General features: G+C 64.4%; 57 protein-coding genes (1 of these 57 cut by a window edge). 40 read left to right on the top strand and 17 right to left on the bottom strand.

Annotation, left to right across the window (positions count from 1 at the left end):
• Positions 1-4: 4 nt before the first annotated feature.
• From AAG821_RS00850 to AAG821_RS00825, 6 genes are read left to right on the top strand one after another with little or no spacing between them, the layout of a single operon-like run.
• Positions 5-799, top strand: a complete 795-nt coding sequence (locus AAG821_RS00850) for an ABC transporter permease (protein WP_341908941.1) — start codon at positions 5-7, stop codon at positions 797-799.
• Entirely contained in the window at positions 799-1,080 is a 282-nt protein-coding gene (locus tag AAG821_RS00845) for a (2Fe-2S)-binding protein (RefSeq protein WP_341908943.1), read from the top strand. Before AAG821_RS00850 ends, AAG821_RS00845 begins: the two co-directional genes overlap by 1 nt.
• Entirely contained in the window at positions 1,077-2,456 is a 1,380-nt protein-coding gene (locus AAG821_RS00840) for an FAD/NAD(P)-binding oxidoreductase (protein WP_341908945.1), read from the top strand. Before AAG821_RS00845 ends, AAG821_RS00840 begins: the two co-directional genes overlap by 4 nt.
• Complete coding sequence (locus AAG821_RS00835) at positions 2,453-3,583, top strand: FAD-dependent oxidoreductase (RefSeq protein WP_341908947.1); 1,131 nt, start codon at positions 2,453-2,455, stop codon at positions 3,581-3,583. The genes AAG821_RS00840 and AAG821_RS00835 overlap by 4 nt, the downstream gene beginning before the upstream one ends.
• A gap of 37 nt (positions 3,584-3,620) precedes the next feature.
• Positions 3,621-4,679: an ABC transporter substrate-binding protein gene (locus AAG821_RS00830; RefSeq protein ID WP_341908949.1), complete on the top strand. Its 1,059-nt coding sequence runs from the start codon at positions 3,621-3,623 to the stop codon at positions 4,677-4,679.
• 59 nt (positions 4,680-4,738) lie between these two features.
• Positions 4,739-5,683, top strand: a complete 945-nt coding sequence (locus tag AAG821_RS00825; protein WP_341908951.1) for a glyoxylate/hydroxypyruvate reductase A — start codon at positions 4,739-4,741, stop codon at positions 5,681-5,683.
• Between the two features lie 266 nt (positions 5,684-5,949).
• On the opposite strand, the gene AAG821_RS00820 is transcribed toward AAG821_RS00825, so the two are convergent.
• Both AAG821_RS00820 and AAG821_RS00815 read right to left on the bottom strand, forming a co-directional pair.
• Positions 5,950-6,591, bottom strand: coding sequence for a hypothetical protein (locus tag AAG821_RS00820; protein WP_341908953.1), 642 nt, complete (start codon positions 6,589-6,591; stop codon positions 5,950-5,952).
• A 9-nt stretch (positions 6,592-6,600) separates the two neighbouring features.
• Positions 6,601-7,821, bottom strand: coding sequence for a hypothetical protein (locus AAG821_RS00815; protein ID WP_341908954.1), 1,221 nt, complete (start codon positions 7,819-7,821; stop codon positions 6,601-6,603).
• Positions 7,822-7,937: 116 nt separating this feature from the next.
• On the opposite strand from AAG821_RS00815, the gene AAG821_RS00810 reads away from it, so the two are divergent.
• The 4 genes from AAG821_RS00810 (at position 7,938) to AAG821_RS00795 (ending at position 10,897) form a co-directional block, all read left to right on the top strand.
• Positions 7,938-8,750, top strand: a complete 813-nt coding sequence (locus AAG821_RS00810; protein ID WP_341908957.1) for a thioredoxin family protein — start codon at positions 7,938-7,940, stop codon at positions 8,748-8,750.
• The gene (locus AAG821_RS00805; protein ID WP_341908959.1) at positions 8,738-9,544 is read left to right on the top strand and encodes a DUF2182 domain-containing protein; all 807 of its coding nucleotides are present in this window, start codon (positions 8,738-8,740) and stop codon (positions 9,542-9,544) included. The genes AAG821_RS00810 and AAG821_RS00805 overlap by 13 nt, the downstream gene beginning before the upstream one ends.
• A gap of 120 nt (positions 9,545-9,664) precedes the next feature.
• A complete protein-coding gene (locus AAG821_RS00800) occupies positions 9,665-10,375 on the top strand; it encodes an SDR family oxidoreductase (RefSeq protein ID WP_341908961.1) in 711 nt (236 codons plus the stop codon).
• Between the two features lie 9 nt (positions 10,376-10,384).
• Positions 10,385-10,897 (top strand): 2,4'-dihydroxyacetophenone dioxygenase family protein, encoded by a 513-nt coding sequence (locus tag AAG821_RS00795; protein ID WP_341908962.1) that lies wholly within the window; start codon positions 10,385-10,387, stop codon positions 10,895-10,897.
• Here AAG821_RS00795 and AAG821_RS00790 read toward each other — a convergent pair.
• The 5 genes from AAG821_RS00790 to AAG821_RS00770 are packed head-to-tail and all read right to left on the bottom strand — an operon-like array spanning position 10,894 to position 16,042.
• Positions 10,894-11,397, bottom strand: coding sequence for a flavin reductase (locus AAG821_RS00790; protein WP_341908964.1), 504 nt, complete (start codon positions 11,395-11,397; stop codon positions 10,894-10,896). The two genes, AAG821_RS00795 and AAG821_RS00790, sit on opposite strands and share 4 nt — an antisense overlap.
• A complete protein-coding gene (locus AAG821_RS00785) occupies positions 11,394-12,926 on the bottom strand; it encodes an AMP-binding protein (protein WP_341908966.1) in 1,533 nt (510 codons plus the stop codon). Before AAG821_RS00785 ends, AAG821_RS00790 begins: the two co-directional genes overlap by 4 nt.
• Positions 12,923-14,194, bottom strand: coding sequence for an acyl-CoA dehydrogenase family protein (locus AAG821_RS00780; RefSeq protein WP_341908968.1), 1,272 nt, complete (start codon positions 14,192-14,194; stop codon positions 12,923-12,925). The genes AAG821_RS00785 and AAG821_RS00780 overlap by 4 nt, the downstream gene beginning before the upstream one ends.
• A gap of 13 nt (positions 14,195-14,207) precedes the next feature.
• Positions 14,208-14,999: an alpha/beta fold hydrolase gene (locus AAG821_RS00775; protein WP_341908970.1), complete on the bottom strand. Its 792-nt coding sequence runs from the start codon at positions 14,997-14,999 to the stop codon at positions 14,208-14,210.
• The gene (locus AAG821_RS00770) at positions 14,996-16,042 is read right to left on the bottom strand and encodes a 2,5-dihydroxypyridine 5,6-dioxygenase (protein WP_341908971.1); all 1,047 of its coding nucleotides are present in this window, start codon (positions 16,040-16,042) and stop codon (positions 14,996-14,998) included. Before AAG821_RS00770 ends, AAG821_RS00775 begins: the two co-directional genes overlap by 4 nt.
• A gap of 168 nt (positions 16,043-16,210) precedes the next feature.
• Between AAG821_RS00770 and AAG821_RS00765 the strand changes: the two genes are divergently transcribed.
• Genes AAG821_RS00765 through AAG821_RS00755 form a run of 3 tightly spaced genes read left to right on the top strand, consistent with a single transcriptional unit; the run spans position 16,211 to position 18,817 of the window.
• Positions 16,211-17,302 carry an NAD/NADP octopine/nopaline dehydrogenase family protein gene (locus tag AAG821_RS00765; RefSeq protein ID WP_341908973.1) on the top strand — a complete coding sequence of 364 codons (1,092 nt, stop codon included), beginning with the start codon at positions 16,211-16,213 and terminating at the stop codon, positions 17,300-17,302.
• A complete protein-coding gene (locus AAG821_RS00760; RefSeq protein WP_341908975.1) occupies positions 17,299-18,282 on the top strand; it encodes a 3-hydroxybutyryl-CoA dehydrogenase in 984 nt (327 codons plus the stop codon). The genes AAG821_RS00765 and AAG821_RS00760 overlap by 4 nt, the downstream gene beginning before the upstream one ends.
• Before the next feature lie 7 nt (positions 18,283-18,289).
• Positions 18,290-18,817 (top strand): MarR family winged helix-turn-helix transcriptional regulator, encoded by a 528-nt coding sequence (locus AAG821_RS00755; RefSeq protein WP_341908976.1) that lies wholly within the window; start codon positions 18,290-18,292, stop codon positions 18,815-18,817.
• On the opposite strand, the gene AAG821_RS00750 is transcribed toward AAG821_RS00755, so the two are convergent.
• From AAG821_RS00750 to AAG821_RS00735, 4 genes are read right to left on the bottom strand one after another with little or no spacing between them, the layout of a single operon-like run.
• Positions 18,814-19,527 carry an ABC transporter permease subunit gene (locus AAG821_RS00750; RefSeq protein ID WP_341908979.1) on the bottom strand — a complete coding sequence of 238 codons (714 nt, stop codon included), beginning with the start codon at positions 19,525-19,527 and terminating at the stop codon, positions 18,814-18,816. The genes AAG821_RS00755 and AAG821_RS00750 overlap by 4 nt on opposite strands.
• Positions 19,527-20,309, bottom strand: a complete 783-nt coding sequence (locus AAG821_RS00745) for an ABC transporter permease (RefSeq protein WP_341908981.1) — start codon at positions 20,307-20,309, stop codon at positions 19,527-19,529. The genes AAG821_RS00750 and AAG821_RS00745 overlap by 1 nt, the downstream gene beginning before the upstream one ends.
• 2 nt (positions 20,310-20,311) lie before the next feature.
• The gene (locus AAG821_RS00740; protein ID WP_341908983.1) at positions 20,312-21,091 is read right to left on the bottom strand and encodes an ABC transporter ATP-binding protein; all 780 of its coding nucleotides are present in this window, start codon (positions 21,089-21,091) and stop codon (positions 20,312-20,314) included.
• Positions 21,092-21,132: 41 nt separating this feature from the next.
• Positions 21,133-22,113, bottom strand: coding sequence for an ABC transporter substrate-binding protein (locus AAG821_RS00735; RefSeq protein ID WP_341908985.1), 981 nt, complete (start codon positions 22,111-22,113; stop codon positions 21,133-21,135).
• A gap of 446 nt (positions 22,114-22,559) precedes the next feature.
• On the opposite strand from AAG821_RS00735, the gene AAG821_RS00730 reads away from it, so the two are divergent.
• Entirely contained in the window at positions 22,560-23,318 is a 759-nt protein-coding gene (locus tag AAG821_RS00730) for a sulfite exporter TauE/SafE family protein (protein WP_341908987.1), read from the top strand.
• On the opposite strand, the gene AAG821_RS00725 is transcribed toward AAG821_RS00730, so the two are convergent.
• A complete protein-coding gene (locus tag AAG821_RS00725; RefSeq protein ID WP_341908989.1) occupies positions 23,315-24,076 on the bottom strand; it encodes a DUF2189 domain-containing protein in 762 nt (253 codons plus the stop codon). The genes AAG821_RS00730 and AAG821_RS00725 overlap by 4 nt on opposite strands.
• Before the next feature lie 151 nt (positions 24,077-24,227).
• Here AAG821_RS00725 and ccoN point away from each other — a divergent pair, with 151 nt between their 5' ends.
• The 9 genes from ccoN to AAG821_RS00680 are packed head-to-tail and all read left to right on the top strand — an operon-like array spanning position 24,228 to position 32,175.
• Entirely contained in the window at positions 24,228-25,703 is a 1,476-nt protein-coding gene (gene ccoN / locus AAG821_RS00720) for a cytochrome-c oxidase, cbb3-type subunit I (protein ID WP_341908990.1), read from the top strand.
• An 11-nt stretch (positions 25,704-25,714) separates the two neighbouring features.
• The gene (gene ccoO / locus AAG821_RS00715; RefSeq protein WP_341908992.1) at positions 25,715-26,440 is read left to right on the top strand and encodes a cytochrome-c oxidase, cbb3-type subunit II; all 726 of its coding nucleotides are present in this window, start codon (positions 25,715-25,717) and stop codon (positions 26,438-26,440) included.
• Positions 26,441-26,447: 7 nt separating this feature from the next.
• Positions 26,448-26,621 (top strand): cbb3-type cytochrome c oxidase subunit 3, encoded by a 174-nt coding sequence (locus AAG821_RS00710; protein ID WP_341908994.1) that lies wholly within the window; start codon positions 26,448-26,450, stop codon positions 26,619-26,621.
• A 2-nt stretch (positions 26,622-26,623) separates the two neighbouring features.
• Positions 26,624-27,481 (top strand): cytochrome-c oxidase, cbb3-type subunit III, encoded by an 858-nt coding sequence (gene ccoP / locus AAG821_RS00705; protein ID WP_341908996.1) that lies wholly within the window; start codon positions 26,624-26,626, stop codon positions 27,479-27,481.
• Positions 27,482-27,504: 23 nt separating this feature from the next.
• Complete coding sequence (gene ccoG / locus AAG821_RS00700; protein WP_341908998.1) at positions 27,505-28,974, top strand: cytochrome c oxidase accessory protein CcoG; 1,470 nt, start codon at positions 27,505-27,507, stop codon at positions 28,972-28,974.
• Between the two features lie 7 nt (positions 28,975-28,981).
• Positions 28,982-29,464 carry a FixH family protein gene (locus AAG821_RS00695; protein WP_341908999.1) on the top strand — a complete coding sequence of 161 codons (483 nt, stop codon included), beginning with the start codon at positions 28,982-28,984 and terminating at the stop codon, positions 29,462-29,464.
• Positions 29,464-31,836, top strand: coding sequence for a heavy metal translocating P-type ATPase metal-binding domain-containing protein (locus tag AAG821_RS00690; RefSeq protein WP_341909001.1), 2,373 nt, complete (start codon positions 29,464-29,466; stop codon positions 31,834-31,836). The genes AAG821_RS00695 and AAG821_RS00690 overlap by 1 nt, the downstream gene beginning before the upstream one ends.
• Positions 31,833-32,012 carry a cbb3-type cytochrome oxidase assembly protein CcoS gene (gene ccoS, locus AAG821_RS00685; protein ID WP_341909003.1) on the top strand — a complete coding sequence of 60 codons (180 nt, stop codon included), beginning with the start codon at positions 31,833-31,835 and terminating at the stop codon, positions 32,010-32,012. Before AAG821_RS00690 ends, ccoS begins: the two co-directional genes overlap by 4 nt.
• Positions 31,999-32,175 (top strand): hypothetical protein, encoded by a 177-nt coding sequence (locus tag AAG821_RS00680; RefSeq protein ID WP_341909004.1) that lies wholly within the window; start codon positions 31,999-32,001, stop codon positions 32,173-32,175. Before ccoS ends, AAG821_RS00680 begins: the two co-directional genes overlap by 14 nt.
• 19 nt (positions 32,176-32,194) lie before the next feature.
• On the opposite strand, the gene AAG821_RS00675 is transcribed toward AAG821_RS00680, so the two are convergent.
• Positions 32,195-33,817, bottom strand: coding sequence for an MBL fold metallo-hydrolase (locus AAG821_RS00675; RefSeq protein WP_341909006.1), 1,623 nt, complete (start codon positions 33,815-33,817; stop codon positions 32,195-32,197).
• A complete protein-coding gene (locus AAG821_RS00670; protein WP_341909007.1) occupies positions 33,814-35,310 on the bottom strand; it encodes a thymidine phosphorylase family protein in 1,497 nt (498 codons plus the stop codon). The genes AAG821_RS00675 and AAG821_RS00670 overlap by 4 nt, the downstream gene beginning before the upstream one ends.
• Positions 35,311-35,535: 225 nt before the next feature.
• On the opposite strand from AAG821_RS00670, the gene AAG821_RS00665 reads away from it, so the two are divergent.
• The 3 genes from AAG821_RS00665 to AAG821_RS00655 are packed head-to-tail and all read left to right on the top strand — an operon-like array spanning position 35,536 to position 37,839.
• Positions 35,536-36,780, top strand: coding sequence for a PAS domain S-box protein (locus AAG821_RS00665; protein ID WP_341909009.1), 1,245 nt, complete (start codon positions 35,536-35,538; stop codon positions 36,778-36,780).
• Complete coding sequence (fixJ, locus tag AAG821_RS00660; RefSeq protein WP_341909011.1) at positions 36,777-37,412, top strand: response regulator FixJ; 636 nt, start codon at positions 36,777-36,779, stop codon at positions 37,410-37,412. The genes AAG821_RS00665 and fixJ overlap by 4 nt, the downstream gene beginning before the upstream one ends.
• Before the next feature lie 49 nt (positions 37,413-37,461).
• A complete protein-coding gene (locus AAG821_RS00655) occupies positions 37,462-37,839 on the top strand; it encodes a response regulator (RefSeq protein ID WP_341909012.1) in 378 nt (125 codons plus the stop codon).
• A 116-nt stretch (positions 37,840-37,955) separates the two neighbouring features.
• On the opposite strand, the gene AAG821_RS00650 is transcribed toward AAG821_RS00655, so the two are convergent.
• Positions 37,956-38,705: a cyclic nucleotide-binding domain-containing protein gene (locus tag AAG821_RS00650; protein WP_341909013.1), complete on the bottom strand. Its 750-nt coding sequence runs from the start codon at positions 38,703-38,705 to the stop codon at positions 37,956-37,958.
• Between the two features lie 228 nt (positions 38,706-38,933).
• Here AAG821_RS00650 and AAG821_RS00645 point away from each other — a divergent pair, with 228 nt between their 5' ends.
• Together AAG821_RS00645 and AAG821_RS00640 are read left to right on the top strand one after the other, a co-directional pair.
• Positions 38,934-40,766, top strand: a complete 1,833-nt coding sequence (locus AAG821_RS00645) for an ABC transporter ATP-binding protein/permease (protein WP_341909015.1) — start codon at positions 38,934-38,936, stop codon at positions 40,764-40,766.
• Positions 40,767-40,836: 70 nt separating this feature from the next.
• Positions 40,837-41,400, top strand: coding sequence for a periplasmic heavy metal sensor (locus AAG821_RS00640; RefSeq protein WP_341909016.1), 564 nt, complete (start codon positions 40,837-40,839; stop codon positions 41,398-41,400).
• 6 nt (positions 41,401-41,406) lie between these two features.
• On the opposite strand, the gene AAG821_RS00635 is transcribed toward AAG821_RS00640, so the two are convergent.
• A complete protein-coding gene (locus AAG821_RS00635) occupies positions 41,407-42,627 on the bottom strand; it encodes a TIGR03862 family flavoprotein (protein ID WP_341909018.1) in 1,221 nt (406 codons plus the stop codon).
• A gap of 131 nt (positions 42,628-42,758) precedes the next feature.
• Here AAG821_RS00635 and AAG821_RS00630 point away from each other — a divergent pair, with 131 nt between their 5' ends.
• From AAG821_RS00630 to AAG821_RS00615, 4 genes are all read left to right on the top strand, one after another.
• Positions 42,759-43,454, top strand: a complete 696-nt coding sequence (locus tag AAG821_RS00630) for a hemerythrin domain-containing protein (RefSeq protein ID WP_341909020.1) — start codon at positions 42,759-42,761, stop codon at positions 43,452-43,454.
• 291 nt (positions 43,455-43,745) lie between these two features.
• Positions 43,746-44,801 (top strand): DNA polymerase IV, encoded by a 1,056-nt coding sequence (dinB, locus tag AAG821_RS00625; RefSeq protein WP_341909239.1) that lies wholly within the window; start codon positions 43,746-43,748, stop codon positions 44,799-44,801.
• Positions 44,801-45,289, top strand: a complete 489-nt coding sequence (locus tag AAG821_RS00620; RefSeq protein ID WP_341909023.1) for a nucleoside 2-deoxyribosyltransferase — start codon at positions 44,801-44,803, stop codon at positions 45,287-45,289. Before dinB ends, AAG821_RS00620 begins: the two co-directional genes overlap by 1 nt.
• A gap of 30 nt (positions 45,290-45,319) precedes the next feature.
• Positions 45,320-45,922: a TetR/AcrR family transcriptional regulator gene (locus AAG821_RS00615; protein ID WP_341909025.1), complete on the top strand. Its 603-nt coding sequence runs from the start codon at positions 45,320-45,322 to the stop codon at positions 45,920-45,922.
• On the opposite strand, the gene AAG821_RS00610 is transcribed toward AAG821_RS00615, so the two are convergent.
• On the bottom strand, positions 45,880-46,860 hold the full coding sequence (locus tag AAG821_RS00610; RefSeq protein ID WP_341909027.1) for a fatty acid desaturase: 981 nt from the start codon (positions 46,858-46,860) through the stop codon (positions 45,880-45,882). The two genes, AAG821_RS00615 and AAG821_RS00610, sit on opposite strands and share 43 nt — an antisense overlap.
• A gap of 223 nt (positions 46,861-47,083) precedes the next feature.
• Between AAG821_RS00610 and AAG821_RS00605 the strand changes: the two genes are divergently transcribed.
• The 8 genes from AAG821_RS00605 to AAG821_RS00570 form a co-directional block, all read left to right on the top strand.
• Entirely contained in the window at positions 47,084-47,704 is a 621-nt protein-coding gene (locus tag AAG821_RS00605; protein WP_341909029.1) for a response regulator transcription factor, read from the top strand.
• A gap of 119 nt (positions 47,705-47,823) precedes the next feature.
• Complete coding sequence (locus AAG821_RS00600) at positions 47,824-48,189, top strand: response regulator (protein ID WP_341909031.1); 366 nt, start codon at positions 47,824-47,826, stop codon at positions 48,187-48,189.
• A gap of 52 nt (positions 48,190-48,241) precedes the next feature.
• The gene (locus AAG821_RS00595; protein WP_341909033.1) at positions 48,242-49,822 is read left to right on the top strand and encodes an ATP-binding protein; all 1,581 of its coding nucleotides are present in this window, start codon (positions 48,242-48,244) and stop codon (positions 49,820-49,822) included.
• A gap of 299 nt (positions 49,823-50,121) precedes the next feature.
• Positions 50,122-50,949: an alpha/beta hydrolase gene (locus AAG821_RS00590; RefSeq protein ID WP_341909241.1), complete on the top strand. Its 828-nt coding sequence runs from the start codon at positions 50,122-50,124 to the stop codon at positions 50,947-50,949.
• 148 nt (positions 50,950-51,097) lie between these two features.
• Positions 51,098-52,030 carry a dihydrodipicolinate synthase family protein gene (locus AAG821_RS00585; RefSeq protein WP_341909035.1) on the top strand — a complete coding sequence of 311 codons (933 nt, stop codon included), beginning with the start codon at positions 51,098-51,100 and terminating at the stop codon, positions 52,028-52,030.
• 122 nt (positions 52,031-52,152) lie between these two features.
• Entirely contained in the window at positions 52,153-52,833 is a 681-nt protein-coding gene (locus AAG821_RS00580) for a hypothetical protein (protein WP_341909037.1), read from the top strand.
• Positions 52,834-52,988: 155 nt separating this feature from the next.
• The gene (locus AAG821_RS00575; RefSeq protein ID WP_341909039.1) at positions 52,989-54,626 is read left to right on the top strand and encodes an ABC transporter substrate-binding protein; all 1,638 of its coding nucleotides are present in this window, start codon (positions 52,989-52,991) and stop codon (positions 54,624-54,626) included.
• Positions 54,627-54,698: 72 nt separating this feature from the next.
• Positions 54,699-54,835, top strand: partial view of an ABC transporter ATP-binding protein gene (locus AAG821_RS00570; RefSeq protein ID WP_341909041.1) — the 5' end (the start) only. It continues 919 nt past the right edge of the window; only the first 137 of its 1,056 coding nucleotides appear in the window; the start codon lies at positions 54,699-54,701; its stop codon lies beyond the right edge, outside the window.

Genomic DNA, 54,835 nt, shown 5'->3' with positions numbered 1-54,835 from the left:
AGCCATGACCCGCAACGGTATTCCCGCGCTGATCTTCCACGTCCTGGTCATGGTTTTCATGCTGGCGCCGCTGATGATCGTCTGCCTCGTCGCCTTCACGCCGGAAAACACGCTCAGCATTCCGCTCACCTCCTTCTCGCTGCGCTGGTTCGCGGAAGTCTTCCGCCATGCCGATTTCATGCAGTCCTTCTGGAACAGCCTGGTGCTGGCCTTTATGGCCGCAACCATTTCAGTCGGCCTCGCCGTCCCTGTCGGCCTGGCGCTGACGCGGTTCGAATTCCGTGGCCGGGCGTTCCTCAACGGACTGTTCCTGTCGCCGCTGATCGTGCCGCATCTGGTGCTCGGCGTGGCAATGCTGCAGCTTTTCTCGCTGATTGGCGCCACCGGCAGCTTCTGGTGGCTGGTCGGTTCGCATGTCGTGGTGGTCACGCCATATTCGCTGCGCCTGATCCTGGCCGCCCTGGTCGGCAGCGATGCCAGTATCGAACATGCCGCGCAGTCGCTGGGCGCCTCCGATTTCACGGTGTTCCGCCGCATCACCCTGCCGTTGATGATCCCCGGCCTGTCGGGTGGCTGGCTGCTGTCCTTCATCAACAGTTTCGACGAACTGACCATGTCGGTCTTCGTCACCGCGCCCTCCACCGTCACCCTGCCGGTGCGGATGTATATGTACGCGACTGAATCGATCGATCCGATGATGGCCTCGGTCTCGGCGCTGGTGATCGCGGTGACGGCGGCAGCCATGCTGTTGCTCGACCGTATCTATGGCCTTGACCGCGTGCTGGTGGGGCAGCGCTGATGGCCCTGCTCAAGCGCATTGCCGAAACTCAGCGCGAGACCGTCGAATTCGTCCTCGACGGCCGGCACTGCCAGGCGCTGGCCGGCGATACCGTGCTGACTGCCGTGCTGAGCCTGCAGGACCGGTTGCGAGTCGAGGAATTCAATGGCGCTCCACGGGCAGGCTTTTGCCTGATGGGCGCCTGCCAGGATTGTTGGATGCTGACGGAAGACGGAACGCGGCTGCGCGCCTGCTCCACCTTCGTCGCGCCAGGCATGCGGCTGCGCTCGGTGCCGGCATGACTACGCGGCCGGTCATCGTCGGCGCCGGACCGGCTGGCATCCGTGCTGCCGCCACGTTGGTCGCAGCCGGCTTGCGGCCGGTGGTCGTGGATGAATCGATCAAGGCCGGAGGCCAGATCTATCGCCAGCCGCCGGATGGCTTCACGCGGACCAAACGTGATCTCTACGGTTTCGAGAGTGGCAAGGCGGGTCGCCTGCATGATCTCTTCGCGCAGATCGCGGCTCGCATCGACTATCGCCCGGGCACTCTGGTCTGGAACGCGACGGCCGCCGGCCTTGACCTGATGGCCCCGGACGGCCGCGCCGATCATCTGCTCTATAGTCATGTCCTGCTGGCCACCGGTGCCACCGATCGCATCCAGCCGCTGCCCGGCTGGCTGACGCCCGGCGTCTATACGCTGGGAGCGGCGCAGATCGCGCTCAAATTCCAGGGCACTGTGCTGGGGCCGCGCATCGCTTTCTTCGGCACCGGACCGCTGCTCTATCTCGTCGCCTATCAGTATGCCAAAGCCGGTGCCGATGTGGCCGGCGTGTTCGATACGGCGCGCTTCAGCGACCAGTTGGTGGCTCTGCCCGGCCTGCTCAACAGCCCGGAGCATCTGCTCAAGGGCCTGTATTACGTCGCGTGGCTGCGCCTGCATGGCATTCCGCTGCACAGCGGTGTTGTACCGGCGCGGATCGAAGGCGGCGACCGTGTCCGTGGCTTTGTTTGGCAGGGGAAGGACAAAGAGCAGCGCATCGACTGCGATGCCGTCGCCCTCGGTCTCGGTCTGCGCTCGGAAACCCAGTTGGCCGACCTGCTCGGCTGCCGCTTTGCCTATAGCGATCTCAACCGTGCCTGGTTGCCGGAGCACGGCATTGATGGCCGCGCGTCGCAGGCCAATGTCTACCTGGCCGGTGATGGCGCTGGCATTGCCGGTGCCGATGCTGCCGAACTGGCCGGTGAACGTGCCGCGCTGGCCATGCTGGAGGACTTGGGGCAGGCGGTGGATCGCGAACGCATTGCAGCGCTGGAAAGCAGGCTGCGCCGCATCGGCAAATTCCGCCACGGCCTGGAACGCGCATTCCCGCTGCCGCCAGCCGACTGGGGCATGACAAAGCTGCCCGACGATCTGGTGCTCTGCCGTTGCGAGGCGATCACGGTGGGAGCCTTGCGCGAAGCCGCCCGCGATCTCGGCGTCGTCGAACTGAACCGCCTGAAAGCACTGACCCGCATCGGCATGGGCCGTTGCCAGGGCCGCATCTGTGGTGCGGCGGCGGCCGCAATCCTTTCGGCCGAACTGGACCGCCCGGCCGATGCGGTCGGCCGTATCCGCGGCCAGGCGCCGGTCAAGCCGTTGCCGGTGGTGACGATCAGCCACGAGGATGCGGCATGACGGCCCGGCGCTATGACGCAGCGATCATGGGCGGCGGCATTGTTGGCGCTTCGGCGGCGCTGCATCTGGCCCGCAGCGGCCTCAGCGTCGTTTTGTTCGAACGCGGCTTTTGCGGCGCAGGAGCCAGTGGCGTGAACTACGGTGGCGTGCGCCGGCAGGGGCGGCCACCGGAACAGATTCCGCTGAGCCAGCGCGCGCATGTCATCTGGGCACAGCTGAAAAGCTATATCGGCATTGACGGCGAATATATCCGCTCTGGTCATCTCAAGCTGGCGCGCAGCGAAGCCGAAATGGCTTCATTGCAGGCCTATCGCGATCGCATGGCCGGTTTCGGCCTCGATCTCGAACTGCTCAGCGGCAACATGTTGCATGATCGTTTCCCGATGCTGGGCAAACTGGCGGTCGGTGCCAGCTACTGCCCGGATGATGGCCACGCCAATCCGCGCATCGTTTCGCCGGCCTTCGCCCGTGCCGCGGCCAGAGCCGGTGCCGAGATCCACGAACAGACCGAAGTGACAGGCATTGCCCGCGATCTGGGAGGCTTCATCCTGCAGGCCGGCGGGCAGGACATCCGCAGCGACATCCTGCTCAACTGCGCCGGCCCGGGGGCTGCGCTGGCCACGGAAGCCTTCGGGGAGACGGTGCCACTGAGTTCCGGTCATCCCTGTATGGGGGTGACCGAGCCGCTGCCGCCATTGTTCGGCTTCAACCTGGGCGTCGAGGGTGGCGGGTTCTACGCACGACAGGTGACGCGCGGCAACATCGTCTTCGGCGGCGGCAAGGGCTATGCGCTGGATGAAAGCACCTGCCGGCCCGACATGGCCTCCGCGATGGGAGCGCTGCAGGCCGGTTCTGCGCTGCTGCCAGCCTTGCATAAGGTGAATGTAATCCGCTTCTGGAGCGGCGTGGAAGCCTATATGCCCGACCGCAATCCGGTGCTGGGGCCAAGCGCCACCACGCCGGGCCTTCTGCATGGTTTCGGTTTCTCCGGTGCCGGTTTCCAGATCGGCCCGGCCGCCGGTGCCGTGCTGGCCGACCTGGCGCGCGATGGCCATACCGACACACCCATCAATGCCTTTTCGATTACGCGTTTTGCTGGCGCCACAGTTCCGGTGCCGGCGCACTGATGAGTAGTCCAACAGATACCAACAGGAGGGTAGAGGAATGACATACGTAAAGAACCTGACTTCGCTTGCGGCCGGTGCGGGCCTGCTTCTCGCATTCGGCGGCGCCGATGTTCACGCGCAGAGCAAGACGCTCTATATCGGCATGAATGGCGGGCCGATGGAAAAGACCTTCACCGAGTTTGTCTTTCCGGATTTCGAGAAGGAAACCGGCACCAAGGTTGTCGTCGTGCCCGGCACCTCGTCGGACATTCTGGCCAAGGCCGTGGCGCAGAAAGACAAGCCGCAGATGCACATCATCGTGCTGGATGACGGCGTGATGTATCGCGCCATCGGCATGGGCCTTTGCCAACCGCTGCAGAAGTCGGCGGCCTATAACGAACTCTATCCGGTGGCGCGTATGAAGGATGGCATGGCCGCCGGTCTCACCATGGGCATGACCGGCCTGGCCTATAACAAGAAGATGTTCGACGAGAAAGGCTGGAAGGCACCGACCTCCTGGGCCGATCTCGCCGATCCCAAATACAAAGGCAAGGTCGTGTTCCAGTCGGTGCCGAGCAGCACCTTCGGCCTGCACGCCTTCCTGATGTTCAACCGCCTGCAGGGCGGCACCGACACCAATGTCGAGCCGGGCTTTGCCGCCTGGCCGAAGACCGTTGGTCCGAACGTGCTGGAATATATCGCCAGCTCGGCCAAGATCAGCGAGATGATCCAGACCAACGAGGCTGCCATCGCGCCGCTGACTCCAACCCAAGTGGCACTGCTGAAGGGCAAGGGCATCGCCATCGAATACGCCCAGCCGAAGGAGGGATCGGTGGTACTGATGACGGCGCTGTGCGCGACGGCCAACAACAGCGAGCCGGAACTGACGCAGAAGCTGGCCACTTACCTGCTGACTTCGGCGGCACAGGAGAAATTCCTGCGCGGCGGCTCGTATATTCCCTCGACGCCGAACGCCAAGGCGGACAATGCTGCCAACGAGGCGGAAGTGGCGCAGATCAAGAACTACATGAATACCGCCGTGGTGGTGAACTGGGACGCCATCAACGAGAAACGTCCGGAGTGGAATACGCGCTGGAACAAGCAGATCGAGCGCTAATCTGAACGAAGATCAATGCCGGGGGTAGCGATGCCCTCGGCATTTTCATGATGTGATCCATGCAGAATGTGTTTCTCATCAAATCGGGTGGCCTGGCGGCCATGCCGGAGTGGCAGGCGTTATTCGGGTCGTTGCTGCCGCATCTCGATATCCGCTGGTGGGACGATCCATCGGTCGACCCGAATGCGGTGGTATATGCGCTGGTCTGGCAACCTGAACCAGGCCGTCTTGCCAGCTATCCGAATCTGCGCGCCATATTCAGTTCAGCGGCTGGTGTTGACCACATCGTCAACGATCCCGCCTGTCCGAAGCAGGTGCCAGTCTTCCGCATGATCGTCGACCAGACGGCGCAGACCGTTGCGGAGTATGTCTGCCTGCATGCCCTGGCCTGGATTCGCGACTTTGACCGTATGCGCCGTGCCCAGGCTGACCGGCGTTGGGATCTGTTCGAGGCACCTCGACTGGCGCCGGAGACCCGCATCGGAATCATGGGGCTTGGCACGATCGGCCAGCTTTGCGCCGCCATGCTCAAGGCGCTCGGCTTTCAGGTGCATGGCTGGGCGCGCAGTCCGAAATCGTTGCCCGGGATTCCCTGTGCCGCCGGTCCGGATGAACTGGGAAAGTTCCTGGCGCAAAGTGACCTGCTGGTGGGCTTGGTGCCGGACACACCGGAAACCCGCGGGCTGGTTTGCCGGGGAACCATTATGCAGCTGCCCAAAGGGGCCGCGATTATCAATGTGGCGCGTGGACCGCTTGTCGTGCTGGATGATTTACTGGCCGCTCTGGACGAAGGTCATTTGTCCGCCGCTATACTCGATGTCTTCGAGACTGAGCCGTTGCCAGCGACGCATGCGGCTTGGGCTCATCCCAAAGTCACGGTTACAGCGCATATCGCCGGGTTTGCCAGCCGTGAGATGCGCGCGCGCAAGGCGTCACAGAATATAAAGGACCTGGAAGAGGGGAGAATGCCGGCCGGTAGGTATGACGCGGTGAGATGTTATTAAACGACGCGACGTGCGACATATCGCACAGATAGCGAGCCGATCCGCTAAGGCCCGATTCGCCCATAATAAGAGCGATGCTCTCGGCGGGTAAAAAGCACTGCATCCCTGAAAATTTTGGGCAAATGCAGCTGCACAGACCCAAACTTCCAGAAAACAGAAATGGATATCCAAGCCACGATGGTGGCCGGATTGCGGCTGAGGAGAATTCAGGTCAGGCAAGCCCAGCTGTGGTGACGGCCGGTGTCATCGCCGGGAGGAGGCTTTCGCTACCCGGCCCGCTTGGGGCGGCGCACGACGCGCACCTTACCGCTGTTGCCGCCGCCGCAGAAGAAGCGGTCGCCGCCATCGGACTCAAGCCCCGACACGATGGTATCGGGTGGCATGTCGAGACGCTCCAGCACCTCGCCTGTCTGCGGGTCGATGCGTCGCAGGTCGCTCTGCTCGCCTTCCCAGGTGCCGTGCCAGAGTTCGCCATCGACCCAGGTGACTCCGGTGACGAAGCGGTTGGACTCGATGGTGCGCAGCGTCGCGCCCGTCTCCGGGTCGATCTGATAGATCTTGCGCTCGCGATACTGCCCGACCCACAGCGTACCCTCGGCCCAGGTGAGGCCTGAATCGCCGCCGCCGCCGGGTGCGGGGATGGTGGCGATCACCTGTCCGGTCTTGGGGTCGATCTTCTGGATGCGGCTTTCGGCGATCTGGAACAGGTGCCGGCCATCGAATGCGGTGCCGGCATGGGCGGCCACATCGATCCTGCGCACCGGCTTGCCGGTTTCAGGATCGAAGGCCTCCATGGTGTCGCCGGCGCCGAACCAGACATGCTGGCCGTCAAAAGTCACGCCATGCACATTGGCGGCGCCCGGGAAGGGACCATATTCGCGGATGATGTCGGCAGGGGCTCGTTTCATGCAGTCATCCTAGTCATGCGGCAGCGGGGCCGGGAGTAACAAGGTTGTCGTGAATCCGGGCACCGGCGGGGTCACCCAGCGCCGCGCCCGGCCATGCCCGAAGGATTGCACCTTGCCACCGGCGGCCAGCGCATCCAGCGCGCGCTGCACGGTGCGCTGGCTGGCATCCAGGGCGAGCGCCAGCGCCGAGCTTGACCATGACTCGCCGTCGGCAAGGAAGGCGAGCACATCGGCATGGCGTTCCTCCACCGGCCGCGCCAGTACCACGACGCTACGGGCATGGCGTGGCGTCAGCATGAAGCCCTGCTGCGTCGCATTCAGACTGGCCAGTGGCCGCAGCATCCGGCGCAGGCGCCCGATCTCGACCCGCAGGCGTGCACGATGCGAGTCATCGGCCTGTTTGGCGCCAAAGGCCCGTGCCACCAGCCGGTCGCGTGTCACATCGCCAGGCCAGGCCTCGGCCAGCGCCCGGGCGAGCGCAAACAGCACCGGCCGCCGGGCCAGCGAGACCACGGTTTTCGCATCGCGCACGACATGGCGACAGGCATCGACAACGAAGTGTTTGGATGCCAGCAGCGCTTCGACATCTGCCAGCAGCAGCGGACGTTCCTTGCCGCGCGCAATCAGCCGGGCCGCCGGGGTCTCCAGCACGCGGACTGCACTGGCAACCTCTGCTGCCAGGCCTGGTATGCCGGCCAGATGCGCGGCACGTGTGGCGCGGGTGAGTGCGGCACGCGCCGGCTTGGTGCGCAGGCGACGCATCGCGATACCGGCCGCCACCAGTTCATGGGCGGCCCGCAAGGCAGGCGGAAAGGCTGCGGCATCGAGGCCGGCCAGCAGGCGCTCGGCCTCGTCCAGGCGTCCGATCAGCAGCAGGCGGCGAACCTCGAGATAGCGTGCATGGGCGGCATTCAACCGGTCGCCATGCTGTTCCAGCGTCATGCGCGCGGCATCCAGCATCTTCGCCGGCCAGTCCAGCTCGCGCGAGACCAATGCGATCTCGGCCTCGGCCACCACGCAGCGCGCCCGCGCCACGGCTTCCCGGGCGCCGAAGCCGCGCGAGGCCCGGCGCAGCAGGGCTTTCGCTCGCACAAAATCACCCAGCTGCGCCATGGCGATGCCGCGCAGCGCCAGTGCCGGCGCGTCGTCGCGCAGGGCGACGCGGTTCAGCGCGCCGAGCGGATCGCCTGCCGCCAGCGCCCGCGCTGCTGCCGTGATCAGTGAGTCCATCGGAATCCCGTCACACTTGTCACTCCCGCCCTTCGCTGGCCGCTGCCTAATTTATCGCACGACCACCCGGCAGCAAGCCGTATCGGCCCTGCAGCATTATCCATGGAGAGACGAGCATGACGAAGCATATGACAGTGACACGCCAGGACTGGCTGGCCGCGCGGCTGGCGCTGCTGCAGGCGGAAAAGGAGCATACCCGGCGCAGTGATGCCCTGGCGCAGCAGCGTCAGGCGATGCCCTGGCTGCGGGTCGACAAGACCTACAGCTTCGACACCGCTGCCGGCAGCGCATCGCTGGCCGACCTGTTCCAGGGCCGCTCGCAGCTGATTGTCTACCATTTCATGTTCGGGCCGGACTACACCGTCGGCTGCCCGTCCTGCTCGGCGATAACCGATGGCCTCAACGGCATCGCGGTGCACCTGCAGAATCACGATGTGGCGCTGTCGTTGGTGTCGCGGGCGCCGCTGGCGAAGCTGCTGGCCTACAGGCAGCGCATGGGCTGGACCCTGCCCTGGGCGTCCTCGCATGGCAGCGACTTCAACTTCGATTTCAATGTGTCGTTCACCGAAGCCCAGCAGCGCGATGGCAGCATCGACTACAATTATACACGTGGCGGCCATGCGATGGATTCGGCCCTGCGCCCGCCGGTCGAGGTGCCCGAGGCTGTGGTGCAGACCGCAGCCGGCTGCGGCACCGATGTCGCCACATTCGCGCGCGACCGGCCCGGCATGAGCAGCTTCGTGCTGGAGGATGGCGTGGTCTATCACACTTACTCGGCCTATGCCCGCGGGGTGGATGCCATCTGGGGCATGTATCCGTGGCTCGACCGAGCGCCCAAGGGCCGCAACGAGAGCGGCATCTGGTGGCGTCGTCATGACGAGTATGGTCAGCCGGCAACGAAACCGGCCACCATGTCATGCTGCGGCTGAGCCGGCCGATTGCCATGATCCCGCGCGGCATAGTGACCGCGCGGGATATCTTTTATGGTTTCATGGCCCTGCTGTTTGCTGCCAGCACGGCGGTGACGGTCCTCTGGGGCCTGTCGATGGCGACGATGGGCGAGATCCCGATGCCCGGCGGCTGGATGCTGTCGATGGCCTGGATGCCGATGTGCGCGCAGGGCTGGGCCGGCGCTGCCACGTCATTTATCGGCATGTGGATGGTGATGATGGTGGCGATGATGCTGCCGTCCCTGGCGCCTGTACTGTGGCGCTATCACCAGACCGCCGGTGCGGCGCGGCTGACGGCCCTTGTGGGTGCCGGCTATCTTTGTGTCTGGGCCATGGCGGGCCTGATCGTGTTCACGCTGGGCGCCGCGCTGGCGGAAGCCGCGCAGCAATCGCCGGATCTGGCGCGCGCGGTTCCGTTCGCCGGTGGGGCGGTCGTGCTGCTGGCCGGTATGCTGCAATTCACCGCGTGGAAGGCGCATCATCTGGCCTGCTGCCGCGCGGACGCGGTGCCCGTCCATTGCCTGCCGGCCGGTACCGGCATGGCCTGGCGCCATGGCTTGCGGCTTGGCCTGCATTGCAGCCTGAGTTGCGCCGGCCTGACGGCGATCCTGCTGGTCATCGGCGTCATGGACTTGTGCGCCATGGCAGCCATCAGTCTGGCAATCACGCTGGAACGTCTGGCGCCGGGCGGCCTGCGGATCGCCCGCGCCATCGGCATTATCATTGTCGGGGCGGCAGTGCTGCTGATCATCCGCGCCGGCGGCATTGGATAGCGTATCGCCTCCTTGGGCTTGCGCATGCCGTGGAACGAGGGTTCAATCACCGCAACGAATCGCCGGCTGCGCCGCCGGCCATAAAATCCGGGTATGGAAACGACTGTGGAGAGGGCCGCCTTGCGCAACATCCTTGTATCGGGCGGCACCAGCGGCATTGGCGCCGGCATCGCCCAGGCCTTCCGTGATCGTGGCGACAGCGTGACGGCGGTTGGCCTCGCTGGCCCCGAGCTTGACGCGGCGAAGCAGGACCCGGCTTTCAAAGATATCGCGCTCAAGGCGCTGGATGTCGCCGACCAGCAGGCGGTGGATGCTTTTGCCGCGTCGCTGACCCAGCTGGATGTGCTGGTCAACTGCGCCGGCATGATCCGGCGCGGCGCCGAATATGAGATGCCCACCTTCCTGAAGGTGCTGGATGTCAATCTGGCCGGCACCATGCGGCTCTGCCTGGCCTGCAAGCCGCTGCTGGAGCGGCGCCGCGGCAGCATCGTCAACACCGCCTCCATGCTGAGCTTCTTCGGCGGGCCGGCGGTGCCGGCCTATTCCGCCAGCAAGGGCGGTGTCATGCAGCTGACCAAGTCGCTCGCCGTGGCCTGGGCCAAGGATGGCGTTCGCGTCAATGCCGTGGCGCCGGGCTGGATCGCCACACCGCTGACGCAAGCGCTGCAAGATGATGCGACGCGCAGCCAGGTGATCCTGGATCGCACGCCGATGGCCCGCTGGGGCACACCGGCCGATGTGGCGAAAGCGGTGCTGTTCCTGGCCTCCGATCAGGCCGATTTCATCACCGGCGTGATCCTGCCGGTCGATGGCGGCTATGCTGCGATGTGAGGGATTGAGATGACCGATACCAGCCGCATGCCCTACCAGCTGCCGTTTCCACCCGAAGCGGCAACCGAGATTGTTATTGCCTCGCCGATTCCTGACGACGAACGGGTCTGGGTGCCGCAGGCGGACGGTGTGTGGTTCCGGCCGCTCTGCCTCAACACGCGTCAGGGTTACTGGGTCAACCTGCTGCGCGTGCGCCGCGCCGGCGTGCTGAGCCGCCACCGTCATCCCGGCCCGGTGCATGGTCATGTACTGCGGGGCAAATGGCATTACCTGGAGCATGACTGGGTGGCGACCACGGGCTCCTATGTGTTCGAGCCGCCGGGCGAGACCCATACGCTGGTGGTGCCGGAAGACTGCCAGGAGATGATCACGCTGTTCCATATCACTGGCGCGATGATCTATGTCGATCCCTGGGGCAAGGTCACCGGCTTTGAGGATGTGTTCAGCAAGATCGAAATGTGCCGCAAGCATTATGAGGCCTGCGGCCTCGGCGGTGCCTATCTTGACCAGTTCATCCGCTAGGGCGTCTCGGCGGCGGGCACCATGCGGTAGCCGCGGTCGAAATACACCAGGCCCTCGCGGCTTTGCCACACGGCAACGCCGAGCACTGTGCAGAACATCACGCTGTGGCTGCCGATTTCCTTGATGTCGGCGATCTGGCAGTCAAACGAGACCAGGGCATTCTCCAGCACCGGCGATCCGGTCTGCAGCACGGTCCAGGCCTCATCATGAAAGCGCTCGGCCATGGCCACATCGGTCTGGCCGGCAAACAGTGCGGAATAGTGCTGCTGCTCGGCCGACAGCGTATTGATGCACAGCACGCCATTCTGCTTGAACACCGGATTCATGGCGCTGGCGCGGTTCATGCAAACCAGCAGTGTCGGCGGCTCGTCGCTGACCGAGCAGACCGCCGAGGCCGTGAAGCCGCAGCGGCCGGCCGCTCCGGCGGTGGTGACGACATTCACCGCGGCGCTGAGTCGCGCCATGCCGTCGCGGAACTGCTGCTTGCTGACCAGGGTCATGCGGCACTCTGCCGGTCTGCCGCCACCAGCTCGCGCAGGATGTGATGCTGCACCTTGCCCATGGCATTGCGCGGCAGAGAGGAAACGAAGACGACATCGCGCGGCAGTTTGTAGCGCGCCACCACACCATCGAAGAGGGCCAGGACATCCTCGCGCTGCAGCACGGCGCCCTCGGCCAGCACCACCACGGCGACCGGAATTTCGTCCCAGCGCGGATCGCGGCGCGCCACCACGGCGGCCTCGCGGATGCGGTTATCTTCTTCCAGAACGCGCTCAAGCTCGGCGGGATAGATATTCTCGCCACCAGAAATGATCACATTCTTCTTGCGGTCGTGCACCACCACATTCCAGTCGGCATCGCGCATGGCAATGTCGCCGGTGCGGAACCAGCCATCCACCAGGGCCGCCGCCGTGGCATCGGGTGCATTCCAGTATTGCGACAATACCTGCGGTCCCTTCACCCAGATTTCACCGGCGATGCCGGGTGCCACATCGACGCCGGTGTTGTCGACAATGCGGATATCGCACAGCAGGCCGGGGCGTCCGGTGGTGCCGGGGCAGGCGCCGCGCATGGCCATCGTTTCATAGACCGCCAGCGGGCAGGTTTCGGTGGCGCCATAGATCTGCAGCACCGGAATGCCGCGGGCTTCCAGGGCGGCGATCAGCTGCGGCGGCACCACGCTGGAGCCGACGCCGACCGCGCGCAGCGCCGTAAGATCGGCGCCCATATAGGCCGGATCGTCGAGCAGGGCGCGGATGGTGGCGGGCACCAGCACGCTCAGGTCTGGCCGCAGCCGTTCCACCGCCTCGATGAAGCGGCCGGGATGGAAACGGCTCTGCAGCGTCACGCGCGCCCCGCTGAGCAGCGCTGGCGTGGTCTGGATGTTGAGGCCGCCGACATGGAACATCGGCAGGCAGGTCAGCACATGGTCTGTGCTGCGCAGGTCGAAAGCATGCCGGCTCATCTGCGCATTGGCCAGCAGCGCCGCCTGGGTCAGCACCGCGCCCTTGGGTCGCCCGGTGGTGCCCGAGGTGTAGACGATCAGCAGCGGCTGCTCGAGGCCGTCTTCGGTATTGCCGCTGGCCGGCAGGGCGGGCGCCCCGGCCAGCATGGTTTCCAGGGCCATGGCGGTGCCAGCTGCGCCATCCAGCACCAGGCGATGCTGCAGGCCGGCCTCCGTGCAGATCGCCGCGGCGGTGTCGCCGAAGGCCGCATCATGGATCAGCAGATCGGCGCCGCAATCCTGCAAGGCATAGACCAGCTCCGGTGTTGCCAGCCGCCAGTTCAGCGGCACCAGGATGGCGCCGAGCCGCGCGCAGGCAAACAGCAGCACGACGATATCGGCAGCGTTGTAGCCCAGATGCGCGACGCGCTTGCCCGCCGTCACGCCAAGGCCGGACAGGCCGCCGGCCATGCGGTCGATGCGGCCGGCCAGCTCGCCATAGGTCAGCGACAGCCGTTCATCGGCCAGGGCCGGCTGTGCCGGCTGGAAGGCGGCGTGGCGGTCGATGATGCGGTCGAGCGTCATTCGTCAGTTTCACCGGGCTGGTAGAGCGCCTCGCGGCCCAGACGGTCGACGCAGATTTCCGCCGTCCAGGGCAGCATCAGCGAGCCGCAGCGGCTGTCGCGATAGATGCGCTCCAGCGGCAGGCTCTTCAGCATCGCCTGGCCGCCGCAGGTGCGGATTGCCTTCACGGCCAGCGCGTTGGCATTCTCCATCACGGTATACTGCGCGGCATAGGCGCGCAGAACCTGGTCTCGGCTGGGATTGGGGCCGGCCTCGCTGATCGCCTGGAACCACAGCGCCTTGGTCTGCTCCAGCATGATATGCATCTCGGCCACAGCAATCTGCTTGGTCGGATACATGCGCCGCTTCACCGGCGGCATGCCGGGCAGTTCGCCGCGCAGATAGGCCACGGTGAAATCATAGGCCGCCTGCGCCAGGCCCATATAGGTGGGCGTCAGCGTCATGAACATATGCGGCCAGCGCGAGGCGGCCTGGAAATACATGCCGCGCGGCATCAGCAGCGCATCCTGTGGCACGAACACATCCTCGAAGATCAGGGTGCGCGAGACCGTGCCGCGCATGCCCAGCGGATCCCAGTCGCCCACCACCTTGACGCCCGGTGCCTTGGCGGGAATGGCGAGATACAGCGTGTTGCGGCGGCTGGCCTTCTGGCCGGGCTCGACCTCGGTGCACAGCACGCCGTAGTAATCGGCAAAGCCCGACAGCGAGGCGAAGATCTTCTTGCCGGTGACCTTGAAGCCGCCGTCCACCGGATGCGCCTCGGTGCCAAAGGCCGCGCCACCGGCTGCCGCTGCGCCACCTTCGGAAAACGGCTGCGAATACACCGCACCGTCTTTCAGGATGCGCTGGTAATGGCCGCTGCGGCGCTCGGCATGCAGCTTGCGCACTGCCGCATCCATGTCGAGATCATCCGACAGCGAGCCTGACCATAGGGTCGAGCAGACATGCATGTTCCACGACAGCGCCGTGGCGCCGCAATAGCGGCCCAGTTCGGCGGCCGTCAGGCAATAGGTCTTGAAGTCGGCGCCGATGCCGCCGTTATCCTTCGGGATACAGATGCCGAGCAGGTTTTCCGTGTGCATATCGCGGAAATTCTCGATCGGGAAGGTGGCTTCGCGATCATAGCCGGCGGCGCGCGGCGCCAGCACGCGGCGGCCGAAGCTGCGGGCCTGTGCCGTCAGCTCGGTCTGCAGGCTGTCGAGACGAAAGGCAGCCGGATCGAAGAGCGGGGCATCCTGGTTCTTCACATCAGGGCTCAACATGTTCATGGCGACTCCTGGATCAGGTCGTGGTCGAAGGGGGGCAGACGGTATTCAGGAAACCGAGCACCGCGGCATCGAAGGCCTGCGGCGCTTCGAGATTAGGCAGATGGCCGACACCGGCCAGGCAGACATAGCGGGCACCGGGAATCTTGCCGGCCATACGCCCCATCATCGCCGCCGGCGCGTTGCGGTCATGCTCGCCGGCCAGACACAGCACGGGCACGCGGATGGCCGGCAGGTTGGCGCGCTCGTCGAATTTCACGATGCAGTGCATCGCGGCGCGATAGGTGGCTTCCGAGGTCGATCCCATGGCAGAGATCGCCTGCGCACGGCCGGCCGGATCGGGCTGCGGCCCCATGATGGAGGCAACGATGCTGGGCGCCAGCTCCTGCATGCTGCGGCCGGCATCCAGCGGGCCGAGGCGGTCGGCCAGAAACTGCTTCTGGAAATCGCCGCCCGCATTGCCAAAGGCCGGACTGGTGCCGGACAGCGCCACGGCGCGGTAACCGTCTGGCCGGCGGCGCAGTGCGGTCTGTGCGATCATGCCGCCGAGCGAATGGCCGACCAGCACCGGGCGGTCGAGGCCCAGCCTGGCGACCAGGGCTTCCAGATCCTCGGCATAGGCATCGAAGCTGATATCGCCCACCGGCGGGCGGTTGCCATACCCGGGCAGATCGAGCGCCACGGCAGAAAAACCGGCAGCGGAGAAGCTTTCCAGCTGCGCCTGCCACAGCCGCGCGGCACCGCCGATGCCATGCAGGAAGATGACCGGGATGCCGTTGCCGGCGCGCAGGTAGATCTCGGTTGTCATGCCGCCGGCCTGACCGGAGTGCCCTTGTCGACGACGATGCGGCCATCCAGCGCAATCGTGCAGTTGCGCACCGGCATGTCGAAATGGCCTTCGGTGTAGCGGTTGGCGAATTCGTTGGCGCCGGTCGAGAACAGGAAATTGCCGGCAAAGGCCCGCAGTTCCGTGCCGTTGAAATCGCGCTGGTCATACATCGCCATGGCTTCGTAACGCGCCTTGGGATTGAGGCCCCAGCCGACATGACTGACCGCATAGGCCTCGCGGTCGCCCCAGGCGGCCATGTAGCGGCGCATCAGCTCGGCATCGGTGCCTTCGCCGGCAATGTCGACGACATAGTCGTTTTCCAGCGTCAGGGCGACCGGACGTTCGAGATAGCGCTTGAAGGTAAGGTTGATGTCACCGGCATCGAGCACCAGCTTGCCATTCACCGAACCGGCCTTGGGGAAGGCGACCACGACGCCGCCGGGCCAATGCGCCAGTGTGCCGGGCCGATCGCACCAGCCCCAGACGCCGGCAGTGCGCGCGCCGGCCATGGTCACAGTCAGGTTGGTGCCGGCGGCACTCACCACCGTCATGGTGGTCGCGGCCTTGCAAGCCTTCACCGCGGCTTTGACTTCGGCTTCCAGTGCCGGATCGGGCGCCAGGCGTTCCAGCGCATCGGGATGTTCGTTCGAGATCATCAGCACGCGGGCGCCCTTGCCCAGGATCGCCGGCAGCTCCTTGGCATGCAGCAGGCCTTCGACGGTCAGGTCGAGCACGATGCCGCTGGCCGACAGCGCCGCCACGGCCGGCTCCAGGCCCTGAATGGCCGTGCTGGCGCCGGTGGAGCGCACCGGCACCGGTGCGGTCTGTGCCGGCGTCGGCAGGATGACATGGAAGGGGCGCGCGCCCAGCTGCAGCAGCGCCAGCTCTGTCAGATGCACATTCAGGCTGCGCGACTGGGTCTCCGAGAGGATCGCCGCGGTCTCGCCCGGCGTCACCTTGCAGAGCTTGAGGACTTCCACGAAAGCCGCAATCCACTTGGCTTCGATGCGATCCGCGATCATGGTGCTCGTCTCCCCGAACCTGTACTTTCGGGCTCACGATAGCATGGAAAATTTATATGAAAAAGAATTCTTTTATGATTAAAATAATCAGATATAAGGGCTTATAGCCGGCCGCACGGAAAAGCCGGCCACAGTATAAAAGAGCGGCGACATCCAGAGGAGAGCGGTATGCGGATTGCGGTACTGGGCGGTGGCAACGGATCTTTTGCAGCGGCCGGCGATTTCGCGCTGGCAGGCCATGAGGTCCGCCTCTGGCGCCGCGACAAGCCTGCGGTCGAGGCCCATCGCGCCGCGGGAAACCGCATTACCGTCAAGGATTTCAGCGGCGAGCGCACAGCTGTTCTGGCGGCTGTCACCACCGACATCGCCGCTGCCATCGACGGGGCCGAGCTGATCCTGTGTCCGGCACCGGCCTTCGCCCAGGCTGATATCGCCGCCACGCTAGCGCCGCATCTGACCGATGGTCAGGTGGTGTTCCTGCCACCCGGCACCTTCGGCGCGATGATCTTCGCCAAGGCGGCCTGGGACAGCGGCAACCGCGCCGCCGTTGCCTTCGCCGAGACCGGCACGCTGCCCTGGCTCACACGCAAGCATGGTCCGCATACGGTCGCCATCACCACGCGCGCCAAATACCTGCCGACCGGGATTTTCCCGCGCCACCGTGCGACCCATGCGCTCGCCGTGATGAACAAGGCCTTTCCCGGCGTGGTGTCGGATTGCGGCGATGCGCTGTCGGGTGCGCTGATGAATGCCGGCCCGATCATCCATCCACCACTGATCATGATGAATGCCGGCCCGATCGAGCATTTCGAGCGCTGGGACATTCACAAGGAAGGCACGCAGCCTGCCATCCGCCGTGTCACCGATGCGCTGGATGCCGAGCGCATCGCCATCCGCGTCGCGCTGGGTTACGACGGCCCACATTTTCCGCTGGCCGATCATTATGCCAAGCAGGGTGCGGAATGGATGTATGGTCGCGGCTCGCATGACAAGCTTACCGACTCCGGCGACTGGCGCGAGCATCTGGTGCTGACCGAACATCGCTACATGCTGGAAGACACCCGCATCGGCCTGTCCTTCCTGGCCTCGGCCGGTGCGCTGGCTGGCGTGCAGACGCCGCTGGTGCGCGGCTTCCTCGCCATCGCCTCGGCGATCTGCGGCCAGAATTTCCTTGAAACCGGCCGCACGCTGGCCAGCCTCGGCTTTGGTGCCTATGACAAGGCAAAGCTGCAGGCCCTGCTGCAGGAAGGCTTCCGATGACCGCGCGCATTGCCAGTCTGGGTGCTGGCCGCATGGGCCGCGGCATCGCTGTGGTCTTCGCCTATGCCGGCCACCAGGTCGATCTGATCGATATCAAGACGCGTGCGCCAGAGGATTTCGTCCGCCTCGCTGACGAGGCGGAAGCCGAAATCCGCAACACGCTGGGCGATCTGGCCAAGATCGGCCTGCTGGGTGCAGAAGCCATCGACATCATTGCCGGCCGCATCCATGTGGTGGCGCATGACCAGGCCGATGCGGCGCTGGGCGCGGCCGATATCCTGTTCGAGGGCGTGCCGGAAATCCTGGAGCTGAAGCGCGAGATCCTGGCGCAGGCTTCGGCCCGCACCCGGCCCGATGCGATCATCGCTTCCACCACCTCGACGATCCTGGTTGATGATCTGTCAGGCGCCATCGTGCATCCGCAACGCTTTCTCAATGCGCACTGGCTCAATCCGGCCTATCTGGTGCCGCTGGTCGAGCTCTCGCCCGGCGCCAAGACCGATCCGGCCGTCACCGCCGCGCTGAAGGCCCTGCTGGAATCGATCGGCAAGATCCCGGTGATCTGTGCGGCGCGGCCGGGTTTCATCGTGCCGCGCATCCAGGCGTTGGCGATGAACGAGGCCGCCCGCATGGTCGAGGAAGGCGTGGCCTCGGCCGCCGAGATCGACAAGGCGATCAAATACGGATTCGGCTTCCGCTTTGCCGTGCTCGGCCTGCTGGAATTCATCGACTGGGGCGGCGGCGATATCCTGTATTACGCCAGCCGCTACCTGACCCAGGCCCTGGGCGACCAGCGCTATGCCGCACCGCCGATCATCGAGCGCAACATGCAGGAAGGCCGTATCGGCCTGAAGACCGGCAAGGGCTTCCTCGATTACGACACCCTGGATGTGAAGGCCTACCGCTTGGAACGGCTGGAAGCCTTTGCCATATTGCTGAAGACCTTTGGCCTGGCCCGGCCTCCTGTACTTCCGGATTGATCCCGCAATGGCGAAGCCGCTCAGAGAATCACGTGATCCTGCCACGCGCGGCGGCTTTGCCAGCACCTATCTCGCCTATCTGCTGGCGCGGGCCAGCCATATCGTATCGGAAGAATTCCATCTGGCGCTGAAGAACTGGAAGCTGTCGGTGCCGTTCTGGCGCGTGCTGGCCTCGCTGAGCGATGCCAACGGCATGTCGGTTTCCGATCTCGCCGCCATGACCATCATGAAGCAGCCGCGCATCACCAAGATCCTCGACCGCATGGAGGCCGATGGTCTGGTGGCGCGTCGTGCCGACCGCCATGATCGCCGCCGTGTCTTCATCGACCTGACCGACAAGGGCCGGCGCCGTGTCGCGCCGGCGCTGGCCGCCGCCAAGGCGCATGAAGCCAGTATTCTTGGGCCGCTGTCGGAAAGCGAACGCGCCACCATCAAGCGCGCGCTCGACCTGCTGATCCATTATCGCGAAGATGTCGCGCCAAAAGCCGCCAAGGCGCCGCGCCGCGGCAAGGCGGCGCCAAAAGTCAAGGCTTAGTTTTCGGCCGGGAAGCCGGCCAGCAGCCGCTGCCGCAGCAGGTTGAGTCCGGCATTGAGCAGCAGGCCGAGCACGGAAATGCTGATCAGCGGCACGAACATGTCGACGGTCTGGAAGCTGCGCGAGGCGCGCACCAGCAGATGGCCCAGCCCGTCGGTCGAGGTAATCATCTCGGCCAGGAACACCACGATGCAGGAAATCACCAGGCCGATGCGGCAGCCGGTGAGGATCGAGGGTAGCGCGGCCGGCAGGATCACGGTGAACACGCATTTCAGCGGCGAGGCGCCGGCGGCGCGTGCCGACCAGACCAGTTTGGGTTCCACCGCGAGCGCGCCGAAATAGGTCGCCAGCAGGATCGGGAACAGCGCATCGACCAGCACCAGGGCCACCTTGGGCACCGGCGCCAGCACGCGCACGATCGGCCGCATCATGGCGCCCAGCTGGCGGTTCACCGCCGCGAACACGCCGATCGACACGCCGATCACCAGGGCCAGCAAGAAGCCGCTGAACAGGCGCGCCAGCGTGATGCCGGCATGGCCGAGGAAGGTGGGCGACTGCACCTGCTGCACCAGGCGCCAGAATACCGTGGCCGGTAACGGCAACAGCGATGGTGGGGCCATGCCGCTGACGGCGATGCCATGCCACAGGCCGATCAGCACTACGATCGGGCATAGTCCCAGCAGGATGTCGCGGCTACGCTGCGCCCACATCAGCCGCCTCCCACCGCGAAATCCTGGCGTGGTTCGGACCAGGCGATCAGCAAGAGGCGCAACCGCTCGAAACCGGCATCCAGCACGATGCCGAGCAGGCCGATCACGATGATCATGGCATAGACGGTTTCGTACTGCGCCATGTCGAGCGCGTTGAACAGGATGTTACCGGCGCCGCTCTGGCGCGCAATCATCTCGCTGGTAATCATGGTGATCAGCGCCAGGACCAGGCCGGTGCGGCAGCCGACGAATATTTCCGGCGCCGCCGCCGGCAACACGATGCGGAACAGCCGTGCCACCGGGCCCAGGCCCATGGCGGCCGCCGACCACAGCAGCTTTTCATCGACGGCGCGCGCACCCTGGTAGCTGTGATAGATCACCGGCAGGCTGACGCCGAGAAAGATCACCAGGATCTTCGAGGCATCACCGATGCCGAGCCAGAGCATGATGATCGGCATCAGCGCCGCTTTCGGCACCGGATAGATCACCATCAGCAGCGGATTGGCGGTGGCGGCGACGCTGCGGAAGCGCCCCATCAGCAGGCCGAGCGGAATGGTCACCATAAGCGCGAGGCCAAAGCCCAGCACCATGCGGCGCAGGGAATCGAGGATATGCAGCAGCGATTCACGGTCACCCAGGATGGCGGGCACTTCGCGCAGGGCGGCAGAGGCCGGCGGCAGGCCATTGACCTGCAGCAGCCAGGCGCCAGCCTCCCAGAGTGCCAGCAGGCCGATGCAGGCCAGCAGCGGCGGCACGCCCGGCAGGTAGAGCAACTGCCGCATGTTCAGGCTTGCTCCGGCGGGCTTTCGATCATCCGCTCGATCTCGACGATATATTCCTGGTAGCGGCGGTTGAGCAGAAGATCCGCGCGCTGGCGCGGCCGCGGCAGGTCGATATCGACAATGGCCTTGATGCGGCCGGGCGAGCGCGTCATCACGATCACGCGGTCCGACAGATACACCGCTTCATCTACGCCATGGGTGACGAACAGCACCGTCTTGCGGTCGCGTTCCCACAGGTTCAGCAGGTCATTCTGCAGGGTCGTGCGGGTATGCGCGTCCAGCGCGCCGAAGGGCTCGTCCATCAGCAGGATTTTCGGGTCATAGGCGAGCGTGCGGGCAATCGCCACGCGCTGCTTCATGCCGCCCGACAGTTCCTTGGGATAGAAATTCTCGTATTCGGCCAGATGCACGCGGCGCAGCAGGGCTGCCGCCTTTTCGCGGGCTTCGGCGCGGCCCACGCCCTGCTGGCGCAGACCATACATCACGTTGCCGATTACGGTCTTCCACGGAAACAGCGCGAATTCCTGGAATACCGGGCCGCGATCCGGGCCGGGGCCGGTGACCGGCCGGCCGCCGACTGTGACGGTGCCGCCGGTCGGGGCGACAAAGCCGCCAACGATATAAAGCAGAGTCGACTTGCCGCAGCCCGAAGGTCCGAGGATCGAGACGAACTGACCCTCGGGGATGTCTGCGGAAATGTCCGACAGGGCCAGATGGCGCGCATGCCGGGTGGTGCCGAATTCCTTCGACACCCCGGCAATCTGGATCGCGCTCTCTGACACTGCGGAAACTGGCTCCTTCCTCACAAGACCCGGAGACAGCATCATTGAATGGGCGCCACCATGGTCGGGTGACGCATCGTCGACACATCCAGCTTGCGCGACAGCATGCCGGTCTGGGCATAGATGTCGAGCATGGCCTGCACGCCCTCGAAATTCGGGCGAGCATTCTCGTCGCGGGCAAAGTCGTTCGGCTTCAGCAGATAGGTGTCCAGCACCTCGACCGGGGCCTTGGTCACTTCCGACACCACCTTCAGGGTCTCGGCGCGATTGGCCAGGGCCTTCTTCATGCCGCTGGTGATGTCGCGGATGTAGAGCTTGGCCAGGTCCGGCTTCTTGTCGACGAAGTCCTTGCGGCAGACTTCCATGATATGGACGATATTCTGCTGCTGGTCCGACAATGAGAACAGCTTGCGCAGGCCGCCCTTGGCTTCAGCACGGGCGGCGAACGGCTGGTTCAGCACGCCGACATCGACGCGGCCGCTGCGGATCGCATCTTCCGAGCCGGGGAACCCGGTTTCCACCAGCTTGATATCCTTCTCCATGTCGAGGCCGTTGCGCTTGAGCAGCATGGCCATCGGGCCGAGGATGCCGGAACCGAACACATTGGTACCGACGCTCTTGCCCTTGATGTCGGCGACGGTCTTGATCGGCGAATCATCCTTCACCGCCCAGTAGACCGAGAAGCTGCCCGGCTTTTCCGAGACATGCTGAGCGACGATATAGGTCTGCAGGTTGGCTTCGATGGCGCCCTGGGCGGCCGAGAGCACCGACTGCGTCGAGCAGTCCAGCGCGCCGGCGGCCATGGCCTGCACCATCGGTGCGGTGCCCTGGAACTGCACCCATTCGATCTTGTAGGTCTTGCCCAGATCGGCGAATTCCGTCGGTCGCCGCATCATCCAGTATTTGGATTCTTCCGCCGGGATGGTCCAGCCGACCCGGATGGTTTCCTGTGCCTGGGCGGGCACCGGGAAGACAGCCCATGCCGTAACCGAGGCGAAAACTGCGCAAGCGACCTTTTTCATGCCATTCCCCCTGTTGGAAAATCGTCCAGTAAGATCCCGTTCCCCGCTGCACCGGCTGGCCTTGCACCCGGCCGTCGAACCGACGCCTGAAACACTCAGCTCTTGCGCAGCAGGACAGTGTCTGGCGACACGCTACCACATCGAATAAATATGAAAATACATATTTTCATATCTAAAACATGTTGGCGCTTTTCTGAGCCACTTGCCGAGGTTTTGGCCGCTCCACGCTGTCTTGCGCAGCACGCTGCGCCGTCTGTGCTGCACTGCGCTGCACCATGCCCTGCAGCAGAGGGAGCCGGCAACACAGTGAAAGGGCCGGCCGGGGTTGGCAATCCCAAAAGACCGGGCACGGATATTTCTTTGATCCGGATCAAGGTCGCCTGGTCTCTGCCGGCTATGGTGCACCGATGGTGGACTCCTGGGCGGATTTCCTTTCGGCTTGTACAATGGCGCTGCATGGCAGCGGGCTTGCCGCCTGGCTGCCGGTATCGCATCCGCTCGGCATGCTGCTGCTCGGCCTCGTCGGTGGCGCCGTGCATTGCGCCGGCATGTGCGGGCCCTTCGTGCTCGGCCAGGTCGGCAGCCGTCTGGCGACGCTGCCGCTGGCGCAGGCCACGGTCTTCACCCGCCTGCGTGGCATGGCGCTGCTGCCTTATCATGCGGGCCGCGCCACCACTTACACCTTGCTCGGCGCTGCGGCGGCCGGCCTGGCCGGCGGCGCCGGCCGGCTGACGGTGCAGGGCTATCTGCCGGCGTTGGCGTTGTTGTTTGCGGCCGCGCTGCTGCTGGTGTTCGCCTCGACGCAGCTGATCGCGCAGGGCAGTGGCAGTGGCAGTGGCAGTGGCAGTGGCAGTGGTGCCGCCGCCCTGCGCCACTGGTGGCTTGCGCGGCTGGGTCCGCTGTTCCGCCAGCCGGTCGGCCTGCAGGGTTACGGCCTTGGCCTTGCGCTCGGCTTCCTGCCCTGTGGCCTGCTGTATTCGGCCCTGCTGCTGGCCGGGGCGAGCGGCAGCTGGCAGGCCGGCGCACTCGGCATGGCCGCCTTCACGCTGGGCACCATGCCGGGGTTGCTGATTGTCGGGTTTCTGGGTGCGGCGGCCGGCCAGCGCTGGCGGCGCGGACTGCAGCGCCTGCTGGTGCCGGTCCTGCTGCTGAACGCCGTGCTGCTGATCCTGCTGGCGCTGCGCTGGCTGACGGCGTCTGCCTAACCGACCAGGTCGCGATAGGCATGCCAGCTGGCATGCGCCACCAACGGAAACAGCAGCCCCAGCCCGAAGAAGAAGGTGACGAGGCCGACAAAGGTGAACAGCGCGATCAGGCCGGCCCAGAGCAGCATCGCCTTCGGGTTGGCCAGCACCGCGCGCACGCTCAGCAGGATCGCAGAAATCACATCAATATCGCGGTCCAGCAGCAGTGGCAGCGACACGGCTGAAATGGCAAAGGTCAGCAGTGCGAAGCCGCCACCCATGGCGGTGCCGACAATCAGGAAGGGCAGGTTGACCGGATCGAGCAGGTAGAGCGGAATCTGCCCCAGCGGCGGCGTGCCGCCATGGAAATACAGCACAAACCACAGCATAGCAGCGCGCATCCAGGCGAAGTGCAGCAACAGCAAGACGATGCCGAAATAGGCAATGCGCGGATTGCCCAGGAAGACGTTGACGGTGTCGCGCAGGGTGACGGGCTGGCCCGCTTGCAGCCGCCGGCTGCATTCATACAGCCCGACCGCAATGAAAGGCGCGACCAGCAGGAAGCCGCCGGCCATCGGCAGCACTGCCCAGGTCCAGTCGGCGACCGACAGCACGCCGGCCAGCACCCAGCTCAGCAGCACGATGGTGGCGCCATAGGCCAGGCTGACGGCAGGGGCCGCCACCATGTCGCGCCAGCCCTGTTGCAGCCACAGCCAGGGTTGGTCGCTCGGGATAATGCGGATCTGGGCGGCAGCCCGGGTTTCGGTGTCAGTGCTCATGCGAGCCTCTCTGCGGCATTCGGTCACAGCAACTGCGACATACTGCCCCGATACGGCCCGGCGCCCATTGACCTGCATCAATGTCGTAGTCCGTCGAAATTGCATGATGGCCCCGCGTCGCCAGACCGGCGCATCAGTTTCGGGAGCCCCCATGACGGCCATTGCTGCCAACCAGCCCTATGCGAACCGCACGTTCGAGCCCTATGTCGAAGAGGTGGTTCGCGCCTTCATGATCGCGACGATCTTCTGGGGCGTCATCGCCTTCACGGCCGGTGTCTATATCGCACTGCAACTGGCTTTCCCGGCCCTCAACCTTGGCCTGGAATGGACCACGTTCGGCCGCCTGCGACCGGTGCATACCTCGGCTGCCATCTTCGCCTTCGGCGGCAATGCCCTGCTCGGCTCCTCGATCTATGTCGTCCAGCGCACCTGCCGCGCCCGCCTGTTCGGTGGCGCGCCGATCGGCTGGTTCCTGTTCTTCGGCTACCAGCTGTTCATCCTGCTGGCCGCCTCGGGCTATGTGCTGGGTGTCACCCAGGGCAAGGAATATGCCGAGCCGGAATGGTACACCGACCTCTGGCTCACGCTGGTCTGGGTCGTCTATCTGATCGCCTTCGGCGGCACCCTGATACGCCGCGAAGAGCCGCATATCTATGTCGCCAACTGGTTCTACCTGGCCTTCATCATCACCGTGGCGATGCTGCATATCGTCAACAACCTGTCGATGCCGGTCTCCATCGTCGGCACCAAGAGCTATTCCGCCTTTGCCGGCGTACAGGATGCGCTGACCCAGTGGTGGTATGGGCATAACGCGGTGGGCTTCTTCCTCACCGCCGGCTTCCTGGCGATGATGTATTACTTCATCCCCAAGCAGGCTGACCGCCCGATCTATTCCTACCGCCTGTCGATCGTGCATTTCTGGTCGCTGATCTTCCTCTATATCTGGGCCGGCCCGCATCATCTGCATTACACCGCGCTGCCCGACTGGGCTGCCACGCTGGGCATGGTCTTCTCGATCATGCTGTGGATGCCGTCCTGGGGCGGCATGATCAACGGCCTGATGACGCTGTCGGGCGCCTGGGACAAGCTGCGCACCGATCCAGCCTTGCGCTTCTCGGTCGCTGCCGTCGCCTTCTATGGCATGGCCACCTTCGAGGGCCCGGTGATGTCGATCCGCCAGGTCAATGCGCTCAGCCATTACACCGACTGGACCATCGGCCATGTGCATTCCGGTGCGCTGGGCTGGAACGCCTTCATCACCTTCGGCATGCTGTATTACATCGTGCCGGTGCTGTGGAAGCGCGAGCGGCTCTATTCGATCCGCCTGGTGTCACTGCACTTCTGGATCGCCACCATCGGCATCCTGCTCTACATCACCTCCATGTGGGTGTCGGGTATCATGCAGGGCCTGATGTGGCGCGCCTATGATCATCTCGGCTTCCTGCAGTATTCCTTCATCGAAACCGTGCAGGCGATGCAGCCCTTCTACGTTATCCGTGCCCTGGGCGGCATCTTCTTCCTGAGCGGCTCTCTCATCATGGTCTACAACCTGTGGCGCACGATGCGCGGTGACCTCCGCAACGAGGATGTTCTGCCGCGTTACACACAGCCCGCAGTAGCGGCTTAAGCGAGGCTGTCATGTTCATCAAGCACACCACCATCGAACGCAACACCATCCTGCTCGGTGTACTCACCCTGATCACCGTCGCCATCGGCGGCCTGGTCGAGATCGTGCCGCTGTTCACCATCGAGACCACCATCGAGCGCGTGGAAGGCATGCGGCCCTACTCGCCGCTCGAACTCACCGGCCGCAACATCTACATCCGCGAAGGCTGCTATCTCTGCCACAGCCAGCAGATCCGGCCGTTGCGCGATGAAGTCGAGCGCTATGGCCATTACAGCCTGGCGGCCGAAAGCATGTACGACCATCCCTTCCAGTGGGGCTCGAAGCGTACCGGCCCCGATCTGGCGCGCATCGGCGGCAAGTATTCGAATGAATGGCATGTCGCGCATATGATCGATCCGCGTGCCGTGGTGCCGCAGTCGATCATGCCGTCCTATGCCTTCCTGGCGCAGAAGCCGGTCGATCCGGCCGATATCGCGCAGCACCTCAAGGCTCTGCGCACGGTCGGCGTGCCCTACAGCGACGAAATGATCGCCGCGGCCAAGGCCGACATCGCCGCGCAGGCGGATCCCGATGCCGATACCGATGGCCTGCTGGCCCGCTATCCCAAGGCGGCGGTCGGCGATTTCGACGGCAACCCCGCGCGGCTGACCGAGATGGACGCGCTGGTGGCCTATCTGCAGATGCTGGGGCGGCTGGTCGATTTCGACCGCACGCAGCCCGGCGGCCTGCGTCAGTGAGGGCAGCATGACCACACTTCTCGAACATTACCCCTGGCTGAAGTCGCTGTGGACCGTTTGGTTCTTCGTCGTCTTCGTCGGCCTCATCATCTGGACGATGTGGCCTTCACGCCGCGCCACCTGGGCGGCACGCGGTGAGATTCCGCTGCGCGATGCGCAGCATCTGGCAAAGGATCAGTGAGCATGGCCAAGACTCCGCAGAACCCGAATCAGGGCACGGAAACCACCGGCCATGAATGGGACGGTATCCAGGAGCTGAACAACCCGCTGCCGAAATGGTGGCTGTATACCTTCTATGTCACCGTCGTCTTCGCCATCATCTGGTCGGTGCTCTATCCCAGCGTGCCGGGCTTCCGGTCGTATTTCAGCGGCGTTCTGGGCTACAGCCAGCGCCAGGAAGTGGCCGATAACCTGCAGAAGGCGGCCGACAGCCAGGCGGCCTATCGCACCCGTATCCGCGATGTCTCCATCGAAGAGGTGAAGGCCGACGCGGATCTCTATCGCTTTTCCATCGCCGGCGGCCGCGTGCTGTTCGCCGAGAATTGCGCCGGCTGCCACCAGTCCGGCGGCATGGGCACCAAGGGTTATCCGAATCTGGCCGATGACGACTGGCTCTGGGGCGGCCAGCTGGCCGAGATCGAGAAGACCATCCGCTTCGGCATTCGTGGCATGCATGAGGATACCCGCGTCTCGCAGATGCCGCGTTTCCTCGCCGATGGCATCCTGAAGCCGAAGGATATCGAGGCGGTGGCCGATCATGTGGAGGCCATCGCGGCCGGCCGCACCGCCAGCCCGCATGGCGCCACGGTGTTTGCCGAGAACTGCGCCGTCTGCCATGGCCCGGCCGGCAAGGGCAACCGCGAACTGGGTGCGCCCAACCTGACCGACAAGATCTCGCTCTATGGCAATGACCGGGCGGCGCTGATCCAGACCATCGCGCAGTCGCGCAACGGCGTCATGCCGGCCTGGACCGGCCGCCTGGACGACGCCACCATCAAGATGCTGGCGGTCTACGTACATTCACTGGGTGGCGGTGAGTAGTAAAAGAGGCCAGGGTGAATGCCATGCCGCCAGATGCCCCGATCCAAGCCAGCCCCGTCGCTCGTGACGAGGCTGTGCTCGGCGTCTTCGCGCCATCGCTGTATGCCGACCATGTAAAGGTCTATCCGCGTGCGGTGCGTGGCCCGTTCCGCATGGTCAAATGGGCGGTGCTGGTGCTGTGCCTGGCCGTCTATTACCTGTTGCCCTGGCTGCGCTGGAATCGCGGACCCGATTCGCCGAACCAGGCGCTGCTGCTCGATATGTCGGCACCGCGCGCCTATCTCTTCAACCTCGAGATCTGGCCGCAGGAAATCTACTATATCACCGGCCTGCTGATTCTCGGCGCCGTCGCCCTGTTCCTGGCCACAGCGCTCTATGGCCGCGTCTGGTGCGGCTATACCTGCCCGCAGACGGTGTGGACCGATCTGTTCATGGCGGTCGAACGCTGGATCGAGGGCGACCGCAACGCGCGCATCCGGCTGGACGCCCAGCCGCTGTCGGTCAACAAGCTGCTGCGCAAGACCGCAAAGCATAGCCTGTGGTTGCTGGTGTCGGCGGCCACCGGTGGCGCCTGGATCATGTATTTCCAGGATGCCCCCACCGTCACCCGTGAAATTTTCACCGGCGCTGCGTCGCTGGCCACCTATTTCTTTTTCGGCCTGTTCACGCTCACCACCTATGTGCTGGCCGGCTGGGCGCGCGAACAGGTCTGCACCTATATGTGTCCGTGGCCGCGGTTTCAGGCGGCGATGCAGGACGAACATTCCCTGATCGTCAGCTACCAGGGCTGGCGCGGCGAAACCCGCGGCAAGCACAAGGCCGGCGACAGCTGGGACGGCCGGGGCGATTGTATCGATTGCCAAGCCTGTGTGCATGTCTGCCCCACCGGTATCGATATCCGCAACGGCCCGCAGCTCGAATGCATCGGCTGCGCCCTGTGCATCGATGCCTGCGACGACATGATGCGAAAGGTCGAGCGGCCAGAGCGGCTGATCGACTTCGTGTCGCTGGAGAACATGCAGCGCCGCGCCGAAGGCAAGCCCACGATTCTCAAACTGGTGCGCCTGCGCACGGCGCTCTATGCCGCCCTGCTGGTGCTGGTCGGCGCCGTGATGGTCGTGACGCTGGCCATCCGCAAGGATTTTGTCATGGCGGTGCAGCAGGATCGCGCGCCCCTGCATGTCACCCTGTCCGATGGCAGCATCCGCAATGGCTATTCCGTGCGGGTCACCAACCGCACGCATGACCCGGCCGAGTTGCAACTGGTCGTCGAAGGCCTGGCCGGGGCGCAGATGTTCCAGGCCGGGGCACCGGGCCGTCACGGGGTTCTCAGGCTTTCCGTGCATTCCGATGCCAGCGCCGATCATCATGTCTTCGTCGCCAAGCCCCGGCGGCGCAGCGGCACCGATCTGCAGCAGTTCGATTTCGTGCTGCGTGACGGCGCCGGCCGCGAAGTCGCCCGCATACGCACGCAGTTCGCCGAGCCCCAGTGAGGTCGCCATGCTGAAAACAATGATCAGGCAACGCTGGATCCCCTCGCTGTTCATCATCGGCTTCCTGGTGGTGGTTGCGGTCAACGCGGTGCTGATCATCGCCGCGACCCGAACCTTCAGTGGCCTGGTGGTGGCGCATCCCTACACCAAGGGCGCGGAATACAATGCGAATCTGAAAACCCTGGCAGCTCAGCGCCAGCTGAACTGGCGCCATGTCGTGACGGTCGGCGCCAATGCCGACGGTTCGGTGCTGCTGCAGGTGCAGTGGACCGATCAGGCCGGCCTTGCGCTTGGCGGCCTGTCGGTGACGGCGACGCTCGACCGCCCGGTGGAAAAGCTGCCGGTTCAGAGCGTGACGCTGCAGGATCGTGGCGGCGGTGTCTATGCCGCATCGGTCACGCTGCCGCGTCAGGGCCTGTGGGACCTTCGCCTGGTTGCCAGCCGTGGTGAGCAGAGCTTTATCGCCGCCGATCGTATCCAGGTGCCGTGATGGCGACCGAGGTGCTGCAGGCGCTGTCATCGCCGCGGGTGCAGGCCGCCACCTGCCTGCATTGCGGCGAACCTGCGCGCGGTAACGACCGTTTCTGCTGCACCGGCTGCGCCAGTGCCAATGCCCTGATCACCGGCCTGGGCCTGGAGCAGTATTACCGGCTGCGCAATGCGGCAGCTCCGGTTGCTGTTGCGGCGGATGACAGCACCGACTGGCGGGAATTCAGCACGGCGCTGCCCGATGGGCGCTGGCGCCTGTCGGTACTGGTCGGCGACATGCATTGCGCCGCCTGCCTGTGGCTGATCGAACATGCGCTGCAGGCGGATGCCGCTGTCACCAGTGCGCGCCTGTCATCGTCCACGCAGCGGCTGACCATCGAATGGCGCGGCACGGATGCCGATGCCGGCCGGCTGGTGCACAGGGTCATGCAGCTTGGCTATCGCTGCCGCCCGGTCGATGTTTCGGCCCTGGAAAGCGAGACGGCCGCCGAGGAGCGCGGCCTGCTGCGCGCCATGGCGGTGGCCGGTTTTGCGGCTGCCAACATCATGCTGCTGTCGGTCTCGGTGTGGTCGGGTCATGTCGATGGCATGGGCAGCCACACCCGCGACCTGTTCCACCTGATCTCGGGCCTGCTGGCGGTGCCGGCGATTGCCTATGCCGGCCAGCCCTTTTTCCGTTCTGCGCTGAATGCCCTGCGGCATCGCCGCACCAATATGGATGTGCCGATCTCGATCGGTGTCACCCTCGCTGTGGTCGTCAGCATGGCAGAAGTGGTGCGCTCCGGGCCGCATGCCTATTTCGATGCCGCCGTCACCCTGCTGTTCTTCCTGCTGGTTGGCCGCTATCTCGACCTGCGCGCGCGCGGCTTTGCCCGGCGGACGGCCCAGCAGCTGCTGGCGCTGACCACGCGTCCCGTCACCGTGCTGACGGCAACCGGCAGCGTACAGCGTCCAGCCAGCCGCGTGGCGCTGAATGATCTTGTGCTGGTTGCCGCCGGCGAGCGGATCGGCGTCGACGGCATTGTTCAGAATGGCAGCTCGTCGATCGATGCCAGCCTGCTGAGCGGTGAAAGCCTGCCCCAGGCCGTGCAACCGGGGGCCATGGTCTATGCCGGTGCCCTGAATATCGATGCACCACTGACCCTGCGGGTCACGGCTGTGGGTCCGGCAACCCTGGTGGGCGAGATGACGCGCCTGCTGGAAAGCGCCGAGCAGAACCGCAGCCGCTTCGTGCGCCTGGCCGAACAGGTGGCGCGCTGGTATGCGCCGGTGGTGCATGTCACGGCCCTGCTCAGCTTTGCCGGCTGGATGCTGCTGGGTGACGCCGACTGGCGCGCCGCTGTGCTGATTTCCGCCGCCGTATTGATCATCACCTGCCCCTGCGCGCTGGCCCTTGCCGTGCCGGTGGTGCAGGTGGTCGCCAGCAGCCGGCTGATGCGCGGCGGCATCCTGCTCAAATCCGCCACTGCGCTGGAACGCGCCTCTGCCATCGACACCGTGATCTTCGACAAGACCGGCACGCTCACGCTCGGTCACCCGCGCCTGCTGGCGGCAGATGCCCGGGGACAGGCTTTGTTGCCGCTGGCGGCGGCGATGGCCATGCGCAGCCGGCATCCGCTCTGCGTCGCGCTGGTCGATGCCCATGGCGGCACGGTGCAGCCGGCCGAGGTGCAGGAATGTCCCGGCCAGGGCCTGATCCTGCGCAGTGCCGAAGGCGAAATCCGCCTTGGCAATGCGCGCTTTGTCGGCGCCACACCGCAGGACCGCGATGGCTGCAGCGAGCTGTGGCTGGCGCAGCCCAGCCAGACGCCCTATCGCTTCCGCTTCCGCGACGAACTGCGCGCCGATGCCGCAGCGGTGGTCGACATGCTGCGCCGCGACGGCCGCCGCGTGATCATGCTGTCCGGTGACCATACCGATGCTGCCGCCACCGTGGCCCAGACGCTGGGTATCAGCGACTGGCGGGCCGAGGTGACGCCGACGCAGAAGGCCGAGCATATCCTGGCCCTGAAACAGCAGGGCCATCGCGTGCTGATGGTGGGCGACGGGCTGAATGATGCGCCGGCGCTGGGCCATGCCGATGCTTCGCTGTCGCCGGCCACTGGCATGGATATCGCGCAGAATGCGGCCGATGCGGTATTCCAGGGCGACAAACTGGCGGCCGTGATTGAATTCCTCGATGTCGCCGGGCACAGCCAGCGCCTGTGCCGGCAGAATATCGGCTTCTCGCTGGTCTATAACCTGTTTGCCGTGCCGCTGGCGATTGCCGGTCTGGTGACGCCGCTGATTGCTGCCATCGCGATGTCGTCATCGTCGCTGGTGGTGGTGCTCAACGCGCTGCGGCTGACGGTTTTCATGCGGAGGGCACCATGACCATCCTGCTGCTGCTGATCCCGGTGGCGCTGCTGCTGGGCCTTGCCGGCATCTGGGGCTTCCTGTGGGCGATTTCGGCCGGCCAGTTCGACGACCTGAACGCGGCCGGAAACCGGATTCTTTTCGATGATGCGGATGCGCTGCTGCGCGAAGGACGGAAACATGAAACACGATGACACATTCGGCTATGCCCTGATGGCCGGCTTCCTGATCGTTCTGGGGCTGCTGGGGATTGTCATGGCCTCGCAGGCCGTGGATTTCACGATGCAGATTTTCGGCCTGGCGCTGGCGGTCTTTGCGGTGTTCTACACCTTCTTCGCCATCGACAAGACCAATTGACGCTCGCGCTGTTGCCGGCCTAGTCGGTGCCGGCGCCGCGCCCCAGGATGCGCTGCATCTTCTTCAGCAGGCGACGGCGGTCGAGATCGGATTTTGCGGTGCGCAGCTGATGCTGCACCTGCAGCATCAGGCGGGCGTAATCATTATGCCAGTCATGGCCTGAGATCGCCTCGGTTTCCGCATAGCGATCCAGGCGACGCGACTGCGGCTTCGCTTTCATCAGCCGGGGCTGTGCCTTGGCCAGGCTGTAGGTCTCATCCAGCTTCGGCACGATCACCTGCGGGGCACGTTCGCGCCACAGGGCAATCGAGGCATGCAGTGCGCCGATGGCATCGGGTTCGCCATGGGTCAGCATCAGGCTGCCATGGATCGGCAGCCGGTTGGTCAGCCAGTCCAGCAGCTCTTCATGATCGGCATGGCCGGAATAGATCTCCAGCTTGCGGATATGGGCGCGCACGGCCACTTCATCGCCCTGGATGCGCACGACCCGTTCGCCTTTCTCCAGCAGCGCGCCCAGCGTACCCGGCGCCTGATAGCCGATCAGCAGGATGGTGGCATTGGAGCGCCACAGGTTGTTCTTCAGGTGATGGCGGATGCGGCCGGCCTCGCACATGCCCGAGGCGGCGATGATGATGGCGCCGCCGGTCACCTGCTCGATCTGCATGCTTTCCTGCACGGTGCGGGTGAAGCGCAGGTTGCCGCCATCGAAGGGCCGCGCGGCACCGGCCTTGATGCCATTCTCCTGATGCAGGTATTTGGAAAATACGCTGGTGATGCGGGTGGCCAGCGGGGAATCGACAAAGATCGGCACGCGTTTGATGGTGCCATCGGCGATCAGCCTGGTCAGGTCGGCCAGCAGCTCCTGGGTGCGTTCCACCGCAAAGGCTGGAATCACCAGATTGCCGCCGGCGGTCAGCGCTGCCGTCACTTCCTCGGCCAGCACGGCGCGGCGCTGGCGGTCATCCAGCTTGGGCCGCGGTCGCCCGCCATAGGTCGATTCCATCACCACGATGTCAAGATCGCTCGGCGCCATCGCTTCCTGCTGCAGGGCCTTGTGCTCCGGGCCGATATCGCCGGAGAACAGCAGGCGCAGCGGCCTGGTGCCGCCGGCTTCCACCTCCAGTTCGATGGAGGCCGCGCCCAGGATATGGCCGGCATTCCAGAAACGGGCGCGCAGGCCCTGTGCGACATCGAACCAGCTGCCGAAGTCGCGTGCCGCCAGCAGGCGCAGGCAATCCTGCGCATCCTGCTCGGTGTAGATCGGCTGCACGATGCCGCCACCGCGCCGCTGGTTGCGGCGGTTCAGGCGTTCCACTTCCATTTCCTGGATGCTGCCGGAATCAGGCAGCATGAACTGCAGTAGGTCGGCTGTGCCGGGCGTGGCATAGATCGGCCCGGCATAGCCGGCCTTGACCAGCTTGGGCAGCAGGCCGCTATGGTCGATATGGGCATGGGTCACCAGCACGGCGGCGATGCGGCGCGGATCAAACGGCCAGGGCTGGTAGTTCAGCTGCTTGATCGTCTTGTCGCCCTGGAACATGCCGCAATCGACCAGCACATGGCGGTCGCCGATATCCAGCCGGTAGCAGGAGCCGGTCACCGTGCCGGCGGCACCATGGAAGGTCAGCTGGATCGGGATCATGACTTGCCTCGGGTGATCACATAGCCGCTGTCCTGGCCGGCCAGATCGGCGGCGAAGCCCAGGTCGGTCGGCAATGTGGCATGGATGCGATAGAGCGGCTCACGCTGGCGCACCGGATCGCCCACCTTGCGCAGCAGGTCGACACCGGCGCTCTTGAAGGCGGGCGCGCCGGCCATGCGGGCGACGCGGGCGATGCGCAGGCAGTCGATGCTCTGCACGACACCGTCGCAGCTTGCCGTCACCTCATGTCCGGATGGACTTGGGGTCAGTGGCGTATTGTGCGCACCCTGGGCCAGGATGATTTCTTCCATCGCCCGCATGGCGGCGCCGCTTTCCAGCAGTTCGCGGGCCCGGTGGATGCCCTGGCCGCCTTTCACCGAAATATCGGCTTCGATCAGGGCGCCGGCCAGCAGCAGGGCGCGTTCGCGCAGGTCGTCTGGCGCCGCGGCATCGTTGCGCAGCACCGCCATCACATCGCGGGCTTCCAGCACCGGGCCCACGCCATAGCCGATCGGCTGGCTGCCATCGGTCAGGCGGATGTCCAGGCTGAGGCCCAGCTTGCCGCCGACATACTCAAACATCTTGCGCAGATGGGCGGCCTCAGTGGCATTGCGCACCTTTGCCGTCGGTCCCACCGGGATGTCGAGCACCAGGTGGCTGGCGCCGGCAGTGAGTTTTTTCGACAGGATCGAGGCCACCATCTGCTCGCGCGTGTCGATGCGCAGCGGCCGTTCCACCGTGATGAGTACGTCATCGGCCGGCGAGAGATTGACCCGGCCACCCCAGACCAGGCAGCCGCCCACCTTGTCGACGATGGCGCGCATCTCGTCGGTGCCGATATCGACCCGGGCCAAAACCTCCATCGTATCGGCGGTGCCGGCCGGCGAGGTGATGGCGCGCGACGAGGTTTTCGGAATCGTCAGGCCATGGGCGACGACGATGGGCACCACGATCATCGAGGTGCGGTTTCCTGGAATGCCGCCGATGCAATGCTTGTCGACCACCAGGCGGCGGCCCCAGTCCAGATGCTTGCCGACCCCGGCCATGGCCTGGGTCAGGCTCAGCACTTCTGCAATCGTCATGAACCCGGCGCAGCCGACCAGGAAGGCGGCAACCTCCATCTTGCTGTAGCGCAGGGCGGCGATGTCGCCGATGATCGCGGCATACTGCTCGCGGTTCAGCTCGCGCCCGAGGATCTTGGCGCGCACCGCCTCCAGGCTTTCCGCCGGCTTGGGATGTTCGATCGAGGCCGGCGTGCCTGCCGGATGGCCGAAGGCATCGAAGGCAGCTTCCGACAGGCCGATCTCATCGGGCGCCAGCAGATCGGGGTCATCGACGATGTTGAGTGTCGCCGGCAGGCGGGCGCCACCGGCCTTGACCTCGATCTTGCCCAGCGCCTGGAATTCCTCGGCCCGATAATCCGGGCAACGCCGGCTCAGATAGGCGATACTTTCACGATGCGTGTCGATGGCGATCCGCTTGAGCTTGAGCATGGCCGATAAGGGTTGAAGGCAGGGTGGAATGGCTGCTGCGAGGCAGCCATCATTCTGCTAAGTTTCTAGCGCGTAAAGACGATTCAGGATTTGATCCGCATCAAGGGCGGGACGGGCGGTCCGGCCTGCAGCCAGAGTATATAGAAGAGTGGATGTTTTCCGGGTGAGCAGGCGACGATGACGCGGCAATGGCTTAAACCATTGATAATACTAATAATTGCCGCGGTGGGCTTGCTGCTGTCCATCGTGGTGTATGAATCCACGGCATCCTGGCTGTGGCTTGCCATCGGGCTTGGAGTCACGGCGGCTCTGGTGCTGGCTTTCGGTCTTGCCTATCGCGAAACGATCCGCGCCGAACGGCAGGCGGCCGAACGGTTCCGTGCGGTGATCGACAATGCCCATGACGCCATCATCGCCATCGATGCGCAGGGCAGGGTCGAGATGTTCAACCGGGCAGCCGAGCGCATCTTCGGCTATCACGCCCATGAGGTGATCGGCCGCAATGTCCATATGCTGATGCCCGAGCCGTATCACGGCGAGCATGACGGCTATCTGCGCAGCTATATCCAGACCGGCAAGGCGAAGATCATTGGCACAGGCCGCGAGGTTCAGGCCCTGCACAAGAGCGGCACGGTCTTTCCGATCGATCTTTCCATCGGCGAAATGCGCAGTGGCAACAGCCGCGGCTTCATCGGCGTGATCCGCGATATCACCGAGCGGCACCAGTCAGAACGGCAGGTGCGCGAACTGACCGCCGAGCTGGTGCATATCTCGCGCCTGAGTGCGATGGGGCAGCTGTCGTCGTCGCTGGCCCATGAACTGAACCAGCCACTGACGGCGATCATGAATTATGCTGAAGCGGCGCGGCAAATGGTCGAACTCTCCGGTGAACGCAGCCTGCCGAAGGTGAAGGAATTCCTCGGCAAGACAGTCGAACAGGCCGAACGTGCCGGCCAGATTATCCGCCGCCTGCGCAGCTTCGTCGAGAAGGGCCCGGTGGAGCGCAGCCTGGAGGAACTGAACAAGGTGGTGCTCGATGCCAGCAATCTCGCTGCCATCGGCGTGCGGGTCGAGGGCATCCGGATGAATTTCGATCTGGACGATACCTTGCCGCCCATCAGCATCGACAAGATCCAGATCCAGCAGGTGGTGGTGAATCTGGTGCGCAATGCCGTCGAGGTGCTGCGCGAGGTGGAGCGGCGCGAGCTCACCATCCGCACGCGCAGCGATGCCGACAGCCAGGAGGTTTCGGTTTGCGACACCGGACCCGGTCTCGCCCCCGCCATCGCCGAGAAACTGTTCACGCCTTTCCTGACCACCAAGAAGGATGGCATGGGCATCGGCCTGTCGATCAGCCGGTCTATCGTCGAGGCCCATGACGGCCAGCTCTGGGCCGAAGCCAATCCCGGTGGCGGCACCATCTTCCGCTTTCGCCTGCCAGTCACCGCCAAGGCCGGGGCGGCATCATGAGCGGCGATACAGTGTTCATCGTCGACGACGATGAGGCCGTGCGCGAATCGCTCTCGGCCGTGCTGGAAACCCAGGGGCTGACGGTGATCGGCTTCGCCTCGGCGGAAGCCTTCCTGCTCAGCTACAAGCCGGTGCCGGTGGGCTGCGCCATCATCGATCTGCGCATGCCCGGCATGGATGGCCTCACCCTGCTGGAACACCTGCGCAGCAAGGGGTTGATGCTGCCTGCCGTGGTTGTCACCGGTCATGGCGATGTCCCGCTTGCGGTACGCGCCATGAAGGCGGGTGCCATCGACTTCATCGAAAAACCCTACACCAATGCCACGCTGCTGGATGCCGTGCGTCGTGGGCTCGACAGTGCGCGGGCCGGCGCGCTGGGCCAGCTGGACCAGAGTGATATAAAGGCGCGACTCGATACTCTTACGGGGCGCGAGCGTGATGTGCTGCGGCAGCTGATCATCGGCAACCCCAACAAGATTATCGCCTTCCATCTGAGCATCAGTCCGCGAACCGTGGAAATTCATCGCGCCAACGTGATGAAAAAGATGGGTGCCGAAAGTCTGTCGCATCTGGTGCGCATGGCTCTGGGGGCCGGCCTGGCCGGTGATGAAAAAGAGGGCACGAACCCTTAGGTGAATCCCCTTACTTGTGCCGGCCTGAATCAGGCAGCAAAAATATGCCATGAGCGGTGAAACCGGACAGATCATCTATGTCATCGATGATGATGACGTGGTGCGCGACTCCCTGAAGGTGCTTCTGGAAGTGCGGCAGTACCGGGTGCGCGATTTCGAGTCGGGCGATCAGTTTCTGGCCGAGAATCCGGACTTGGGCGACTGCTGCATGATTGTCGATGTGCATATGCCGGGTATGACCGGGCTTGATCTGCTGGGTGTTCTACGCCAGCGCGGCGAAACAATGCCGGCCATCCTGATCACCGGTCGTCGCGACAGCCATATCGAAGCCCAGGCCGCCGCACTGGGTCAGGTGATCCTGCTCGACAAGCCGCTGCCGCACAGCCGCCTGTTCAGCGCCATCGAGCAGATGCTCGCGCGCGCCTGACGCGCAACGCCTTATCGTTGGTTTTATCATCGAAAAAAAGGCCGGCAGTAACATTGCCGGCCTAGGTTGCTGCCACAGGGAAAGGCAGCGCGGGGGAACTGTGACCGCCGTGGTGCTCAGTCGGCGGCGAGATCTTCCAGGGTTTGCGGCGCCGTGACCAGGATCGTGTGACTGTCGACCAGGCTGATCCAGCGCTGCTGGCGGAATTTTGAGATCGTGCGGCTGACCGTCTCGATGGTGAGGCCGAGATGATCGGCAATATCGCCACGGCTCATCGGCAGAAACACCTGTATGCCGCGCGCCTGCTGCCCCGTCGCGAATGACAGGAGGAAGCTCGCCATGCGTTCGACGGCGGTCTTGCGGCCGAGCAGCAGCAGCATGCGGTTGCTGGCCTCAAGCTGACGGCACATCAGGCGGAACAGCTGCCGGCCGGCGGCGGGATCTGATTCGATTACGGCGTCGAAGTCCTTACGGGGATAGCGGGTCAGCACGCAGTCGGTGATCGCCTCCACGCTGCAATCATGTTCGGCGGCTTCCGAGAAGCCGAAGAAATCGCCCGGCTTGAGGAAATGCGCGATATGACGGCGGCCATCCGGCAGGATGCGCACCACGCGCAGGATGCCCTCGGTCACCTTGTAGACATGGGTATTCGCATCGCCGGTCTCCAGAACCGCGGTCCCGCGCTGGGCCTGGATCGGCCGACCGATGCGCTGCAGCAGGTCGGCGGCGCCGGGCAGAGGAACGACAGCGCCCGGCGTGAGGTCGGGAACAGATGCTGGCCGGCGCGCGGGCTGGGCAGCGGGGCGGGCCAGGAGCGCAGGATGGGCCCGCTGACCGGACTGCATAACCGCGTGAACATTTGCCATGGTTTTCTCCCACTTGCCGACTGTGTTGGGCCAATGAGTACTGGCAAAAAGCCTTGCGGGACATTTGGGTCTTATACCTAAGGGGAATTACGTAGAGGTCATTGGCGGGCCGGATTGTATGCAGGCAGGGGCCGGTCTTTGATCTGGATTAAGGGTAATGACGTTGCCGCTGCTAGGATTGTGGCCCATGGTTGCAATCCTTCCACCTGATCTCCCCCAGCCCCCGTCATGAGCAGCCTGCGTACTGCGATGCCCAAACCCGTGCTCGGCCGCTTTTTGCTGCTGTCGCGCGGATATTTTTCTGGTGACTTGAAATGGCGGGCGCGGATTCAGCTGGCCGTCATGCTGCTGCTCGGCGTCGCCCAGGTCGCGCTGGTCATCCGGCTCAATCTGTGGAATGCGGACCTGTTCGATGCACTCGAGCGCCATGCCTCCGATCGCTTCCTGTACCAGGTCGGCATCTTCGCCGCCCTGATCCTCGGCATCATGGTGGTCAACATGGTGCATCTGCAGGTGAAGCGGAATCTGCAGCTGGGCTGGCGCGAATGGCTAACCAGCCATGTCGTGCAGGACTGGATGGCGGAGGCGCATCACTATCAGATCTCGCTGCTGCCCGGCAGCCATGACAATCCGGATGCGCGCATCGCCGATGATATCCGGATTGCCACTGAAGCCGCCATCGATCTTGTGCATTCGGCTTTTTACTGCCTGCTGTTACTGTTCAGTTTCTTCGGCATTCTGTGGTCGCTGTCCGGCGTGCTGCATGTCACGCTGCAGGACGTCACCATTCCGGTATACGGCCACATGGTCTGGCTGGCCTTCCTGTATGCCGGGGCCGGGTCGGTGCTGGCCTTCCTGGTCGGCGGACAGCTGATGGCCGTGGCCAATAACCGGCAGACGACGGAAGCCGATTTCCGCTTTGCGCTGGCCGAGGCGCGCGAAAATGCCGAAGCGATTGCACTGGTGCAGCGCGAGCCCAACGAGCGCCAGCGTCTGCAACGCCTGTTCAAGGCGATCCGCACCATCTGGGATGAACAGACCATCGGCCTGCGCAGCCTGATGCTGTTCTCCTCGGCCTACAGTGTTTTGGCAACGATGTTTCCGATCTTGGTCGCCAGTCCGCGCTATTTGGCGGGTACCATCACCCTGGGCGCACTGATGCAGACCGGACAGGCCTTTCAGCAGATGACCGCGGCGCTGTCCTGGCCCGTGGATAACTTTGCCCGCCTGGCGGAATGGCATGCTTCGGTGGAGCGTGTGCTCGCCCTGCAGGATGCCGTCGATAATCTGAAACGCCAGATCGCACTGCGCGGCGAGGACGGCATCCAGATCAGTGCAACCGCCGGGCCTTCGCTGAGCATCCGCGACCTGGCCATTGCCAGCCCGATGAATGGCGTGCTCGCTTCCGGGATCAGTGCCGAAATCCAGCCCGGCGAGCGTGTGCTGATCACCGGCGACAGCGAGGTCGGGTTGATGCTGTTCAAGGCGGTGACCGGCATCTGGCTCTGGGGTTCAGGCACAATCGAACTGCCTGACAATGCCACGATCGTGTTCATGCCTGCCCGTCCTTACCTGCCGCATGAAACCCTGCGCACGATCCTGGCCTATCCGGCAGAGGCGGCGACTCTGGCGGATGACGCCTGCAATACCGCGCTGCGCAAGGTGGGGCTGACCCAGCTGGAAGGCCGCCTCGATGCGGTCGAAGCCTGGGATCATCTGCTGTCGCCGGCCGAGCAGCAGCGCCTCGCCTGCGCCAACCTGCTGCTCCGGCGCCCGCAATGGATCTTCCTGGCCCATGCTACCGAATTTCTCGAAGCTGAGGACGAACTGGCCCTGCTGCAGACCCTCTTCACCGAGCTGCCTGATGCAACCATTTTGACCCTCAGCCATCATGCCGGCTTCGATGCCCTGCATTCCCGCAAGCTCTATCTGGAACGCGAGGGCGGCAAGCTTGTCACGGTGCATGACGAAGGCCTGCCGCAGCCTGCCGGCTCTGCCGAGGCGGGCCACTTCGGCCGTATCCGCCGGCTGCTCGCCTCAATCCGCGAAGGCCTGTCCTGAGGCATCTTCGGCTTGAGCCTCCCGCGTGGGAAGGTTTTATGCTGAGGCCACAGCAATCCTGGAGGCCCCGATGTCTGATTCTGTGAAACTCGTCGCGATTGCCGCAGTGCTGGCCGTCTTCAGCACCACCGCCCATGCCCAGCATCAGCATATGAGTGGCTATGCCGGCATGACGGCGCGACCGATTAAGGCGCTGTCGGATGACCAGATCACCCAGCTGCGCGAGGGCCGTGGCATGGGACTTTCTCTGTCGGCAGAGCTGAACAGCTATCCGGGGCCGCTGCATGTGCTGGAGATGGAGCAACTGCTGGATTTGACGCCTGAGCAGCGTGTGCGGCTATCTGCCCTGCAGGGCGAAATGAGCAGCCAGGCCAAAGCCCTGGGCGCGCAGATCATTGCAGCCGAAGGCCGGCTCGATGCTGCCTTTGCCGCCGGCACGGCCCAGCAGCTTGACATTGTTGCCACGCTGAACGAGATCGGCCGGCTGAATGGGGAGCTGCGTGCCGTGCATATCCTGGCCCATATGGAAACGCGGGCGGTGCTGCGGCCGGAGCAGATCACCCGCTATGATGTCGAGCGCGGCTACACACAGCGGCAGCCGGCGCGCCATTCCGCACCGGGCCACCGGCACTAGGTTTTTCTAGCCGGCCTGCCGGGACTGCAGCCAGTCGACCACGCCCTGGCCGGCCACCACGCCGGTGGCCATGCAGCCCTGCAGCAGGTAGCCGCCGGTGGGGGCTTCCCAGTCCAGCATCTCGCCGGCGACGAAGACACCGGGCCGGCGTTTCAGCATCAGGCGGTCATCCAGTTCGTCCAGGGCGATGCCGCCGGCGGTGGAGATCGCACGCTCAAGACCGGACGGCGCCAGCAACTGCACGGGCATAGCCTTGATCAGCATGACAAGCGGTGTCGCGCTGTCGCCCGCATGCAGCGCTTCCTGCACCAGGCCGATGGCCACCGGCGGCAGGTTGATGCGCTTGCGCAGGAAATTCGACAGCGAGGCCCCGCGGCGCGATTCAGCCAGCAGCGCGGCCAGCGCTTCTGTCGTCAGGTCCGGCCGCAGGTCGATCTGCAGCCGGGCGCTGCCATCGCGGTTGATTGCCTCGCGCAACAGCGCGGATAGCGCGTAGACGGCGCCACCCTCGATGCCCTGAGCGGTGATCACCGCTTCGCCGCGCACCGTCTGACCGGCAAAGGACAGCGCAATGCGTTTCAGCGGTGCGCCGGCGTGACGCTCCCGGAACGGCGCCGACCATGCGACCGTGAAACCGCAATTGGCCGGCTGCAGCGGCGTGATGGCAAGTTCGGGCATCAGGGCGGTCCAGCTGCCATCGGCACCCAGCCTTGGCCAGGAAGCGCCGCCGAGGGCCAGTACTGTGGCATCTGTCCTCACGGTCGTGCCGTCGAGGAATGTCAGCGCGCCATCGGCGGTCCAGCCGGTCCATTGCGCGCGCGGCACCAGGCGCACGCCAAGTTCGGTGAGCCGCGACAGCCAGGCGCGCAGCAGCGGGCTGGCCTTCATGGCTTTGGGAAAGACGCGGCCGCTGCTGCCAATGAAGGTCGGCTGACCGAGCGCCTCGCACCAGGCCACCAGGGCAGCAGCCGGAAAGGCATCCAGATGAGCCGCCATCCAGCCGCTGGCCGCGCCATAGCGGCTGCGGAACCGCTCGGCCGGCTCGGAATGGGTGATGTTCAGGCCGCCGCGACCGGCCATCAACAGCTTGCGCGCCGGGCTGGGCATGCGATCGAACACGGTCACGCTTGCGTCGGCATGCGCGGCGGCAATCACTTCGGCGGCCATCAGGCCGGCCGGTCCGCCGCCGATAATGGCGACGCGGTGTGCTGGAGCGGGATTCGACATCGCCTCTTATTGGCCTGTCGGCAACGGAATGGCAATCGGTCAGGCGTTCAAGGCGGAACTTAATCGCGGGCACAAGGGTTTGTGGTCCCACCAGCAGAGTCCAGACAACACAAATCAGGGAGATTTGCCCCATGGCCAAGACAACGACCAAAGCCCGCACGGCCCCGCGCGCCAAGAAGGCCGCGAAATCCGCCACTACGCGCCGCAAGACCACCACCCGCACCAAGGCTGCCCGAACCAAGTCCGCGACAAGCCGCAAGCCCGCCGCGCGCACCACCGCCCGTGGGGCATCACAGCGCCGTCCTGCGGCCAGCAAGGTGCCGGCGGCGATCGTGCGGGCTGCCCAGCAGATGAAGACCAGTCTGGCGGTCGCTGAATTCCCCGATGATGCCATCGCCCTGCTGCAGCAGGATCATCGCCAGGTCGAAAGCCTGTTCGAGGAATTCGAGAACACGCAGGGCAAGGCCAAAAAGGCCGGCATCGCGGCGAAAATCTGCCTTGAACTGCGGGTGCATATGCAGATCGAGGAAGAATTGCTCTATCCGCCGGCGCATAAGGAGATCGAGCATGACCTGGTCGATGAGGCCATCGTCGAGCATGCTTCGGCCAAGGATCTGGTGAAGCAGATCGAGACCATGGACCCTGCCGAGCATCTCTATGACGCCAAGGTCAAGGTGCTGAGCGAATACATCAAGCATCATGTCAAGGAAGAGGAAGCCGAGATGTTCCCCAAGCTGCGGGGACACAAGCTCAATCTGCATGATCTGGCCAAAAGTCTGGCCAAGCGGAAAGTCGAGCTGATCAGCAAGTATGCCAAGGCTGGTTGAGGAAATGCGCGCTGTTTGCCGGGGATGACCAACCCGGCTCTATCGGACAGCGCAAGCGCAAGGCCGCGCCTTTCGAATAGCATTACGAAAAGCGCGGCCTGAGCGCGGCGCAACCGCACCCGGGCCTGAGGGTGGCGCCAAATCCATCAAGGCGACAGCGGAGCCGGTGACCGCGGCGCGCAAACCCGGTATCCATAGCGCTGCATGGACAAGGCCCAGCAGCAGACCGTGGATACATCGCCGCCTGAAGCGGCCGATCCGGCGCGCCTGCGCAAGATCATCCATATCGACATGGATGCCTTCTATGCTTCGGTGGAACAGCGCGACAATCCGGAGCTGCGTGGCAAGCCGGTGGCGGTCGGCGGCTCGCGCGAGCGCGGCGTGGTGGCGGCCGCCAGCTACGAGGCGCGCAAATTCGGCGTGCGCTCGGCCATGGCATCGGTAACGGCGAAGCGCAAATGCCCGGAGCTGATCTTCGTGCGGCCGCGCTTTGAAGTTTATCGCCAGATCTCGCACCAGATCCGCGACATTTTTGCCGACTACACACCGCTGATCGAACCGCTGTCGCTGGACGAGGCGTATCTCGATGTCACCGAGAATTTGAAGGGCATCGAGTCGGCCACGCAGATCGCCGAGGAAATTCGCGCCAGGGTCAAGGCGGTGACGCAGCTCACGGCATCTGCCGGTGTGTCCTACAACAAGTTCCTTGCCAAGCTGGCCTCCGATCACCGCAAGCCTGACGGGCTGTTCGTGATTACGCCGAAGATGGGACCGGGCTTTGTCGAGGATCTGCCGGTCGGGCGCTTCCACGGCATCGGGCCGGCCACCTCGGCCAAGATGAACGGACTGGGGATCGAGACCGGACTTGACCTGCGGGCGCAGAGCCTGCCGTTCCTGCAGCAGCATTTCGGCAAGGCCGGCACGCATTACTACTGGATTGCCCGCGGCATCGATCATCGCCAGGTGCGGCCCGACCGTGTGCGCAAATCGGTCGGCGCCGAGAACACCTTCTCGGACGATCTGTTCAACAGTGGTGAGGCCGAGGTTGAACTGCAGCCGATCATCGCCAAGGTGTGGCGCTATTGCGAGAAGGCCGGCATTCGTGGCCGCACGGTAACACTGAAAGTCAAATTCGCCGATTTCCAGCAGATCACCCGCAGCCGCACCCTGCCGCAGGCGGTCGGCTCCGAAGCCGAGATCGCACAGATCGTCGAAACCCTGATGCAGCCGCTGTTCCCGGTGGTGAAGGGCATCCGGCTGCTCGGTGTCACACTCTCATCGCTCGGCGAGGATGCACCCGAAGACAGTGCAGAGGCCGAGACCCCGCAACTGCGCCTGACCCTGTGATGTCGATGAAACTCTATCTGGCCGGTCCCGATGTGTTTGCCCCCGATGCTGCGGCACGCTTCGAGGCGATGCGCGCGGCCTGCCGGGCCAATGGTTTTGAGCCGCTGACGCCGGTGGATACAGCGCTGCCCGAGGGCGTGCAGGGCGTGGCGCTGGCGCGGTTCATCAAGGATGCCAATGTCGCGCTGATCCGGCGTTGCGATGCCGTGGTTGCCAATATCGCGCCGTTCCGCGGCCCCAACATGGATCCGGGCACGGCCTGGGAAATCGGCTATGCCGAGGCCCTCGGCAAGCCGGTGGTGCTGTGGAGCGAGACACCGGTGTTGTTGGCCGAACGGACGCCCGGCGATGGCAGGCTGGATGCGCAGGGCTGGATGATCGAAAATTTCGGCCTCGCCGAGAATCTGATGATTGCCATCAACAGCCACGGCGTGGCGCCTGATTTCGCCACGGCACTGGCGCGCCTTCACGGCCTGACCGGCAATTGACAGCATGCCGGCCGGTTGCTTCGATATGCTATGACAAAAAAGCCTAGAGCTGCGATCCCGAAAGCATCGGCACGCCGTGGCCGGCCCCGCTCGCTGGAAACCGAGACCGCGATTCTGGAGGCCGCCTATCGCCTCGCTGCATCGCAGGGCCTGAGCGCCACCACGGTGGATGCCATCGCGCGTGAATCGCAGGTTTCCAAGATGACCATCTACAAATGGTGGCCCTCGCGTGATGCCCTGCTGATCGATGCCTTCCTGCGTCAGGCCGCGGTGATGGTGCCGCTGCCCGAACAGGGTGACCCGCTCAGTATCCTGCGCGACCATGCTGCCGCCTATGCCAGGGCGCTGAATACGGATTTCGGCAAGGTGCAGGTGGCGGTGATCGCCGAAGACATGGCGAAAAACGGGTCAGGCGCGCTGTTCCGCGACCGCTATCTCAAGGCGCGCAAGGGCATCGGCGTCCAGGTGATCCAGCGCGGCCAGGATGCCGGCCGCTTCCGTCGCTCAGTGTCAGCGGCCGAGCTGTATGACCGCATCTACGGCACGCTGTTCTACCAGTTCCTGTTCGGCCTGCGCAAAGTGACGCCGGCTCATGCCCGTGCGCTGGTCGAGTCGGTGCTGCTGCCCGAGTGAGCGGCCCCCAGCGCCTTGGCGCGCAGATGGCCCCAGACCTCGCGCACCACGCGGTTATAGCCCTGTCCCTTATGCTGGATATGGCCATCGATCAGGGCGTTCAGTTTCGCCAGGGCGTGGAATGGCACCGAAGGGTAGGCGTGATGCTCGGCGTGATAGGGCATGTTCCAGGCAAACCAGTGCATCACCGCGTTGGTATAGGTGGTGCGGGTATTCTCAAACGCGCTGCCGGTGGTGGCGCAGCCGGTATGTTCCGACAGCAGATAGGGCCGCAGCAGCAGCTGGCCGATAAACAGCGGCAGCAGCCAGGCCCAGAGCAGCACGGCGGTCTGCAGCGCCAGTGAGCCGGCCAGCAGCGCGGCATAGACCAGCAGATAGAGCCGCGCTTCCAGCACGATCAGGCCGCGCTTGGCCTCGGGAATCCACGGCGCCGTCACTTTGCCGGTGATGGCATGGCGCAGCATCAGGGCAAAACGCTTCAGCACCTGCGTGGTGCCGGAGAAGGTGAAGGCCAGCGCCAGCCAGTTGTGCGGCACCGTCTTGAACAGCAGTTCCGGGTCCTTGTCCTGGTCCTGGGTGTAGCGGTGATGGTCCCAGTGGAACAGCGTGTAATATTCGTAGGGCAGCATGATGAGGGCGCCCGATGTCTGGCCCACCACGGCATTGATCCAGCGCGTGCGGAATGCGGTTTTATGGGCGGTCTCATGCACCGCCATGAACTGATAACCGATGAAATAGGCCTGCAGCAGGATCAGCGGCACGGCCCACCACAAGGCCGCCGCCGTTGTCGCCATGGAGATCAGCCAGCCGGTACCGAGGATGGTGGCGTATTGCACCGTGATGCGGATCAGGGCCGGTGTGTTGCTTTTGACGCAGAGCTCGCGCAGTTGCAGCGGCGTGACCGGCCGCTGCGTTCCGGTGAACTGGATATCGCTCATTGCGCGTCGCTCCTGCAGGCGGCCACTGCCTAAATTTCAGGCTTGGCGCGTCGTCTATATAGTGTACTATAAGTACAGTTTAGTGAAATGACGTCAAGTGGGTATTGGGATACTGCCGGTGCCCGCCCTTCATCGGGCTTGAAATCGGGCGCTAAAAAATCTAAGCCGTTTGCTGTTAGTGCGCTGGCGTCAGGGATTGCGTAGCGGGGATGGAGTCCTGGACATGGCCGAGACTGCAATAGTCCATATCATCGAAGACGATGCATCGCTGCGCGATGCACTGGACAGTCTTTTCCGCTCGGTCGGCATGCAGACCCGCAGCTACGGGACGGTGCAGGAATTCCTGGATGGCAAGCAGCATGCCGGGGCGCCGGGTTGCCTGGTGCTGGATGTGCGCCTGCCGGGCATGAGCGGCCTCGATTTCCAGGCCCAGCTGGCCGAGCATCAGGTGCTGCTGCCGGTGGTGATGATGACCGGGCATGGCGATATCCCGATGACGGTGCAGGCGATGAAGGCCGGCGCGGTGGATTTCCTCACCAAGCCCTTCCGTGACCAGGACATGCTGGACGCGGTGACGACGGCCATCGAGAGAGACCGCCAGCGCCGCAGCCAGGGCCGTACCACCCTGATCCTGCAGGAGCGCTTTGCCGCCTTGAGCCCGCGCGAACAGCAGGTGATGGCACTGGTCACCGCCGGCAAGATGAACAAACAGGTCGCCGGTGATCTCAAGCTCAGCGAGATCACGGTGAAAATCCATCGCGGCGCTGCCATGCGCAAGATGGGCGCGCAGAGCCTGGCCGATCTGGTCCGCATGGCAGAGGCATTGAATTTGCGGCCGAATTGAACCACTTACGCGGTCATACCAGAGTATAATTCCAGCCCCGGCCGGACATCCTATAGTCACCGGCAGAGTTTCATCAGGTGCCGGGCAGATCGCAGGCATGCTCAGGGTCAGGATGCCGCGTGGACGACCGCCTCATTTCGATTATCGATGACGACGAATCGCTGCGGCTGGCGCTGGTCAGCCTGGTGCGTTCGCTGGGTTATCGCGCCAGCGGCTTCGCTTCGGCCGAGGACTTCCTGAACTCTGGCGACATTGACGCTTCCTCCTGCCTGATCACCGATATCCAGATGCCGGGCCTCAGCGGGATCGAACTGAAGCATCTGCTGGTCGAGCGCCACTCTCCTCTGCCGGTGATCATGATCACCGGTCGTGCCGATCCTGCGCTGCGCGACAAGGCACTGGCCAGCGGCGCCATCTGCCTGCTGAAAAAACCGTTCGAGGCTGCGGCGCTGCTCGACTGCATCGAACGCGCCCTGGCGGCCTGACACGGCATGGGACATGGTCCGCAGGCGGCAACTTTGCTAGACTGCGGCTGTGATGACTGAAGCCTTTGCCGACAGCGCCGATCTGCTCGACCTTGTGCAGGAGAGTATTTTTGTGCGCGATCTCGAGGGCCGCATCCTCTACTGGAACAAGGCGTCCGAGGCGCTCTACGGTTTCCATCGTGCGGCGGCGCTGGGCCAGGATGTCGCCACGCTGCTGCACACCCGCTATGGCGTTCCGCTGGAAAGCATCACGGCGCAGTTGCACGATACCGGCCGCTGGGAGGGCGAGATCACCCGTCGCACGGTCAGCGGCGACGAGCGGCAGGTTTTCGCGCGCTGGTCGCTGCGCCCGTCGAGCACCGGCGGCCCGGCCACCATTGTCGAATCCGGCCATGACATCACCGGTCGCAAGCAGGCCGAGCAGGCCCTTGGTAACAGCGAATATCGCTACCGCAACCTGTTCCAGGCCATGGCGGCTTCGTTCTGGGAACTCGACTTCTCTGCCGTCGGCCAGATGACGCGCAAATTGCGTGAGGCCGGTATCACCGATCTGCGCCGCCATTTCAGCGAGAATCCGGATATCGTGCGCGAGATGATACGCCAGACCCGCGTGGTCGACGTCAACGACCAGTCATTGGCGCTGTTCGGCGGCGGCGACAAGGCGGCGTTGCTGCAAAGCATTGAGCCGTTCTGGCCGGATGCCAGCAGCATGGTCTATGCCGAAAGCGTGGTGGCCGCCCTGTCGCGCAAACCGAACTATGCTGCCGAAACCCGGCTGCGCCGGCTGGATGGCCATGAATTCGATGTGCTGTTCACCGCCTGCTTCCCACCGGAATCGCTGGCGCGCGGCACGCTGCTGGTCGGCGTGATCGATATCAGCGCACGGGTGCGGGCACAGGCTGCACTGCAGAAGCTGCAGGCCGATTTCGCCCATGCCGCGCGCGTTTCCATGCTGGGCGAGCTGACCGCCTCGCTGGCGCATGAGGTGAACCAGCCGCTCGCTGCCATTGCCACCAATGGCGAAGCCTCCCTGCGCTGGCTGGGGCGGCCCGAGCCCAATCTGGACGAGGTGAATCTGCTGGCGCGCCGCATGGTGGCCGATGCGCGGCGTGCCGCTGATATCATCAGCCGCATCCGCAGCATGGCTTCGCGCCAGGTACAGGAAAAATCCGCGCTGCCCGTCAAGGCGGTGATCGAAGAGGCACTGTTGTTCTTGCGCCATGAAATGCAGGGGCAGGGGGTGATGGTGTCGCTTGATCTGGCCAGCGATCTGCCGCCGACACTGGGGGATCGCACCCAGCTGCAGCAGGTCGTGGTCAATCTGCTGCTCAATGCCATGCAGGCCATGGCGCAGACTGGTGCGGCGCGCCGCATGATTGCCGTGACCAGTCGGTTGTCAGCGCCCGATACCATGCAGGTCACAGTCGAAGACAGCGGCCCGGGCATTGCCGATGCCCATCGCGCGCAGCTATTCGACAGTTTCTTCACCACCAAGGATGCCGGCATGGGCATGGGCCTGGCCATCTGCCGCTCGATTATCGAAGGCCATGGCGGCCAGATCTGGGTCGATGCTGCTGCGGCCGATGGTGGTGCACGCTTCAGCTTCACGCTGCCGGTCGTATCGCAAGGCTGAGCGAGTCACACGGCTGTCATCTGCAGCTACCGTCCTATACCAAAATATGAATCGACACTCCCTGTGTCTGATGGCCTGGCGGAATTCTGTCGGGCACAGTCTCGGTCATCGCACAGACTTGTTAACCACCACCTCGACATGGGATTATCGCAATGACGCACCAGACAACGAATCATGGCCTAGCCGCCTCCCGCCGCGACATCCTGATCGGTGTCGCCAGTGCCGTCGCAGTCGCCAGCCTCCCGGCTGTCGGCTTTGCCACAACACCCCAGACCACCACACAAAAAGGAATGACCACCATGAGCAGCTATGTAACGACCAAGGACGGCGTGCAGATTTACTACAAGGATTGGGGCAAGGGGCAGCCGGTGGTGTTCAGCCATGGCTGGCCGCTCAGCGCCGACAGCTGGGAATCGCAGATGTTCCATGTCGCCAGCAATGGCTATCGCGCCATCGGCCATGACCGTCGCGGCCACGGCCGCTCGACCCAGACCTGGGATGGCAACGAGATGAACACCTATGCCGATGACCTGGCGGCGGTGTTCGAGGCTCTGGACCTCAAGAATGCTATCCTGATCGGCTTCTCCACCGGCGGCGGCGAGGTTGCGCGCTATATCGGCCGTCATGGCACCAAGCGTCTGGCCAAGGCGGCCCTGATCAGTGCCGTTCCGCCGCTGATGCTCAAGACCGCGGCCAATCCCGGCGGCCTGCCGATCGAGGTGTTCGACGGCATCCGCGCCGGCTCGGTCAAGGATCGCTCGCAGCTCTACAAGGATATTGCCAGCGGCCCGTTCTTCGGCTTCAACCGGCCGGGCGCCAAGGCCAGCCAGGGCATGATCGACAGCTTCTGGCTGCAGGGCATGATGGCTGGTCACAAGAGCACCTATGACTGCATCAAGGCCTTCTCGGAAACCGATTTCACCGAAGACCTGAAGAAGTTCGATATCCCCACCCTGGTGCTGCATGGCGATGACGACCAGATCGTGCCGATCGCGGCTGCTGCACTGGCAGCGTCCAAACTGATCAAGACTGCCACGCTGAAGGTCTATCCGGGGGCGCCGCATGGCCTGACCGATACCCACAAGGACCAGCTCAACAAGGATCTGCTCGACTTCATCAAGGCCTGACCTTTCCCCCGGGACATCCTCCCCAGATGTCCGACCTGGCGCCGCCATGCGTGATCATGGCGGCGCCTTTTTATTTCCATCGGCGCGGTACGGATGGCAGGATGGTGCCAACGCGGCAGACACCAGCCGCGACACGGGAGAAAACCACATGCGTCTCGATCATACCGCGGCCGGCGTCTATCCGATTGCACCCACGGCCTTCCATCCCGATGGCCGTATCGACGAGGCCTCGACCGACCGGCTGATCGAGACCTATCTGGCGGCCGGCGCCACCGGCGTCACCGTGCTCGGCATCATGGGCGAGGCGCCCAAGTTGGAGCCGGAAGAATCGCTCGCCATTGCCACGCGTTTCATCAGGGGTATGAAAAACCTGCCGGTGATTGTCGGCGTTTCGGCCCCGGGCTTTGCCGCCATGCGTTCGCTGGCGCGCGCCAGCATGGAGCGCGGTGCTGCCGGCGTGATGATCGCGCCGATCCCCTCTTTGCGCACCGATGACCAGATCACCGGCTATTATCGCCAGGCCATCGAGGCCATCGGCGATGACATTCCCTTCGTGATCCAGGATTATCCGCTCACGCTGTCGGTGCAGATGACGCCCAAGGTGATCCGCCAGATCGTGCAGGATCATCCCTCCTGCGTGATGCTGAAGCATGAAGATTGGCCGGGGCTGGAAAAGATCACCGCCCTGCGCGGCTTCCAGGCCGATGGTTCCATGCGCGAGATTTCGATTCTCACCGGCAATGGCGGCCTGTTTCTCGACTTCGAGATGGAGCGCGGCGCCGATGGCGCGATGACCGGCTATGCCTTCCCGGAAATGCTGGTCGATGTCGTGCGCTTCCAGAAGGCGGGTAACCGCGATGCGGCGCATGACCTGTTCGATGCCCATCTGCCGCTGCTGCGCTACGAACAGCAGCAGGGGGTGGGTCTCGCCGTGCGCAAATACACGATGATGAAGCGCGGCATCCTTGCCAGCGATGCCCAGCGCAAGCCGGGGCCGGCGCTGGGGCCGAAGGCGCGGGCCGAGGTGGACTACATGCTGGCCCGTCTGGCCAGGATCGATGCCCGGGCAAAAGCAGCCTGAATGCCGGATTTGGCGGATTTCCAAGATATAATGCGAAAATGAGATAGGAATAAGAACATATGGCGCCATAGACGGATCAGAAGTAGAACATATGCAGTTCTGATCCTTCAGGAGCCCGCCCGATGTTCCGTTCTGCCCAGCTTCAGTCCGCCCAGCTTCAGTCCGTTCAGTCGCGTTCCGCCTCCTATATCGCCCCGTCGCGTTTCGGCGCCGGCCTGCTGCGGCAGTTCGGCCGTTTCAGCCAGGGGCTGACGCTGGGTGTTCCGCAGATCGACATCCTCGAAGAATTTGCCCGCGGCGCGCTGCATGACATCGTTGGCGATGCGGCAACCGTCAGCGGTTTCCTCGCCGCCCTGCTCGGGCGCGACCGCCGGCAGGCGCAGATTCTCTGGGTCACCGCCGGGGCCGGCCTGCATGCGCCGGCATTGGCGCAGCTCGGCCTCGATCATCGTCGCCTCACGGTGGTCACCACGCCGCGCGCCGGTGATCGCTGCTGGGCTGCCGAAGAAGGCCTGGATGCGCTTGGCTATGGTGCGGTGGTGGCGGAAATCGGCGATGCTGATTTTCATGTCACCCAGCGCCTGCAGGATGCGGCCGAGAAACGCGGCGCCACGGCTTTTCTGGTGCGGCAGAATCGCCAGCCTTCCGCGGCTGCCGCGCGCTGGTCGGTACAGGCGGCGGCCAGCGACGGTTTCCGGCCGTGCTGGCGCCTGACGCTGGAATGCCGGCACGGTGTCGAAACCGATCGCTCCTGGCTGGTCGAATGGGATCAGGCCGGCGGTAGTTTTCGTCTGGTGCGCTGATCTCATCGGTTGAGTTCAACTCAACCTCTTGAGCAGAGGTTGAGTGGATGCGCTGAAGCGCGGCAAGCTTCATCGACGGGTCATGGCGGCGTCACCGATCGGTCATCGCCATTTCCTAGCCTCCGGGTCTCAGATTCGACCTCGGAGGGGAAGTCATGCAGATCCATCGCCGCCATTTTCTCGTCGGTTCCGGCCTTGCTGCCGGCAGTTTCGCCTTGCCGCGCTTCGCGATCGGCCAGTCCGACAATCGCCCCAGCATCACCATCGCCGTACAGCAGATTTCCAATTCGGCATCTCTGGAACCGCTGCGCGAACAGTCCAATGTCGGCGCCCGCTCGCTCTCTTTCATCTATGAGGGGTTGATTGGCCGCAATCTGCTGAGCGAACTGGAAGCCGTGCCGGCGCTGGCGGAAAGCTGGAAGCGCGTCGATGGCCGCACGGTCGAGCTTACCCTCCGCAAGGGCGTGAAGTTCCACAATGGCGACGAGATGACGGCCGAGGACGTGGTGTTCACCTTCGGCAAGGAACGGATGTTCGGCCCGGAATACGACATCACCAGCAACAAGACGCTGTTTGCCAATGTGATGGTGCGCGACAGCGTACGCGGCAAGGAACTGCCGCCGGAAGTGCCTGCCGTGGCCAAGCGCTCCTGGCCGGCGCTGGAAAAGATCGAGATCGTCGACAAATACACCGTGCGCTTTGTCAACCGCACACCGGATGTCACCATGGAGGGCCGCATCGCCCGGTATGGCAGCGAGATCATCTCGCGCCGCGGGTTCGAAGAGGCCAAGAGCTGGATCGACTGGTCGGTCAAGCCGGTGTCCACCGGTCCCTACAAGGTGCGCGACTACAAGCCGGACCAGGAGCTGGTGCTGGAAGCGCATGATGAATACTGGGGCGGCCGCCCGCCGCTGAAGACCGTGCGCATCATGGTGGTGCCGGAAGTGGCCTCGCGCATCAACGGCCTGCTGTCGGGCCAGTTCGATTTCGCCTGCGACATGCCGCCGGACCAGATCGCCGGTATCGAGAAGAATGCCAAGTTCGAGGTGAAGGGCGGCCTGATCGACAACCATCGCCTCACGGTCTTCGACAAGCATCATCCGCAGCTGCGCGATGCGCGCGTGCGTCAGGCCTTCACCCATGCCATCGACCGCCAGGCCATCGTCGACAGCCTGTGGGCTGGCCGCACCCGCATCCCGGCCGGCCTGCAGTGGGAATTCTACGGCCCGATGTTCGTCGAGGGCTGGACAGTGCCGGAATACAACCCGCAGAAGGCGCGCGAGCTGCTCAAGGCCGCCGGCTACAAGGGTGATCCGATCCCCTACCGCCTGATCAACAACTATTACACCAACCAGAATGCCACCGCGCAGATTCTGGTCGAGATGTGGCGTCAGGCCGGTCTGAACGTGCAGATCGAGATGAAGGAAAACTGGCAGCAGATTTTTGAAAACAACGGTACCCGGGCCGTGCGCGACTGGTCGAACAGCGCGCCCTTCACCGATCCGATTTCATCCATCGTCAACCAGCACGGACCCCAGGGCCAGCAGCAGCAGGTCAAGGAATGGTCCAATAACGAGATGAACACGCTCTCGGACCAAATGGCTGTCGAGACCGACATGGCCAAGCGCAAGGGCATGTTCAAGCGCATGCTGGAAATCTGCGAACGCGAAGACCCGGCCTATACGGTGCTGCACCAGAACGCCACCTTCACCGCCAAGCGCAAGGACATCCAGTGGAAGGCCTCGCCCTCCTTTGCGATGGAATTCCGCAGCAAGAACTTCAAGATCGGCTGAGCCTGACCATGCGGCGGCGGGATAAACCCGCCGCCGTTTTCCTTTCCGGCCCCAGGAACAAGGAATATCGGCATGGACCCGTTCGTGGAGATCCGCAACCTCACGGTTGATTTCGCCCAAGGCGACCGCAGCATCCGCGCCCTGCACGGCATCGATCTCAGTGTCGGCCGCGGCGAGGCGCTCGGCCTGGTCGGCGAATCCGGCTCAGG

The organism is Ferrovibrio terrae (genome assembly GCF_943372915.1).
GTDB classification, from domain to species: Bacteria; Pseudomonadota; Alphaproteobacteria; order Ferrovibrionales; family Ferrovibrionaceae; genus Ferrovibrio; species Ferrovibrio terrae_A.
The sequence above is the reverse complement of the archived record's forward strand: the minus strand, read 5'-3'. Positions and strand labels throughout refer to the sequence as shown.

What these genes read in the sequence shown, in the direction of transcription:
- AAG821_RS00760 (WP_341908975.1), top strand. Translation starts at nt 17,299, where the DNA reads ATGACCGCGCGCATTGCCAGTCTGGGTGCTGGCCGCATGGGCCGCGGC.
- AAG821_RS00765 (WP_341908973.1), top strand. Translation starts at nt 16,211, where the DNA reads ATGCGGATTGCGGTACTGGGCGGTGGCAACGGATCTTTTGCAGCGGCC.
- AAG821_RS00580 (WP_341909037.1), top strand. Translation starts at nt 52,153, where the DNA reads ATGTTCCGTTCTGCCCAGCTTCAGTCCGCCCAGCTTCAGTCCGTTCAG.
- AAG821_RS00650 (WP_341909013.1), bottom strand. Translation starts at nt 38,705, where the DNA reads ATGGCAAATGTTCACGCGGTTATGCAGTCCGGTCAGCGGGCCCATCCT.
- AAG821_RS00815 (WP_341908954.1), bottom strand. Translation starts at nt 7,821, where the DNA reads ATGGACTCACTGATCACGGCAGCAGCGCGGGCGCTGGCGGCAGGCGAT.
- AAG821_RS00670 (WP_341909007.1), bottom strand. Translation starts at nt 35,310, where the DNA reads ATGCTCAAGCTCAAGCGGATCGCCATCGACACGCATCGTGAAAGTATC.
- AAG821_RS00690 (WP_341909001.1), top strand. Translation starts at nt 29,464, where the DNA reads ATGGCGACCGAGGTGCTGCAGGCGCTGTCATCGCCGCGGGTGCAGGCC.
- AAG821_RS00820 (WP_341908953.1), bottom strand. Translation starts at nt 6,591, where the DNA reads ATGAAACGAGCCCCTGCCGACATCATCCGCGAATATGGTCCCTTCCCG.
- AAG821_RS00680 (WP_341909004.1), top strand. Translation starts at nt 31,999, where the DNA reads ATGAAACACGATGACACATTCGGCTATGCCCTGATGGCCGGCTTCCTG.
- AAG821_RS00645 (WP_341909015.1), top strand. Translation starts at nt 38,934, where the DNA reads ATGAGCAGCCTGCGTACTGCGATGCCCAAACCCGTGCTCGGCCGCTTT.
- AAG821_RS00730 (WP_341908987.1), top strand. Translation starts at nt 22,560, where the DNA reads ATGGCGCTGCATGGCAGCGGGCTTGCCGCCTGGCTGCCGGTATCGCAT.
- AAG821_RS00810 (WP_341908957.1), top strand. Translation starts at nt 7,938, where the DNA reads ATGACGAAGCATATGACAGTGACACGCCAGGACTGGCTGGCCGCGCGG.
- AAG821_RS00770 (WP_341908971.1), bottom strand. Translation starts at nt 16,042, where the DNA reads ATGATCGCGGATCGCATCGAAGCCAAGTGGATTGCGGCTTTCGTGGAA.
- dinB (WP_341909239.1), top strand. Translation starts at nt 43,746, where the DNA reads ATGGATGCCTTCTATGCTTCGGTGGAACAGCGCGACAATCCGGAGCTG.
- AAG821_RS00605 (WP_341909029.1), top strand. Translation starts at nt 47,084, where the DNA reads ATGGCCGAGACTGCAATAGTCCATATCATCGAAGACGATGCATCGCTG.
- ccoO (WP_341908992.1), top strand. Translation starts at nt 25,715, where the DNA reads ATGTTCATCAAGCACACCACCATCGAACGCAACACCATCCTGCTCGGT.
- AAG821_RS00595 (WP_341909033.1), top strand. Translation starts at nt 48,242, where the DNA reads ATGACTGAAGCCTTTGCCGACAGCGCCGATCTGCTCGACCTTGTGCAG.
- AAG821_RS00575 (WP_341909039.1), top strand. Translation starts at nt 52,989, where the DNA reads ATGCAGATCCATCGCCGCCATTTTCTCGTCGGTTCCGGCCTTGCTGCC.
- AAG821_RS00845 (WP_341908943.1), top strand. Translation starts at nt 799, where the DNA reads ATGGCCCTGCTCAAGCGCATTGCCGAAACTCAGCGCGAGACCGTCGAA.
- AAG821_RS00585 (WP_341909035.1), top strand. Translation starts at nt 51,098, where the DNA reads ATGCGTCTCGATCATACCGCGGCCGGCGTCTATCCGATTGCACCCACG.
- AAG821_RS00735 (WP_341908985.1), bottom strand. Translation starts at nt 22,113, where the DNA reads ATGAAAAAGGTCGCTTGCGCAGTTTTCGCCTCGGTTACGGCATGGGCT.
- AAG821_RS00850 (WP_341908941.1), top strand. Translation starts at nt 5, where the DNA reads ATGACCCGCAACGGTATTCCCGCGCTGATCTTCCACGTCCTGGTCATG.
- AAG821_RS00795 (WP_341908962.1), top strand. Translation starts at nt 10,385, where the DNA reads ATGACCGATACCAGCCGCATGCCCTACCAGCTGCCGTTTCCACCCGAA.
- AAG821_RS00745 (WP_341908981.1), bottom strand. Translation starts at nt 20,309, where the DNA reads ATGCGGCAGTTGCTCTACCTGCCGGGCGTGCCGCCGCTGCTGGCCTGC.
- AAG821_RS00785 (WP_341908966.1), bottom strand. Translation starts at nt 12,926, where the DNA reads ATGACGCTCGACCGCATCATCGACCGCCACGCCGCCTTCCAGCCGGCA.
- AAG821_RS00725 (WP_341908989.1), bottom strand. Translation starts at nt 24,076, where the DNA reads ATGAGCACTGACACCGAAACCCGGGCTGCCGCCCAGATCCGCATTATC.
- AAG821_RS00750 (WP_341908979.1), bottom strand. Translation starts at nt 19,527, where the DNA reads ATGTGGGCGCAGCGTAGCCGCGACATCCTGCTGGGACTATGCCCGATC.
- AAG821_RS00640 (WP_341909016.1), top strand. Translation starts at nt 40,837, where the DNA reads ATGTCTGATTCTGTGAAACTCGTCGCGATTGCCGCAGTGCTGGCCGTC.
- AAG821_RS00635 (WP_341909018.1), bottom strand. Translation starts at nt 42,627, where the DNA reads ATGTCGAATCCCGCTCCAGCACACCGCGTCGCCATTATCGGCGGCGGA.
- fixJ (WP_341909011.1), top strand. Translation starts at nt 36,777, where the DNA reads ATGAGCGGCGATACAGTGTTCATCGTCGACGACGATGAGGCCGTGCGC.
- AAG821_RS00825 (WP_341908951.1), top strand. Translation starts at nt 4,739, where the DNA reads ATGCAGAATGTGTTTCTCATCAAATCGGGTGGCCTGGCGGCCATGCCG.
- AAG821_RS00790 (WP_341908964.1), bottom strand. Translation starts at nt 11,397, where the DNA reads ATGACCCTGGTCAGCAAGCAGCAGTTCCGCGACGGCATGGCGCGACTC.
- AAG821_RS00655 (WP_341909012.1), top strand. Translation starts at nt 37,462, where the DNA reads ATGAGCGGTGAAACCGGACAGATCATCTATGTCATCGATGATGATGAC.
- AAG821_RS00840 (WP_341908945.1), top strand. Translation starts at nt 1,077, where the DNA reads ATGACTACGCGGCCGGTCATCGTCGGCGCCGGACCGGCTGGCATCCGT.
- AAG821_RS00675 (WP_341909006.1), bottom strand. Translation starts at nt 33,817, where the DNA reads ATGATCCCGATCCAGCTGACCTTCCATGGTGCCGCCGGCACGGTGACC.
- AAG821_RS00775 (WP_341908970.1), bottom strand. Translation starts at nt 14,999, where the DNA reads ATGACAACCGAGATCTACCTGCGCGCCGGCAACGGCATCCCGGTCATC.
- AAG821_RS00610 (WP_341909027.1), bottom strand. Translation starts at nt 46,860, where the DNA reads ATGAGCGATATCCAGTTCACCGGAACGCAGCGGCCGGTCACGCCGCTG.
- AAG821_RS00835 (WP_341908947.1), top strand. Translation starts at nt 2,453, where the DNA reads ATGACGGCCCGGCGCTATGACGCAGCGATCATGGGCGGCGGCATTGTT.
- AAG821_RS00695 (WP_341908999.1), top strand. Translation starts at nt 28,982, where the DNA reads ATGCTGAAAACAATGATCAGGCAACGCTGGATCCCCTCGCTGTTCATC.
- AAG821_RS00755 (WP_341908976.1), top strand. Translation starts at nt 18,290, where the DNA reads ATGGCGAAGCCGCTCAGAGAATCACGTGATCCTGCCACGCGCGGCGGC.
- AAG821_RS00590 (WP_341909241.1), top strand. Translation starts at nt 50,122, where the DNA reads ATGAGCAGCTATGTAACGACCAAGGACGGCGTGCAGATTTACTACAAG.
- AAG821_RS00830 (WP_341908949.1), top strand. Translation starts at nt 3,621, where the DNA reads ATGACATACGTAAAGAACCTGACTTCGCTTGCGGCCGGTGCGGGCCTG.
- AAG821_RS00615 (WP_341909025.1), top strand. Translation starts at nt 45,320, where the DNA reads ATGACAAAAAAGCCTAGAGCTGCGATCCCGAAAGCATCGGCACGCCGT.
- ccoP (WP_341908996.1), top strand. Translation starts at nt 26,624, where the DNA reads ATGGCCAAGACTCCGCAGAACCCGAATCAGGGCACGGAAACCACCGGC.
- AAG821_RS00780 (WP_341908968.1), bottom strand. Translation starts at nt 14,194, where the DNA reads ATGAACATGTTGAGCCCTGATGTGAAGAACCAGGATGCCCCGCTCTTC.
- AAG821_RS00805 (WP_341908959.1), top strand. Translation starts at nt 8,738, where the DNA reads ATGCTGCGGCTGAGCCGGCCGATTGCCATGATCCCGCGCGGCATAGTG.
- AAG821_RS00710 (WP_341908994.1), top strand. Translation starts at nt 26,448, where the DNA reads ATGACCACACTTCTCGAACATTACCCCTGGCTGAAGTCGCTGTGGACC.
- AAG821_RS00620 (WP_341909023.1), top strand. Translation starts at nt 44,801, where the DNA reads ATGTCGATGAAACTCTATCTGGCCGGTCCCGATGTGTTTGCCCCCGAT.
- AAG821_RS00630 (WP_341909020.1), top strand. Translation starts at nt 42,759, where the DNA reads ATGGCCAAGACAACGACCAAAGCCCGCACGGCCCCGCGCGCCAAGAAG.
- ccoN (WP_341908990.1), top strand. Translation starts at nt 24,228, where the DNA reads ATGACGGCCATTGCTGCCAACCAGCCCTATGCGAACCGCACGTTCGAG.
- ccoG (WP_341908998.1), top strand. Translation starts at nt 27,505, where the DNA reads ATGCCGCCAGATGCCCCGATCCAAGCCAGCCCCGTCGCTCGTGACGAG.
- ccoS (WP_341909003.1), top strand. Translation starts at nt 31,833, where the DNA reads ATGACCATCCTGCTGCTGCTGATCCCGGTGGCGCTGCTGCTGGGCCTT.